56 protein-coding genes and 3 tRNA genes (1 of these 59 running past the window's edge) are annotated in these 55625 nt (G+C 67.5%); 34 read left to right on the plus strand and 25 right to left on the minus strand.

The features are described 5' to 3' along the window. Nucleotides 1-161 precede the first annotated feature (161 nt). From dnaA to IM776_RS00065, 13 genes are all read left to right on the plus strand, one after another. Nucleotides 162-1553, plus strand: coding sequence for a chromosomal replication initiator protein DnaA (gene dnaA / locus IM776_RS00005; protein WP_194421068.1), 1392 nt, complete (start codon nucleotides 162-164; stop codon nucleotides 1551-1553). A 441-nt stretch (nucleotides 1554-1994) separates the two neighbouring features. Further along, nucleotides 1995-3137: a DNA polymerase III subunit beta gene (gene dnaN / locus IM776_RS00010; RefSeq protein WP_194421069.1), complete on the plus strand. Its 1143-nt coding sequence runs from the start codon at nucleotides 1995-1997 to the stop codon at nucleotides 3135-3137. A 232-nt stretch (nucleotides 3138-3369) separates the two neighbouring features. Then, nucleotides 3370-4560 carry a DNA replication/repair protein RecF gene (gene recF, locus IM776_RS00015; protein ID WP_194421070.1) on the plus strand — a complete coding sequence of 397 codons (1191 nt, stop codon included), beginning with the start codon at nucleotides 3370-3372 and terminating at the stop codon, nucleotides 4558-4560. Beyond that, nucleotides 4557-5042, plus strand: coding sequence for a DciA family protein (locus tag IM776_RS00020; RefSeq protein ID WP_194421071.1), 486 nt, complete (start codon nucleotides 4557-4559; stop codon nucleotides 5040-5042). Before recF ends, IM776_RS00020 begins: the two co-directional genes overlap by 4 nt. A gap of 119 nt (nucleotides 5043-5161) precedes the next feature. Then, on the plus strand, nucleotides 5162-7207 hold the full coding sequence (gene gyrB / locus IM776_RS00025; protein WP_194421072.1) for a DNA topoisomerase (ATP-hydrolyzing) subunit B: 2046 nt from the start codon (nucleotides 5162-5164) through the stop codon (nucleotides 7205-7207). A gap of 58 nt (nucleotides 7208-7265) precedes the next feature. After that, entirely contained in the window at nucleotides 7266-9821 is a 2556-nt protein-coding gene (gene gyrA, locus IM776_RS00030) for a DNA gyrase subunit A (RefSeq protein WP_194421073.1), read from the plus strand. Then, nucleotides 9818-10222 (plus strand): DUF3566 domain-containing protein, encoded by a 405-nt coding sequence (locus IM776_RS00035; protein WP_194421074.1) that lies wholly within the window; start codon nucleotides 9818-9820, stop codon nucleotides 10220-10222. Before gyrA ends, IM776_RS00035 begins: the two co-directional genes overlap by 4 nt. A 143-nt stretch (nucleotides 10223-10365) precedes the next feature. Next, a complete protein-coding gene (locus tag IM776_RS00040; RefSeq protein WP_194421075.1) occupies nucleotides 10366-11637 on the plus strand; it encodes a sensor histidine kinase in 1272 nt (423 codons plus the stop codon). Then, nucleotides 11625-12302, plus strand: a complete 678-nt coding sequence (locus IM776_RS00045; protein ID WP_194421076.1) for a response regulator — start codon at nucleotides 11625-11627, stop codon at nucleotides 12300-12302. Before IM776_RS00040 ends, IM776_RS00045 begins: the two co-directional genes overlap by 13 nt. 29 nt (nucleotides 12303-12331) lie before the next feature. Continuing rightward, the gene (locus IM776_RS00050) at nucleotides 12332-13291 is read left to right on the plus strand and encodes a DUF4097 family beta strand repeat-containing protein (protein ID WP_194421077.1); all 960 of its coding nucleotides are present in this window, start codon (nucleotides 12332-12334) and stop codon (nucleotides 13289-13291) included. A gap of 53 nt (nucleotides 13292-13344) precedes the next feature. Next, nucleotides 13345-13418: transfer RNA gene (locus tag IM776_RS00055), tRNA-Ile, on the plus strand. Between the two features lie 27 nt (nucleotides 13419-13445). Next, a tRNA-Ala gene (locus tag IM776_RS00060) sits at nucleotides 13446-13518 on the plus strand. Between the two features lie 164 nt (nucleotides 13519-13682). Further along, complete coding sequence (locus IM776_RS00065) at nucleotides 13683-14279, plus strand: hypothetical protein (RefSeq protein WP_194421078.1); 597 nt, start codon at nucleotides 13683-13685, stop codon at nucleotides 14277-14279. Between the two features lie 93 nt (nucleotides 14280-14372). On the opposite strand, the gene IM776_RS00070 is transcribed toward IM776_RS00065, so the two are convergent. Further along, a complete protein-coding gene (locus tag IM776_RS00070) occupies nucleotides 14373-14543 on the minus strand; it encodes a hypothetical protein (protein ID WP_194421079.1) in 171 nt (56 codons plus the stop codon). 100 nt (nucleotides 14544-14643) lie between these two features. On the opposite strand from IM776_RS00070, the gene IM776_RS00075 reads away from it, so the two are divergent. Next, complete coding sequence (locus IM776_RS00075) at nucleotides 14644-15162, plus strand: alpha/beta hydrolase (RefSeq protein WP_194421080.1); 519 nt, start codon at nucleotides 14644-14646, stop codon at nucleotides 15160-15162. A gap of 20 nt (nucleotides 15163-15182) precedes the next feature. Here IM776_RS00075 and IM776_RS00080 read toward each other — a convergent pair whose 3' ends face one another. Further along, a complete protein-coding gene (locus IM776_RS00080) occupies nucleotides 15183-16262 on the minus strand; it encodes a 3-deoxy-7-phosphoheptulonate synthase (protein WP_194421081.1) in 1080 nt (359 codons plus the stop codon). A gap of 184 nt (nucleotides 16263-16446) precedes the next feature. Further along, entirely contained in the window at nucleotides 16447-16890 is a 444-nt protein-coding gene (locus IM776_RS00085) for a hypothetical protein (protein WP_194421082.1), read from the minus strand. Nucleotides 16891-16987: 97 nt separating this feature from the next. Between IM776_RS00085 and IM776_RS00090 the strand changes: the two genes are divergently transcribed. Continuing rightward, entirely contained in the window at nucleotides 16988-18121 is a 1134-nt protein-coding gene (locus tag IM776_RS00090; RefSeq protein ID WP_194421083.1) for an aminotransferase class V-fold PLP-dependent enzyme, read from the plus strand. 62 nt (nucleotides 18122-18183) lie between these two features. After that, nucleotides 18184-18606: an NUDIX hydrolase gene (locus tag IM776_RS00095; protein ID WP_194421084.1), complete on the plus strand. Its 423-nt coding sequence runs from the start codon at nucleotides 18184-18186 to the stop codon at nucleotides 18604-18606. Between the two features lie 38 nt (nucleotides 18607-18644). Here IM776_RS00095 and IM776_RS00100 read toward each other — a convergent pair whose 3' ends face one another. Together IM776_RS00100 and IM776_RS00105 are read right to left on the minus strand one after the other, a co-directional pair. Next, nucleotides 18645-19070 carry an aminoacyl-tRNA deacylase gene (locus IM776_RS00100; RefSeq protein WP_194422426.1) on the minus strand — a complete coding sequence of 142 codons (426 nt, stop codon included), beginning with the start codon at nucleotides 19068-19070 and terminating at the stop codon, nucleotides 18645-18647. A gap of 92 nt (nucleotides 19071-19162) precedes the next feature. After that, nucleotides 19163-19660 carry a DNA helicase gene (locus IM776_RS00105; RefSeq protein WP_194421085.1) on the minus strand — a complete coding sequence of 166 codons (498 nt, stop codon included), beginning with the start codon at nucleotides 19658-19660 and terminating at the stop codon, nucleotides 19163-19165. A gap of 162 nt (nucleotides 19661-19822) precedes the next feature. Here IM776_RS00105 and IM776_RS00110 point away from each other — a divergent pair, with 162 nt between their 5' ends. Both IM776_RS00110 and IM776_RS00115 read left to right on the plus strand, forming a co-directional pair. Beyond that, the gene (locus IM776_RS00110; protein WP_194421086.1) at nucleotides 19823-20380 is read left to right on the plus strand and encodes a peptidylprolyl isomerase; all 558 of its coding nucleotides are present in this window, start codon (nucleotides 19823-19825) and stop codon (nucleotides 20378-20380) included. Nucleotides 20381-20402: 22 nt separating this feature from the next. Further along, nucleotides 20403-21293, plus strand: coding sequence for a rhomboid family intramembrane serine protease (locus IM776_RS00115; RefSeq protein WP_194421087.1), 891 nt, complete (start codon nucleotides 20403-20405; stop codon nucleotides 21291-21293). A gap of 179 nt (nucleotides 21294-21472) precedes the next feature. On the opposite strand, the gene IM776_RS00120 is transcribed toward IM776_RS00115, so the two are convergent. Then, the gene (locus IM776_RS00120; RefSeq protein WP_194421088.1) at nucleotides 21473-21712 is read right to left on the minus strand and encodes a cell division protein CrgA; all 240 of its coding nucleotides are present in this window, start codon (nucleotides 21710-21712) and stop codon (nucleotides 21473-21475) included. A gap of 76 nt (nucleotides 21713-21788) precedes the next feature. Between IM776_RS00120 and IM776_RS00125 the strand changes: the two genes are divergently transcribed. Genes IM776_RS00125 through IM776_RS00135 form a run of 3 tightly spaced genes read left to right on the plus strand, consistent with a single transcriptional unit; the run spans nucleotide 21789 to nucleotide 23361 of the window. Beyond that, on the plus strand, nucleotides 21789-22574 hold the full coding sequence (locus IM776_RS00125) for a class E sortase (protein WP_194421089.1): 786 nt from the start codon (nucleotides 21789-21791) through the stop codon (nucleotides 22572-22574). A gap of 8 nt (nucleotides 22575-22582) precedes the next feature. Further along, the gene (locus IM776_RS00130; RefSeq protein WP_194421090.1) at nucleotides 22583-22738 is read left to right on the plus strand and encodes a hypothetical protein; all 156 of its coding nucleotides are present in this window, start codon (nucleotides 22583-22585) and stop codon (nucleotides 22736-22738) included. After that, nucleotides 22735-23361, plus strand: coding sequence for an anthranilate synthase component II (locus tag IM776_RS00135; RefSeq protein ID WP_228479814.1), 627 nt, complete (start codon nucleotides 22735-22737; stop codon nucleotides 23359-23361). Before IM776_RS00130 ends, IM776_RS00135 begins: the two co-directional genes overlap by 4 nt. 20 nt (nucleotides 23362-23381) lie before the next feature. On the opposite strand, the gene pknB is transcribed toward IM776_RS00135, so the two are convergent. From pknB to IM776_RS00170, 7 genes are read right to left on the minus strand one after another with little or no spacing between them, the layout of a single operon-like run. After that, nucleotides 23382-25088: a Stk1 family PASTA domain-containing Ser/Thr kinase gene (pknB, locus tag IM776_RS00140; protein WP_194421091.1), complete on the minus strand. Its 1707-nt coding sequence runs from the start codon at nucleotides 25086-25088 to the stop codon at nucleotides 23382-23384. Nucleotides 25089-25148: 60 nt separating this feature from the next. Next, nucleotides 25149-26891, minus strand: coding sequence for a protein kinase domain-containing protein (locus IM776_RS00145; RefSeq protein ID WP_194421092.1), 1743 nt, complete (start codon nucleotides 26889-26891; stop codon nucleotides 25149-25151). Further along, nucleotides 26888-28339, minus strand: a complete 1452-nt coding sequence (locus tag IM776_RS00150; protein ID WP_194421093.1) for a peptidoglycan D,D-transpeptidase FtsI family protein — start codon at nucleotides 28337-28339, stop codon at nucleotides 26888-26890. The genes IM776_RS00145 and IM776_RS00150 overlap by 4 nt, the downstream gene beginning before the upstream one ends. Further along, complete coding sequence (locus IM776_RS00155) at nucleotides 28339-29724, minus strand: FtsW/RodA/SpoVE family cell cycle protein (RefSeq protein ID WP_194421094.1); 1386 nt, start codon at nucleotides 29722-29724, stop codon at nucleotides 28339-28341. Before IM776_RS00155 ends, IM776_RS00150 begins: the two co-directional genes overlap by 1 nt. Further along, complete coding sequence (locus IM776_RS00160; RefSeq protein WP_194421095.1) at nucleotides 29721-31055, minus strand: PP2C family protein-serine/threonine phosphatase; 1335 nt, start codon at nucleotides 31053-31055, stop codon at nucleotides 29721-29723. Before IM776_RS00160 ends, IM776_RS00155 begins: the two co-directional genes overlap by 4 nt. 7 nt (nucleotides 31056-31062) lie before the next feature. Then, nucleotides 31063-31578: an FHA domain-containing protein FhaB/FipA gene (locus IM776_RS00165; protein ID WP_194421096.1), complete on the minus strand. Its 516-nt coding sequence runs from the start codon at nucleotides 31576-31578 to the stop codon at nucleotides 31063-31065. Then, nucleotides 31575-32258: an FhaA domain-containing protein gene (locus IM776_RS00170; RefSeq protein ID WP_194421097.1), complete on the minus strand. Its 684-nt coding sequence runs from the start codon at nucleotides 32256-32258 to the stop codon at nucleotides 31575-31577. Before IM776_RS00170 ends, IM776_RS00165 begins: the two co-directional genes overlap by 4 nt. Nucleotides 32259-32536: 278 nt before the next feature. On the opposite strand from IM776_RS00170, the gene IM776_RS00175 reads away from it, so the two are divergent. Beyond that, nucleotides 32537-32619, plus strand: a tRNA-Leu gene (locus IM776_RS00175). A gap of 65 nt (nucleotides 32620-32684) precedes the next feature. On the opposite strand, the gene IM776_RS00180 is transcribed toward IM776_RS00175, so the two are convergent. Next, nucleotides 32685-33551 (minus strand): AraC family transcriptional regulator, encoded by an 867-nt coding sequence (locus tag IM776_RS00180; RefSeq protein ID WP_194421098.1) that lies wholly within the window; start codon nucleotides 33549-33551, stop codon nucleotides 32685-32687. An 87-nt stretch (nucleotides 33552-33638) separates the two neighbouring features. Here IM776_RS00180 and IM776_RS00185 point away from each other — a divergent pair, with 87 nt between their 5' ends. Further along, a complete protein-coding gene (locus tag IM776_RS00185; protein WP_194421099.1) occupies nucleotides 33639-34613 on the plus strand; it encodes an EamA family transporter in 975 nt (324 codons plus the stop codon). 6 nt (nucleotides 34614-34619) lie between these two features. Here the strand turns inward: IM776_RS00185 and IM776_RS00190 are convergent, their stop codons facing one another. Both IM776_RS00190 and IM776_RS00195 read right to left on the minus strand, forming a co-directional pair. Continuing rightward, the gene (locus IM776_RS00190; RefSeq protein ID WP_194421100.1) at nucleotides 34620-35222 is read right to left on the minus strand and encodes a response regulator transcription factor; all 603 of its coding nucleotides are present in this window, start codon (nucleotides 35220-35222) and stop codon (nucleotides 34620-34622) included. Beyond that, complete coding sequence (locus IM776_RS00195) at nucleotides 35219-36442, minus strand: sensor histidine kinase (RefSeq protein ID WP_194421101.1); 1224 nt, start codon at nucleotides 36440-36442, stop codon at nucleotides 35219-35221. Before IM776_RS00195 ends, IM776_RS00190 begins: the two co-directional genes overlap by 4 nt. Before the next feature lie 111 nt (nucleotides 36443-36553). On the opposite strand from IM776_RS00195, the gene IM776_RS00200 reads away from it, so the two are divergent. Beyond that, nucleotides 36554-37108 carry a small multidrug efflux protein gene (locus IM776_RS00200; RefSeq protein WP_194421102.1) on the plus strand — a complete coding sequence of 185 codons (555 nt, stop codon included), beginning with the start codon at nucleotides 36554-36556 and terminating at the stop codon, nucleotides 37106-37108. Here IM776_RS00200 and IM776_RS00205 read toward each other — a convergent pair. Together IM776_RS00205 and IM776_RS00210 are read right to left on the minus strand one after the other, a co-directional pair. Then, a complete protein-coding gene (locus tag IM776_RS00205; protein WP_194421103.1) occupies nucleotides 37070-38161 on the minus strand; it encodes a carboxylate-amine ligase in 1092 nt (363 codons plus the stop codon). The two genes, IM776_RS00200 and IM776_RS00205, sit on opposite strands and share 39 nt — an antisense overlap. A gap of 33 nt (nucleotides 38162-38194) precedes the next feature. Next, nucleotides 38195-38368: a CsbD family protein gene (locus tag IM776_RS00210; protein ID WP_194421104.1), complete on the minus strand. Its 174-nt coding sequence runs from the start codon at nucleotides 38366-38368 to the stop codon at nucleotides 38195-38197. Between the two features lie 196 nt (nucleotides 38369-38564). Here IM776_RS00210 and IM776_RS00215 point away from each other — a divergent pair, with 196 nt between their 5' ends. After that, on the plus strand, nucleotides 38565-40631 hold the full coding sequence (locus tag IM776_RS00215; RefSeq protein WP_194421105.1) for an MMPL family transporter: 2067 nt from the start codon (nucleotides 38565-38567) through the stop codon (nucleotides 40629-40631). A gap of 245 nt (nucleotides 40632-40876) precedes the next feature. Continuing rightward, nucleotides 40877-41083, plus strand: coding sequence for a cold-shock protein (locus tag IM776_RS00220; RefSeq protein WP_147039076.1), 207 nt, complete (start codon nucleotides 40877-40879; stop codon nucleotides 41081-41083). Nucleotides 41084-41151: 68 nt separating this feature from the next. Here the strand turns inward: IM776_RS00220 and IM776_RS00225 are convergent, their stop codons facing one another. The 3 genes from IM776_RS00225 to IM776_RS00235 are packed head-to-tail and all read right to left on the minus strand — an operon-like array spanning nucleotide 41152 to nucleotide 43804. After that, entirely contained in the window at nucleotides 41152-41832 is a 681-nt protein-coding gene (locus tag IM776_RS00225) for an HAD hydrolase-like protein (protein WP_194421106.1), read from the minus strand. 37 nt (nucleotides 41833-41869) lie between these two features. After that, entirely contained in the window at nucleotides 41870-42565 is a 696-nt protein-coding gene (gene nucS, locus IM776_RS00230) for an endonuclease NucS (protein WP_194421107.1), read from the minus strand. A gap of 9 nt (nucleotides 42566-42574) precedes the next feature. Next, nucleotides 42575-43804 carry an MFS transporter gene (locus IM776_RS00235; protein ID WP_194421108.1) on the minus strand — a complete coding sequence of 410 codons (1230 nt, stop codon included), beginning with the start codon at nucleotides 43802-43804 and terminating at the stop codon, nucleotides 42575-42577. Between the two features lie 58 nt (nucleotides 43805-43862). Between IM776_RS00235 and IM776_RS00240 the strand changes: the two genes are divergently transcribed. From IM776_RS00240 to mnhG, 7 genes are all read left to right on the plus strand, one after another. Beyond that, entirely contained in the window at nucleotides 43863-44927 is a 1065-nt protein-coding gene (locus tag IM776_RS00240; RefSeq protein WP_194421109.1) for a LacI family DNA-binding transcriptional regulator, read from the plus strand. Between the two features lie 94 nt (nucleotides 44928-45021). After that, nucleotides 45022-47967, plus strand: a complete 2946-nt coding sequence (locus IM776_RS00245) for a Na+/H+ antiporter subunit A (protein ID WP_194421110.1) — start codon at nucleotides 45022-45024, stop codon at nucleotides 47965-47967. Beyond that, nucleotides 47967-48530 (plus strand): Na(+)/H(+) antiporter subunit C, encoded by a 564-nt coding sequence (locus IM776_RS00250; protein ID WP_194421111.1) that lies wholly within the window; start codon nucleotides 47967-47969, stop codon nucleotides 48528-48530. Before IM776_RS00245 ends, IM776_RS00250 begins: the two co-directional genes overlap by 1 nt. Continuing rightward, nucleotides 48527-50080 carry a Na+/H+ antiporter subunit D gene (locus tag IM776_RS00255; RefSeq protein WP_194421112.1) on the plus strand — a complete coding sequence of 518 codons (1554 nt, stop codon included), beginning with the start codon at nucleotides 48527-48529 and terminating at the stop codon, nucleotides 50078-50080. The genes IM776_RS00250 and IM776_RS00255 overlap by 4 nt, the downstream gene beginning before the upstream one ends. Further along, nucleotides 50077-50649, plus strand: a complete 573-nt coding sequence (locus IM776_RS00260) for a Na+/H+ antiporter subunit E (protein WP_228479815.1) — start codon at nucleotides 50077-50079, stop codon at nucleotides 50647-50649. Before IM776_RS00255 ends, IM776_RS00260 begins: the two co-directional genes overlap by 4 nt. Beyond that, nucleotides 50646-50930 (plus strand): MrpF/PhaF family protein, encoded by a 285-nt coding sequence (locus IM776_RS00265; RefSeq protein ID WP_422730922.1) that lies wholly within the window; start codon nucleotides 50646-50648, stop codon nucleotides 50928-50930. Before IM776_RS00260 ends, IM776_RS00265 begins: the two co-directional genes overlap by 4 nt. Further along, nucleotides 50927-51316, plus strand: coding sequence for a monovalent cation/H(+) antiporter subunit G (gene mnhG / locus IM776_RS00270; protein ID WP_194421113.1), 390 nt, complete (start codon nucleotides 50927-50929; stop codon nucleotides 51314-51316). Before IM776_RS00265 ends, mnhG begins: the two co-directional genes overlap by 4 nt. Before the next feature lie 13 nt (nucleotides 51317-51329). On the opposite strand, the gene IM776_RS00275 is transcribed toward mnhG, so the two are convergent. After that, nucleotides 51330-52094, minus strand: coding sequence for an alpha/beta fold hydrolase (locus IM776_RS00275; RefSeq protein ID WP_228479816.1), 765 nt, complete (start codon nucleotides 52092-52094; stop codon nucleotides 51330-51332). 92 nt (nucleotides 52095-52186) lie between these two features. Here IM776_RS00275 and IM776_RS00280 point away from each other — a divergent pair, with 92 nt between their 5' ends. Then, complete coding sequence (locus IM776_RS00280) at nucleotides 52187-53554, plus strand: MFS transporter (protein ID WP_228479817.1); 1368 nt, start codon at nucleotides 52187-52189, stop codon at nucleotides 53552-53554. Between the two features lie 45 nt (nucleotides 53555-53599). Here IM776_RS00280 and ehuA read toward each other — a convergent pair whose 3' ends face one another. The 3 genes in view from ehuA to ehuC are tightly spaced (each overlapping or abutting the next) and all read right to left on the minus strand, a layout consistent with a single transcriptional unit that may run on beyond the window. Next, entirely contained in the window at nucleotides 53600-54415 is an 816-nt protein-coding gene (gene ehuA, locus IM776_RS00285) for an ectoine/hydroxyectoine ABC transporter ATP-binding protein EhuA (protein ID WP_422730923.1), read from the minus strand. Beyond that, nucleotides 54399-55073, minus strand: coding sequence for an ectoine/hydroxyectoine ABC transporter permease subunit EhuD (gene ehuD / locus IM776_RS00290; RefSeq protein WP_194421116.1), 675 nt, complete (start codon nucleotides 55071-55073; stop codon nucleotides 54399-54401). The genes ehuA and ehuD overlap by 17 nt, the downstream gene beginning before the upstream one ends. After that, a protein-coding gene (gene ehuC, locus IM776_RS00295) for an ectoine/hydroxyectoine ABC transporter permease subunit EhuC (RefSeq protein WP_194421117.1) crosses the window boundary here: on the minus strand, nucleotides 55073-55625 show its 3' portion. The gene runs 206 nt beyond the window's last position; 553 of the gene's 759 nt are visible here — the last part of the coding sequence; its start codon lies beyond the right edge, outside the window; it ends in the stop codon at nucleotides 55073-55075. The genes ehuD and ehuC overlap by 1 nt, the downstream gene beginning before the upstream one ends.

Raw genomic sequence — 55625 nt, forward strand, 5'->3', positions numbered from 1 at the left:
ATTATCCACAAGCACGACACACGCGACGCGCAGGACACACCGCTGGTTTTCCACAGGCAGGTTGCCCCGGACAGCTTCGATGACTACCGTGGCATCCGAAGTTATCCACAGGGGGAATGCGGCAGTCGGCCGATCCTCCGCGAGCCCTTGCCCGGAGCATCATGTCCTCTCCTGCCCAGCCCGACGTTCCGATCTGGGCACAGGTTCTGGACCTGCTCGATCAGGATGAGCGCGTCACTCCTCAGCTCCAGGGATTCCTGAGCCTTGCCGTCCCCGCCGGCGTCATGGGAGCCACCCTCTATCTGGACGTCCCGAACGACCTCACCGCGGCGCAGATCAACAAGCGTCTGCGGGTGCCCCTGATGGAGGGTCTCGCACGCCTGGGTGAAGAGGTCACCTCGTTCCGTGTCGTGGTCAACCACGAACTCGCCGAGCAGCCGACGGCTCCCATTGCCGTGGCGGATTTCGGTCGCCCGGAGTCGCCGCGCACCGACCTGCCCGTGGAACAGCCGACGCCGATGCGCCACGAGTCGCGGCTGAATCCGAAATACACGTTCGACAACTTCGTCATCGGTCAGTCGAACCGCTTCGCGCACGCCGCAGCCGTCGCCGTGGCCGAGGCACCGGCGAAGGCCTACAATCCGCTGTTCATCTACGGCGACTCGGGACTCGGCAAGACGCACCTGCTCCATGCGATCGGCGACTATGCGCAGTCGCTGTACACGGGCGTGAAGGTTCGCTACGTGTCGAGCGAGGAGTTCACCAACGACTTCATCAACTCGATCGCGAACAACCGCGGGTCGGCATTCCAGGCGCGCTACCGCGACGTCGACATCCTCCTCATCGACGACATCCAGTTCCTGCAGGGCCGCGCCGAGACGCAGGAGACGTTCTTCCACACCTTCAACACCCTCCACGATCACAACAAGCAGATCGTGATCACCAGCGACGTCGCACCCAAACACCTGACCGGCTTCGAGGACCGCATGCGCAGCCGGTTCGAGTGGGGCCTGATCACCGACGTCCAGGCACCCGACCTCGAGACGCGCATCGCGATCCTGCGTAAGAAGGCACAGAGCGAAGCCCTGCACATCCCCGACGAGGTGCTCGAGTACATCGCGACGATCGTCTCGTCGAACATCCGCGAACTCGAGGGCGCCCTCATCCGGGTGTCGGCATTCGCGAGCCTGAACCGGTCCTCCCTCGACATCTCGCTCGCACAGACCGTGCTCCGCGACATCGTCGACACGGCGGAGGACAACATCATCTCGCCGACCGACATCATCACCGCGACAGCTCAGTACTTCAAGCTCACCGTCGACGACCTGTACGGTTCCAGCCGCTCGCAGCAGATCGCGACTGCACGTCAGATCGCCATGTACCTGTGTCGCGAGCGCACCAACCTCTCGCTTCCGAAGATCGGGCAGCTGTTCGGCAATCGCGACCACACAACCGTGATGTACGCGTATAAGAAGATCAGCGACCTCATGAAGGAGCGACGCTCCATCTACAACCAGGTCACCGAGATCACCACGCAGCTCGGCCGTCGCTGACCCGCGAGCGCGACGCGCCCGCGTCGGATCCGAGCTTGACAGGCGTCCTCGGCATCCCTTTAAATGCCGCTTTGCACATGTGGATAACTTGTGGATGAATGCGGTTCGGTTTCGGGACGAATGTGTGCGGATCGCGGCATACTGTGGATAACTCCACGAAGAGCGGATGCTGCGACTTCCGCATGTTCACGCGGTTTCCTCAGCGATTCCACATCTCACACGGATGTAGTTCCCTACTCGCGCCTGATATCCACCGAGTTATCCACAGTATCCACAGCTGTTAACACCGTTAAGGAGTTAATCCTCTGAAGACGTCATCCGATCACCTCGAAGGTGTGGGAACTCGGGCGTATGACGCATTGTCGCTGTGGGGATACGATGGGAACCCCTGAGGTGGCTCCATGCCTCGCAGGTCTTGTAATTCACGACGAGGGAGCGCCAGTGAGGTTCCAGGTCAATCGCGATGTCTTCAGCGAAGCAGTGTCCTTCGTCGTCAAGCTGCTGCCGCAGCGCAACCCCCAGCCGATCCTGGCCGGTGTGCTCATCGAAGCCGGGGATGACGGACTGACGCTTTCCGCGTTCGACTACGAGGCATCGGCTCGAACGACCATCGACGCGACCGTCGACACCGCCGGCACGATCCTCGTGCATGGCCGTCTGCTCTCCGACATCGCCAGCCGACTGCCGAACGCTCCGATCGAGATCGCCGTCGAGGAGGACGGCGGCATCGCCGTCACATGTGGTTCGGCCCGATTCACCCTTGCGGCCATGCCTGTCGAGGAGTACCCGTCGATCCCCGAGGTATCCGGTTCCTCCGGCGTGGTCCCGGCCGATGACTTCGGCACTGCGATCGCACAGGTCGGCTTCGCCGCCTCCCGCGACGATGTGACTCCGGTGCTGACAAGTGTGCAGCTCGAGGTGTCAGGCCAGAACCTCAGCCTCGTCGCCACCGACCGCTACCGCGTCTCCCTGCGTGACGTTCCGTGGGACGGCGAAGCGCCCGAGCAGACCGCCCTGGTCCCCGCCCGCACCCTGACCGAGGTCGGCAAGACCTTCGGGCATGCCGGCACGATCCAGGTCGCGTTCTCCGGCGGCGGCGACCGCGAGATCATCGCCTTCACCGCCGGCAACAAGACCGTCACGTCGCTGCTCATCAAGGGCAACTTCCCGCCCGTTCGCCGCCTTTTCCCCGAGCAGACCGATCACTACGCGGTCGTAAACACCGCGGATCTCATCGAGGCCGTCCGTCGCGTCGCCCTCGTCCTCGATCGCGCAGCTCCCCTGCGATTCACATTCACAGCGGACAGCGTGACGATGGATGCATCGGGCAGCGAGCAGGCGCGGGCATCCGAGTCCGTCGATGCACACCTCACCGGCGGCGCGGACGTGACCCTCGGCCTGAACCCGCAGTACCTGACCGAAGCGCTGAGCGCGGTCAAGAGCGAGTTCGTCCGGGTGACGTTCACGTCGAGCGACAACGCGAACAAGCTCAGCCCGGTGCTCATCACGAGCCAGACCTCGGTCGACCAGGCCGGCTCCGACTCGTTCAAGTACCTCCTCCAGCCGAACCTGCTGCTCCGCTGATCCCGACCTCCTCCTGCAAGGCTTCGACTCGCTTCGCTCGCTCACCCCGTTTCAACTTCGGCGCTGCGCGCCTTCGCTCAACGACCCGCGTGGTGTCCGAGCGGAGCGATGGATGCCTTCGACGGGCTGGCACCGGGTCTGGCGGGAGCACGGCCGAAGGCCGAGCGAGGGCATGTCCCGCCGACGGCATCCATCGTGTAGCGGTGTCGGTCCCCGAAGGTAGGGTGAGCAGGTGATTGTGGAGCACCTGAACCTGGTCGACTTCCGCAACTACGCGACCGCCGATCTCAGTCTTCTTCCCGGCCCGAACGTGCTCGTCGGTCGCAACGGCCAGGGCAAGACGAATCTCGCCGAAGCCGTCGTGTTCCTCGCGACCCTCGGTTCGCACCGGGTGTCCTCGGATGCTCCGATGGTCCGCGACGGCAAGGAGTTCGCCGTCATCAGGGCACGGCTCTCAGTCGGCGAACGACGTGTGCTCACAGAGGTGCAGATCAACCGGCAGGGCTCGAACAAGGCGCGCATCAACGGCTCGCCGTCGAAGACGAGTGAGCTTCCCCGGTACGCGCATGTCGTGCTCTTCGCGCCGGAAGACCTCCAGATCGTGCGAGGCGACCCCTCCTCGCGCAGAAGATTCGCCGATCAGCTGCTGATCCAGCGCGCGCCCCGCATGGCGGCGGTCCTCGGTGACTACGACCGCGTACTGAAGCAGCGCACAGCCCTGCTGAAATCGGCCCGAGCCCGCGGCGTCCGCGGCGAAGCGCTGACGACACTCGAGGTCTGGGACGACAAGCTCGTGGCGCTCGGGTCGGAGATCATCGACGCTCGTCTTCGTCTGGCATCGGATCTGCAGCAGCCGCTGGCCGCGGCCTACACCGCGATCGCGGGCGCCGACCACAGTCCCGAGCTCGAATGGGCGCTGTCGGTCCGCGGCGGAAACCCCGAAGAGGGCGAAGTCGGCGCCGACGACAGCCGCGGCGGTCTGGTCGAAATGTTCCGCGCCGCGCTGCAGGCCAAGCGCACCCAGGAGCTCGACCGCGGACTCACCCTCGTCGGCCCGCATCGCGACGACCTGCTGCTGCGCGTGCGCGATCTCCCGGTGAAGGGGTACGCCTCCCATGGTGAATCCTGGTCCGTCGCGCTCGCCCTTCGGCTGGCATCCGCGGAACTGCTGCGAGCCGAATCCCCGGCCGGCGACCCGGTGCTCATCCTCGACGACGTCTTCGCCGAACTCGATGCCGATCGTCGTCAGCGACTGGCGACCCTGACCTCCGGGTACGAGCAGGTGATCGTCACGGCCGCCGTCGAAGAGGACATCCCCGAACCGCTCCACCGGCATGTCGTCCGGATCCACGCGGGTACGATCAGCGACGAGCGTGAAACCGACGAGCGCGACGACGAAACCAAGGGGGAGGCAGCCGAATGACCGACGCCGACACCCCCGAGACTGTCGCGACCTACCTTCGGCTGCGCGGACTGAAGCCGAGTTCCAAGAGCTGGAAGCGCAAGCGCCGCATCCGTGACGATGACGACAACGCACCGTTCACCCCCGGGCGCGACCCGGGAGCGCTCGGCGCTGTTCTCGACAAGCTCAGCCGTGAAGCCGGCTGGGAGATCACCCTCGCCCGCGAGGACCTCGTACGGCAATGGGCCGATCTTGCCGGTCACGACACCGCGAAGCACTCCGAACCGGTATCGCTCGAGAACGGAATGCTGACCGTGAAGTGCGATTCGACCGCCTGGGCGAAGAACCTGCAGTTCATGCGAGCGACCATCCTCACCGAGATCGGAAGACGCTATCCGCAGGCGGGTGTGGACAACCTCCGTTTCATCGGTCCGGACGTCCCGTCGTGGAAATGGGGGCCCAGAGCCGTCCCAGGGCGGGGTCCGCGCGATACCTACGGGTAGGACACCATCGAGGGGGTCCGGATCGATTTCAGGGCCACACACGGCCGTTCAGCGAGGTAAAGGGGCCTTGATGAGGGTAGACTGGGTATTCGAGATATCGATGTGGAGAATGCCCTCTGATGACGCCTGAAAATCCTGTTGACGAGCCTGAATCCACACCCGGGATCACTCCGGCGAAGAAGCAGTCCGGCGACTACGGCGCCGACCAGATCCAGATCCTCGAGGGCCTCGAGGCCGTGCGCAAGCGCCCGGGTATGTACATCGGCTCCACCGGACCGCGTGGCCTCCACCACCTGGTCTACGAGATCGTCGACAACTCGGTCGACGAAGCGCTCGCGGGCCACGCCGACACCATCATGGTGACGCTGCTCGCCGACGGAGGCGTGCGCGTCGTCGACAACGGCCGTGGCATCCCGACAGGCCCGCACTCGTCCGATCCGAACAAGTCGACGGTCGAGGTGGTGCTGACCATCCTGCACGCCGGCGGAAAGTTCGGTGGCGGCGCCTATGCCGTCTCCGGTGGTCTGCACGGCGTGGGTTCGTCCGTCGTCAACGCGCTGTCCACCCGCTTCGACGTCACCGTCAAGCAGAAGGGCTTCGCCTGGCACCACAGCTTCGCCAACGGCGGCGCGCCGCAGCAGAAGCTCGAGAAGGGCGAGCCGACTGAAGAGACCGGCACTGACATCACCTTCTGGCCGGATCCCGAGATCTTCACCGAGTCCGTCGAGTTCGAGTACGACGTGCTGCGCACGCGGTTCCAGCAGATGGCATTCCTCAACAAGGGTCTGCGCATCGAGCTGCGCGACGAGCGTGAGGGTGCGACCTATGAGATCGAAGAAGAGGGCACGACCGTCACGAAGCAGCGTGCCGACGTGTTCCTCTACGAGCGCGGCCTCGTCGACTACGTCGAGTACCTGAACAAGGTGCGGCACGCCGAGGTCGTCACCGAGGAGATCATCGACTTCGACGCCGAGGACACCGAGCGCAAGATCTCGCTCGAGATCGCGATGCAGTGGACGACCGGCTACTCCGAGAACGTCTACACCTACGCGAACACGATCAACACCCACGAGGGCGGCACGCACGAGGAGGGATTCCGCGCGGCGCTGACGACGCTCGTCAACAAGTACGCCCGCGCGAACAACCTCCTCAAGGAGAAGGACGACAATCTCTCCGGAGACGACGTCCGCGAGGGCCTCACGGCCGTGATCTCCATCAAACTGGGCGAACCGCAGTTCGAGGGGCAGACAAAGACCAAGCTCGGCAACACCGAGGCGAAGGCGTTCGTGCAGAAGGTCGTCGGCGATCAGCTAGGCGACTGGTTCGAGCGCAACCCCACGCAGGCGAAGAACGTCATCCGCAAGGCGATCGACGCGGCCACAGCTCGCCTCGCAGCACGCAAGGCGCGCGAGACCGCCCGTCGCAAGAGCGTCTTCGAGTCCGCGGCGATGCCTGACAAGCTCAAGGACTGCACCAGCAAGGATCCGTCGATCAGCGAGATCTTCCTGGTCGAGGGTGACTCGGCCGGCGGCTCGGCGGTGCAGGGTCGCGACCCGCACACACAGGCGATCCTGGCGCTCCGAGGCAAGATTTTGAACGTCGAGCGCGCTCGCCTCGACAAGGCCCTGGCCAACAAAGAGGTTCAGGCGATGATCCAGGCCTTCGGCACCGGCATCGGCGAGGACTTCGACATCGAGAAGGCCCGCTATCACAAGATCGTTCTGATGGCGGATGCCGACGTCGACGGCCAGCACATCACCACGCTGCTGCTGACACTGCTGTTCCGCTACATGCGCGGCCTCATCGAGGCCGGATTCGTCTACCTCGCGATGCCGCCGCTGTACCGGCTGAAGTGGTCGAATCAGCCGCACGAGTACGTGTACTCCGATGCCGAGCGCGATGCTCTTCTCAAGCACGGGCTCGAGAACGGCAAGCGCATCCCGAAGGACTCCGGAGTGCAGCGGTACAAGGGTCTCGGCGAGATGAACGCCAAGGAACTGTGGGAGACCACGATGGATCACACGACGCGCACCTTGCGTCAGGTGACCATTGAAGACGCCGCCAGCGCCGATGAGATCTTCAGCGTGCTGATGGGCGAGGACGTCGAGTCCCGCCGCGGCTTCATCCAGCGAAACGCGAAGGACGTCCGCTTCCTCGACATCTGACGCCACTCGACCATCGAGCGAGCGCAGTGAGACGAAACGCAGACACTGAAAGAAGCACATGACTGACGAAGAACGCCCCGAGCCGGTTCACGAACACGGCAAGATCGACCAGGTCGACCTGCAGTCGGAGATGCAGCGCAGCTATCTCGACTACGCGATGGCCGTCATCGTGGGCCGCGCCCTGCCGGATGTTCGCGACGGGCTCAAGCCCGTGCACCGCCGTGTGATCTACGGCATGTACGACGGCGGCTTCCGCCCGGACAAGTCGTTCTCCAAGTGCGCGCGCGTCGTCGGCGAGGTGATGGGTCAGTACCACCCGCACGGCGACTCGGCGATCTATGACGCGCTCGTCCGTCTCGTGCAGCCGTGGTCGCTGCGTTACCCGCTGGCTCTCGGTCAGGGCAACTTCGGCTCACCCGGCAACATGGGCGCCGCGGCCCCGCGATACACCGAGACGAAGATGGCTCCGCTCGCGCTCGAGATGGTGCGTGACATCGAAGAGGAGACCGTCGACTTCCAGGACAATTACGACGGCCAGACCCAGGAGCCGGTGGTCCTCCCGGCCCGATTCCCGAATCTGCTCGTCAACGGCTCGGTCGGCATCGCGGTCGGCATGGCGACCAACATCCCCCCGCACAACCTCCGAGAGGTGGCGGATGCCGCCCTCTGGGCGCTCGACAACCCCGAGCTTCCGCGTGAACAGCTCCTCGACGGCCTCATCAAGCGGATTCCGGGTCCTGACTTCCCGACCGGCGCGCAGATCCTGGGAACCAAGGGCATCCAGGAGGCGTACCGCACCGGTCGAGGCTCGATCACGATGCGCGCGGTCGTCAACGTCGAGGAGGTCCAGGGCCGCAACTGCCTCGTGATCACCGAACTCCCCTACCAGGTCAACCCCGACAACCTCGCGGTGAAGATCGGCGACCTGGCGCGCGACGGCAAGATCACCGGCATCGCCGACATCCGCGACGAGACCAGTGACCGCACCGGTCAGCGGATCGTCGTCGTCCTCAAGCGGGATGCCGTGGCCAAGGTCGTGCTGAACAACCTGTACAAGCACACTCCGCTGCAGGACAACTTCGGCGCGAACATGCTCGCGATCGTCGACGGCGTGCCGCGCACGCTGGCGCTCGACGGGTTCATCAGCAACTGGATCACGCACCAGATCGACGTGATCGTGCGCCGAACGATCTTCCGGCTGCGCAAGGCCGAGGAGCGCATGCACATCCTGCGCGCGTACCTCAAGGCACTCGACGCGCTGGATGAGGTCATCGCGCTGATCCGGCGTTCACCCACCCCCCAGGAGGCGAACGAGGGTCTGCAACGACTCCTGGACATCGACGACGTGCAGGCGGACGCGATCCTCCAGATGCAGCTGCGCCGACTGGCAGCCCTGGAGCGTCAGAAGATCATCGACGAGGCCACCGAGCTCGAGGTGAAGATCGCCGACTTCAAGGCGATCCTCGCCGATGAATCGCGCCAGCGCGGCATCATCCGCGAAGAGCTCACTGAGATCGTCGAACGCTTCGGCGACGAGCGTCGCACGCACATCCTGCACGGCTTCGACGGCGACGTGTCGATGGAAGATCTCATCGCGCAGGAGGACATGGTCGTCACCGTCACCCGCGACGGCTACATCAAGCGCACCCGCAGCGACAACTACCGCTCGCAGCATCGTGGCGGCAAGGGCATCAAGGGCGCGCAGCTGCGTGCGGATGACATCGTCGAGCACTTCTTCGTGACGACCACGCACCACTGGCTGCTCGTCTTCACCGACAAGGGCCGGGTGTATCGCACCAAGACGTACGAGGTGCCGGAGGCCGGCCGCGACGCGAAGGGCACGCACGTCGCGAACCTGCTCGCGCTGCAGCCGGACGAGGGCATCGCCCAGATCCTCGCGATGCGCGACTACGACGTCGCCGACTACCTGGTGCTCGCCACGCGCGACGGCCTGGTGAAGAAGACGCGACTGAGCGAGTACGACACGAACCGCCAGGGCGGCGTGATCGCCATCCGGCTCCGTGAGGACGATGAGCTTGTCAGCGCCATGATCGTGGATGCCACGGATGACATCCTGCTCATCTCCCGCAAGGGCATGTCGGTGCGCTTCCAGGCGACCGACGCGGCCCTGCGTCCGATGGGCCGCGCGACCGCCGGTGTCACCGGCATGAAGTTCAAGGGCGACGATCGGCTGCTCTCGGCATCCGTCGCGGCGCCCGACGGTTTCGTGTTCACCGTCACCGACGGCGGCTACGCGAAGCGCACCGAGGTCGAGCAGTACCGGGTGCAGAACCGCGGCGGATACGGCATCAAGGTCGCCAAGCTCAACGACGATCGGGGTGTCCTCGCGGGCGGTCTGATCGTGAGCGAGGACGACGAGGTCTTGGTGGTTCTCTCCAGCGGCAAGGTGGTACGCTCTGCCGTGGCCGAGGTGCCCGCGAAGGGCCGAGACACCATGGGTGTCCTGTTCGCCCGAACGTCCGAGAAGGACCGGATCCTCGCGATCGCCCGCAACGAAGAGCGGGGCCTCGACGAGGCGGAGGCGGAGTCCGGCGCCCCGGAGTCGGCCACGGCCCCCGATTCGAACCCTGAACCTGAGGAAACAGACGCATGAGCACAGTAGCCGACAAGCTGGCGAAGAAGTCCACGCGCAAGACCGGCGGCAAGCAGGTCCGCCTGCGCCTGGTCTATGTCGACTTCTGGTCGGCCGTGAAGCTCTCCTTCCTGGGCGCCGTCGCGCTCGCGATCGTGACCATGGTGTCGTTCTTCCTGATCTACCTCGTGCTGCAGGCGACCGGCCTGATCGCCGGCGCCGGCGACTTCGTCGGGCAGATCACCGACAACGCGGTGGATCTGCAGGCGCTGCTGGGCCTGCCCCAGGTGATGGCCTTCGCGGCCGTCGTGTCGATCCTGAACCTCATCGTGGTGACCGTGCTCGGCGCCGTGGTCGCGGGCATCTACAACCTCGCGGTGAAGGTGACCGGCGGTCTGCTGGTCGGCTTCATGTCGAACTGACGATCTTCTGACGAATGGCGGATGCTGCGGCATCCGCCATTCGTCGTTTCCTGGCTCCCGTCATGCGGGGTACGGAAAACCCGAACCGACCTCTCCGGCTGACTCGGTGTCGGCATCCCTGGCGCGCGGCCTACGTTTGAGGCATGACCACTCAGACTGTCCCCTCCGCACCGGCGGACAAGCCGCGCACCGCGCCGCCGTTGCGACTGTTCATGACCATCCTGCATCTCGCCGCACTCGGTGTCATCGGCGGCGGCGTGATCGGCATCCTCGCCGCCGTGTTCGGAACCGGCGTCGGCCTGCTGTTCGTCCTGGGCATCGGGATCGTGTTCCTGGTCGGTCTCGTGTACGCGCTGTACGGCGTCGGCTGGTTCGAGGTGACCCGCATCCGCGGTCTGTACGGCCTCGACGTCGCCGACCTCCAGCCGCGCCGCCGGCGCACGCCCGGATTCGGCGGATGGATCCGGTCGCTGGGACGCCAGAGCATCGACGGACGGATGTGGCGCGCACTGGCGAACTTCGCCATCGCATGCATCTTCGGCGCGCTGGTGATCCGGCTCTTCTCGGGCGTGGTCTGGTCGGCGATCTACTCGTTCACCCCGCTCTTCGCAGACGGTGAGAGCGCGGCCCCGTTCGGGAACACGATCGGCGTCGGATGGGCTCCGCTGTTCGGCATCCTCGGTGTCGTGGCTGCTGCTGCCGGCATCATCGGTCTCGCGCTGCTGCACCGCACCATCTCGCGGGCACTCATCGTGCCGAACCGCGAGGCCGAGCTCACCGAGCGGGTGCGCACCACCTCCGCTCAGCGTGAGGGCGCCGTGCGCGCCGCCGATGTCGAGCGCACGCGCATCGAGCGCGACCTGCACGACGGCGTCCAGCCCCGGCTGGTCTCGGTCGGCATGACCCTGGGTCTCGCACAGCAGAAGATCGACAACGACCCGACCGCCGCGAAGGCCCTGATCTCCGAGGCGCACACCTCGACGAAGGCCGCCATCACCGAGCTGCGACAGCTCGCCCGCGGCATCCATGCGTCCGTCCTGGACGATCGGGGGCTGGATGCTGCGCTGTCCGCGCTCGCCAGCCGGTCGCACATCCCGGTGCACCTGGACGTACGGATGGACGGCCGCTGCAGCCGCGACGCGGAGGCCGCCGTGTACTTCTCCATCGCCGAGTCGCTCACGAACGCGGCCAAGCACTCCCGTGCCAGCGAGTGCCGCGTCGTGGTCAGGATCCGCGAGGGCGGTGTGCTGTGGGCGCGAGTCGAGGACAACGGCATGGGCGGTGCGCAGGTGCAGCCCGGCGGAGGCCTCGACGGCATCTCGAACCGCGTGCTCGCCGCCGGCGGGACGTTCCGCATCGACAGCCCGCAGGGTGGTCCGACTTCCCTGGAGGTGAGCGTGCCATGCGCATCCTGATCTGTGAGGACTCCGTCCTGCTGCGTGAAGGACTGGTGCGTCTGCTCGAGGATGCCGGCCACGAGGTGGTCGCGGCGCTTCCGGACACCGAGGGGCTGACCGAAGCGGTCGAGACCTCGAAGCCGGAGCTCTGCATCCTCGACGTGCGGCTCCCGCCGACGTTCACCGATGAGGGGATCCGGGCGGCTCTGGGTCTTCGCACGACGCATCCGTCGCTGCCGCTACTGGTGCTTTCGCAGTACGTCGAGGAGCGCTATGCCAGCGATCTCATCGCCGCGCAGGGCGGTCCGCTCGGCTATCTGCTCAAGGATCGGGTCGCGGATGTCTCGGACTTCCTCGCGTCGGTCGAGCGGATCGCGGAGGGCGCATCGGTTCTCGATCCTGAGGTCGTGGCGCAGCTGCTGACCCGTCGGAACCGCGACGATCGGATGCTGCGGCTCACCGAGCGCGAGCGTACGGTGCTCGCCCTGATCGCCGAGGGGAAGTCGAACCAGGCGATCGCGGGCCTGCTGTTCCTCTCGCCGGCGAGCGTCGAGAAGAACATCACCTCCATCTTCCAGAAGCTGGGCTTCGAGCAGGACGAGTCGGGCAACCGGCGCGTGCTTGCAGCCCTCGCACACATCGAGAACACCGGCGGGCAGGCGCCGACCGGTAACCAGCAATGAGCATTGAAAGCGATGACAGGAGCAGCACGATGAACACCGAACCGCAGAGTCCGCAGGGTGGGCACGACGTTCCCCTGACTCCCCCGCCCGCGGCATCCGCTGCCTCCGTCTCGGGCGGTGGCGCCTCCTCGGGAGGATCGGGTGGAGCGCCTCGCGAGCCGCAGGGATCCGGCGCGCGTGCCGCGGCCATCGCGATCGCGGTCTTCGGCGGCGTGGTGCTGCTGGGCGCCGGCGGCACCGCGGCCTTCGCCGCGGTGCACGATGTCAGAGCCGCCGCACATTCGGGAGACGCCGACACTCAGAGCCTGGACGTGGACGGGATCGAGGGCATCACACTCGACGCCGACGCGAGCAATGTCACGGCGCGGTTCGGTGACGTCGACGAGGCGACGCTCGAGGTCACCGGGGCCCGCAGCGGGAACTGGACCCTCGAGCGCGACGGCGACGAACTGATCGTGGGTAGCCCCGATCGCGGATTCGGATGGTGGTTCGGCAACGGCTGGTTCGGCGACGGCTGGTTCGGCGACGAGCAGACCGTCGTGCTCACACTGCCGCAGAACCTCGAACGGGCAGAGCTGGATGCCGACTTCTCATTGAGCGCAGGAAGCCTCGACGTCGAGGGCGGCTACGGCGAGGTCGACATCGAGGTGGGCGCGGGCGGCTTCAGCATGGACGGATCCGCGACCTCACTCGATGCCGACGTCAGCGCGGGTCGCGCAGATCTGTCGCTGTCGGGCGTCGACGAGGCGGACTTCACGGTGTCCGCCGGAAAGATCGTGGCCGAGCTCACGGGATCCGCACCGAGGTCGGTGCTGATCGATGTCAGCGCAGGCTCGCTCGAGCTGACGGTGCCGGATGAGGAGTACAACCTCACGCAGGACGTCAGTGCCGGATCGCTCGACAACGGATTGAACACCTCCAACGACTCGAGGTTCGAGATCGACGCGAGCGTGTCGGCTGGAAGCGTCGATCTGCGCGCCGCGGACTGATCGATCTCGATTCGGATTTTCCGTCGATCTCCGGTAAAGTCTTGGAGGTTGACGGGGCTATAGCTCAGGCGGTTAGAGCGCTTCACTGATAATGAAGAGGTCCCAGGTTCAAGTCCTGGTAGCCCCACCGTTCACTCCAATTCAATACCCGTTCGGGGCCTTAGCTCAGTTGGTAGAGCGCCTGCTTTGCAAGCAGGATGTCAGGAGTTCGAATCTCCTAGGCTCCACAAACGGAAGAAGCGCTGCCCCGTAGGGGTGGCGCTTCTTCCGTTTATCAAGCTGGGTGGTTCGGGGAGGAGCCGGGGCGAAGCCCCAGCGACGGAGTCTCCTAGGCTCCACAGATCGAACGTCACTCTGGCCCGCATAAGACGAGAGATGGCAGTATCAGAGCATGTCGAGTCCTTCAACGAAGATCGCTTGGGGCGTTGCCGTGCTCGTGGTGGCGGGGCTTGTCGCGATCGCGGCGCCCGCGGTCACCGCTGTGCTCCCGGTTGGCAACGGACCCGTCGCCGCTCCGGATGCGAGCGCGCCTTCCACTGCGAAGCCGGCGACCGACTCCCCGACCGAGAACGCCGCGGCTGAAGACACCTCAACCGGCGGCGCGCCCGCCGGCTACGTCGGCATCGGTCACGGCACGAGCATCCCCGCCGGCGGCCCGGGTGACTGCAAGGCATCCGCCTATATCTGGATCGGCAGCGACAACGACGAGCCGATGCACGCCGAGATGCTCGGCGCTGACATGGTCGACATGGGACCACGCGAGTTCGCGACTGGCGGCGTCGGCCTGGACGACCAGGGACGCCCTGCTACGTACACGGTCGCCCCAGGGGATGTGACATCCGTGATCGGCGACCGCTTCTGCATCTACAACGGGATCGCGCTCGAGACGCTGAACATGTACCCCGGAGGCGACGCGATCCAGCCCGGCGACGTGCTCACACTGAACGCGGACCTGGTCACCGACTGGGTCAGCCCGTACGGCGGGTAGGAGCCCGCGGCAGAAGTCACGCACCGCCCGGCGCGCATCGGAGTTCACCGACGCTGACCTCGTCGCTCCGCGACTGAGCGATGCGAAGCGCCTTCACTCAGACGGATCCTCCGCGAGAACGTCGCCGTCCTCGTCGCCCTCGTCATCGTCGGGTACGACGGTGGGCGGATCGCCCTTGCCGTCCTGCGCGCCGAGGTTGTCGTGCTCCTCCGGGCCTGGCGATGGTTCGGTGCTGATGTCGTTGCGGTCGCTGTTGAGGCTCATGCGCGTTCCCTTCTTCAAAGCCGCTGCGGCGGCGTCGATACCGAAGATACGACCGCGGCGATGGATGCGCGCGCCCCTTGACACGGATTAGTCTGAGCCCATGGTCCAGGCAAGGTCCGGAGCCCGCACGACGCTGATGTTCCTCCATGGAGCCGGTGGTTTCGAGGAGGACGGCACCCTCGCAACGAGGCTCGCGAAGTCGATCGACGCAGAGCTGTTAATGCCGAGAATGTCCGATGAGGACATGTCCGTCGAGAGTTGGGCCGCCCCGATCCGCCACGAACTCGCCGACTTGGGTCATGATGATCTCGTCGTCGCGCATTCGTTCGGCGCGTCGATTCTCGTCAAGGTGCTCGCGGAACGCGTCTGGCAAGTACGACGAGCGCACCTGCTCGCGATGCCGAACTGGGGCCAGGACGGCTGGGAGGTCGAGGAGTACGACTTCGACGGCCCCGAACCGCCGCAGTCGCTCACCCTGCATCACTGCCGCGATGACGCCGTGGTCCCCTTCGCGCACCTCGCCCTCAACGCGCGGACACTGCCCGGCGCGAGAGTCGAGGCGCACTCCACCGGCGGCCACCAGTTCGAGGACGAAGTGCCGGATCTGCTCGGCTCGTAGCCCACGCGTACCCCGTCGGATCAGCCGCGCCGCCGCCGCACGCCTTCGGCCAGCGCAGCGAGCGCATCAGTCGTGGCATCCCAGCCCATGCAGGCGTCGGTGACGCTCTGCCCGTAGGTCAGTCGCGTCCGCCCGGCCGACACATCGAGCTTCTGCGCACCGGCCACGAGGTTGCTCTCCAGCATGACCCCGGCGATCGGGGCGCCGTCCGCCGCGAGCTGCGCACCGAGTTCGCGGGCGACCGCGGCCTGGCGGATGTGGTCCTTGCCGCTGTTGGCGTGGCTCGCGTCGACGATCACGCGCGGGGTGAGCATCGCGGCATCCAGACGGGCGGCCGCCTCGGCCACGTGGGCGGCGTCGTAGTTCGGGCCGTCTGCTCCCCCACGCAGGATCACCGAGGTGTCGGGGTTGCCCGTCGTCGCGACGAGACTCGCGCGCCCGTCGGCACCGATCCCCAGGAACGCCTGCGGAGCGGATGCCGCGGCCGCAGCATCCAGCGCCACCTGAAGCCCGCCGTCCGTGCCGTTCTTGAAGCCGATCGGCATCGACAGGCCCGACGCCAGCTGCCGGTGGATCTGGCTCTCCGTGGTCCGCGCACCGATCGCACCCCATGTGATGAGGTCGGCGGTGTACTGCGGGCTGATCGGCTCGAGGAACTCCGTGGCACACGGCATCCCGAGCGCCGTCACGTCGCGCAGGAAGCCGCGCGCCATCCGCAGGCCCGCTTCGATGTCGTGGCTGCCGTCGAGGTGCGGGTCGTTGATCAGGCCCTTCCAGCCGACGGTCGTGCGGGGCTTCTCGAAGTACGTGCGCATCACGATCAGCAGGTCGTCGCGGTGCTCCTCGGCAGCACGCACCAGACGGCCGGCGTACTCGAGCCCAGCGGCGGTGTCATGGATCGAGCAGGGGCCCGCGACGACGAGCAGACGGTCGTCCTCCCCCGCCATGATCGCTCGCACCTCGTCGCGCGTGCGGGAAACGAGGGCGGCCCGCTCGTCGCCGATGGGCAACTCATCGGCGATGTCGCCCGGCGCGGGGAGCGTCGTGAATCTCGCGACGTGCAGATCGGCGGTGGTCTCTGTGGCGTGAATGGTGCTCATGGGTCCTGTCCTGTGTGAAGGCGGACCCGGGATGCAGAGCCCGCCGAAACGGCGAAAGCCAGAGCGAATGCTCTGGCTTGTCGGCTCTGAAGGGTTGGTGCGCGCTACATCTGCGCCGGCCCCTCCAGAGCCGACTCGAAATACGCATACCAACGGGTTGTCATGCGAATGACCTTACCCCATATCAGCTCGCCGCCTGCCGCACCCGCTCCGCCAGGAACGTCAGGTCTGCCTCGCTCAGCGCGGTGACGGCGTAGGCCGTAGGCCACACGTTGCCGTCATCGAGGTTCGCGGGGGCCTCGAACTCGAAGGTCGCGTAGCGCACCTTGAACTTGGACTTCGGTTTGAAGAAGCACACCACCTTGCCGGCATCGTTCGCCCACGCCGGCATCCCGTAGTACGTGCGCGGCATGAGATGCGGAGCGTTCTCGGAGACCATGGCGGCGATCTTCTCGCCCAGCATCCGATCGTCTTCGGGCATCTCCTTGATCTTCGCCGCGATCTCGGCGGCGCCCTCGGAGCGCACCTCCTCCGGACTCTTCTTCGCCCGGGACTTCGTGGTCTTGCTCTCCGCCAGCTTCGCCTTCATGGCGTCGCGCTCTTCGGCGGTGAAGTTCTTCTCGCTCATGGACTCTCCTTCGTCGTGATCACAGATTACGAAGGTCTCGATGCCGCGTGCTTCTCGATTTCTGATCGATCCGACGCCGTATGGGATGCTGGGCCCCATGACCGCACTCCCGCATGACGACGTCGACCCCGATGGTCTGCTCGAGTACTCCGTGGTGTTCACGGACCGCTCGCTCAATCACATGTCCGCCCGCTTCGTCGGTGCGATGCAGCAGATCCTCGGCATCCTGGAGGAGGCGTACGGTGCGCACACCTCGGCGATCGTCCCCGGCGGCGGCACCTACGCGATGGAGGCCGTCGCCCGTCAGCTGGCGACGGGCCGGCGCACCCTCGTCGTGCGCAACGGACTGTTCTCGTTCCGCTGGTCGCAGATCCTGGATGCCGGCGGCATCAGCGATGACGTCACGGTGCTCACCGCGCGACCCGACAGCGACGACCTGCAGGCGGCCTGGTCTCCTGCGCCGATCGACGACGTCGTCGCGGCGATCCGCACCCGTCGACCGGAGGTCGTGTTCGCCCCGCACGTCGAGACTGCTTCGGGGATGATCCTCCCCGATGACTACGTCCGTGCGCTCGCGGATGCCGCGCACGAGGTCGGCGGCCTGCTCGTCCTCGACTGCATCGCCTCCGGCGCCATGTGGGTCGACATGGACGACCTCGGGGTCGACGTGCTGCTCAGCGCACCGCAGAAGGGCTGGAGCGGTACGCCGGCGGCCGGCTACGTGATGCTCAGCGAAGCAGGGCGGGATGCCGTCACCACTCGCCCATCGACGAGCTTCGCCATCGACCTCTCCAAGTGGCTCACGATCGCCGACGAGTACCGTGCCGGACGCCCGGCCTACCACGCGACGATGCCGACCGATGCTCTGGTCCGCAACCTCGCAGCCATGATCGAGACACGCGACCGCGGGTTCGACCGGCTTCGTGCGGCGCAGATCGAGCTGGGCTCGCGCGTGCGCGCGCTGCTGGCGGCGCGCGAACTGGCTTCGGTCGCCGACGCAGGCTTCGCGGCACCGGGAGTCGTCGTCGTGCACACCGACGATCCTGCCCTGAAGTCGGGTGCGGCGTTCAAGGAGCAGGGACTGCAGATCGCCGCCGGGGTGCCGCTGCACTGCGACGAACCGGCCGGGTTCTCGACGTTTCGCATCGGACTCTTCGGATTGGACAAGCTCGCCGACGTCGACGGGACCGTCGCACGGCTGGAAGCAGCGCTCGACGCGCTGGGTTCCTGAGCTGCGCGGGCGCTGACGTCACGGCGTCATCCGCGCGAATCGCGCCGCACTATGGTTGACCCATGGATCTGCGCGTCGCGGCGTACGCCGTCATCACCGACGATGACGGCAGGGTGCTGCTGGCGCGCTGGACCGAGGGCCGCAGAGCCGCCTGGACGATGCCCGGCGGCGGCCTCGAGGCCGGTGAGGATCCGGAGGATGCAGCGCGCCGAGAAGTCCGCGAGGAGACCGGCTACGCGGTGCGGGTCCAGGACCTGCTCGGCATCCATTCGCGGGTGATCCCCGCGGGTCGGCGCACGCACAAGGCGGATGCTCCGCTGCACACCCTGCGCATCGTCTACGCCGCTGAGATCACCGGCGGCACGCTGCAGTTCGAGAAAGACGGCTCCACCGACATGGCCGGGTGGTTCACGGTCGACGAGGTGGCGAAGCTGCAGCGGGTCAAGCTCGTCGACATCGCGTTGCGCATGGCCGAGATCATCTGACGCTGGCTTCGGCTGGGGCCGCTTCGCTCAACGACCCGCTAGCGCTCGGTCTCCGGCACTGAGATGTCGGCCACCGTCGCACCGTAGGCGCCGATCAGATCGTCGGCGTTCACGAAAAGACTGTAGCCGTGGCTTCCCGCGCCCATCGCGATGCGCTGTCCGAGGATCGTCTCGTCGGCATAGACCGGCCAGTCGGTCGTGCTGCCGATGGGCACGATCGTGCCGCGTTCGTAGCCCGTGGCCGCGAGGGCGAGGTCGGGCTCGGGTAGGCGCAGCTTGTTGACGCCGACCAGCGCCCGCAGCTTGGGCCATGAGATGGACCGGCCGCCGGGCACGAGCGCGAACAGGAACGTGTCGTCCGAACGCTTGACGACGAGGGTCTTCACGATGCCGGATGCCGGGATGCCCAGGAGCTCCGCGGCCTCGTGGAGGCTGCGGGCGTTCGGCCGCTCGCGGATCTCGATGTCGAGACCACGGGCCGCCGCGGCATCCCGAACGCGCGAATGCTGCTCCGACCCTTCGACGGGCTCAGGGAGCGGAGCAGCAGGCGATGATGTCACGCGTCGGGCGCGGAGAGCGGGTCGTCGGCGACCCAGAGCTCGTCGTCCGTGCGCAGTGCCTGCCATGCGGCGTACAGCACGCCGGCAGCTGCGGCAGCGCCGAGGATGATCGCGACGATCGAGCCGAGACCCGGTCCCTGCTTCTTCTTCACGATGCGTCCGTGGGAGATCGTCAGACCCTGGCGCTTGGCGTTGGCGACATCCCATGCCGTGAGTGCGCTGCCGACGACGCCGCCGACGATCGGGACGAGCTTGTCGTCCACGACGTGGCGGCCGAGCTTCACGCCGCGGTCGACCGTCGGGGCGACACGACGGTGATACGTGTCCTGCACGACAGGCAGAACCTGCTCGCGACCGACATTGCCGAGCTGGCGTCCGGCCTCACGAGCGATGTCGGCCGCGTGCCCGACCAGCTCCTGCTGGGACTCCCAGAGATCGGTGGCGTCGTGCTGCAGACGGCGCAGCTCCTTCTTCCGCTTGCGGGTCAGGCTCACGATTGTTCTCCTGTCGACATTGGAGTACGGGGTGTCCCCATCTTGCCAGACGAGTCTGAATAGCGGCACTGATTACGCAGACCCTTGTCATCCGAGGTCGTGCGCGCTATCGTCCCGACGCGCTTCCGGCCCGCTCCCGACAAGCTCTGCGAGAATGGTCGTATGCCTCAGCACTCACACGTCGCAACACTGCACACCAACCACGGCGACATCGTCATCAACCTGTTCGGCGACCACGCCCCCAAAACGGTCAAGAACTTCGTCGGTCTCTCCGACGGCTCGCAGGACTGGACCGACCCGGCCACCGGAAAGCCCGGCGAGGGCGCCCTGTACAAGGACGTCATCTTCCACCGCATCATCCCGAACTTCATGATCCAGGGCGGCGATCCGCTCGGTCAGGGCGTCGGCGGACCCGGCTACAACTTCAACGACGAGATCCACCCCGAGCTGAACTTCAACGAGCCCTACATCCTCGCGATGGCCAACGCCGGTCTGCGCCGCAACGCCATCACCGGCGAGCTCGAAGGAACCAACGGCTCGCAGTTCTTCATCACGACCGACCCGACGCCGTGGCTGATGGGCAAGCACACGATCTTCGGCGAGGTCGCTGATGACGCCTCCAAGAAGGTCGTCGACGCCATCGCCGCCGTGCAGACCGGCGCTGGTGACCGTCCCGTTCAGGATGTCGTCCTGCAGTCGGTCGACATCAGCGCGGTCTGACCCGCAGCCCTGGCCGATCCGGATGACGTCCTCTGAATTCGCGAGCAACAGCGATAACTTCTGCTATCGCCATCCGGATAGGCAGAGCTTCGTGCTCTGCCAGCGCTGCATGCGCACGATCTGTCCCGAGTGCCAGACGCAGGCCGCGGTCGGCGTCATCTGCCCTGAGTGCATGAAGGCGGAGCGCCAGAACCGCACCCCCGCGCAGAAGCGCGCGCAGCGTCGCTGGCGAGGTCGTTCGACCGCCGTCGCGGCGCCGGTGCAGTCCGGGCGCCCGCTCATGACCTACGGGATCATCGCGGTGACCGCGTTCGTCGGATTGCTGCAGTTGATCCCCGGCCTGAACATCACCGGCACATTCCTGTTCGCCGCCGGGTACGTGTTCCCTGACCTGTCGGGCTTCCCGTTCCAGCCCTGGCGGCTGCTCACGGCGGTGCTGGTGCACAGCGGCATCTGGCACATCGGGCTGAACATGCTCGCACTGTGGATGCTGGGCCGCAGCCTTGAGCCCATGCTCGGACGCTGGCGGTTCCTCGCCCTGTACGTGCTCGGTGGCGTCGGCGGATCGGTCGCCGTCGCCATCATCTCCCCCGGAACCCCCACCGTCGGTGCTTCGGGTGCGGTCTTCGCCCTTTTCGGTGCACTTCTGGTGATCGGGCTGCACATGGGTGCCAACATGACTGGGCTGTTCGTTCTGCTCGGCATCAACCTCGTGATCGGCTTCGTTCCCGGCTTCAACATCGCCTGGCAGGCGCACGTCGGCGGTGCTGTCGTCGGTGCCCTCGTCGGCCTCGTCATCCTCCGCACTCGCAAACACTCTCAGCGCATCTGGCAGATTCTCCTGTTGATCGCCTTGGCCGTGCTGCTGCTCGTGGCGGTTTTCGTCGTCCCGCGGCTCCTGATCGGTCTGTGACGCCTTAGGGACCCCAGGTCAGAAGTTGTTAACAGCTCTCTCCACCCCTGTGAATAACACCGGTGTAATTCTCCCCACCTGTGCACAACCCTGTGGATAACTTGGGATCGGCGACGGCGGCAGACGAAAGGCCCCTCGCTGAGCGAGGAGCCTTTCGGAAGAGAAGGAGTTGGAGCGACCTATCGCCAGCGAGTGGTCATCAGGAATCCGATGAGCGCGATGCCGAGACCGATGGCGAGGTTCCAGGAGCTGATGCCAGGGATCGGGTACTGCATGCCCGAGATGTAGAACACGAGGATCCAGGCCAGGCCCAGCAGCATGAATCCGAGCATGACCGGCTTGAACCAGACCGCGTTCGGCGCCTGCTCGCCTTCCGCGCGCTCGACGACGGGCTCTTCTCTGCTTCGGTCACGTGCCATGCCGTCATTCTACCCATGAGTGCCTCGATCTCATCGTCGGCCTCGGCCGTAACCTCGCCGGGATAGGATCGCGCGTATGACTGCATCCGCGACGCAGCCGACCCGGCGAGCCGGTCGCCGGCGGTCGCGGGCGACGTTCACGAGCGTGCTCGGCGAGCTGCTGCTCACCGCGGGCGTGATCGTGCTGCTTTTCGTCGCCTGGCAGACGTGGGTCGGCGACATCATCATCAGCGCCCAGAGCAACAGCGAGGGCCAGGCCATCTCGAAGCAGTGGGCCGAGGCGCCCGCACCCGAGCCGCCTCCCGCCGTCGAGGCGGAGGACGGCGGGATCCGCTACGAACCCCCTGTGCTGGAGCATCCCGACGATGGCCAGAAGTTCGCGCAGATGCTCGTTCCGCGGTTCGGATCCGACTACAACGTCGCGATCGCCGGCGGCACCAGCCGGCCCACCACGCTCGACAACGGGTGGCTGGGCGTCTACGACCAGTCCGCCATGCCCGGGCAGGTGGGGAACTTCTCGGTGGCAGGACACCGCACGACCTGGGGTTTCCCGCTGAACCGCATGGACAAACTGCGCCTGAACGACGCGATCGTGGTCGAGACGCCCGAGGGATGGTTCACCTACCGCTTCCGGAACCTCGAGTACGTCACACCCGACGCCGTCGACGTGCTGCTCGACGTGCCCCAGATGCCTGATGTCGCCACCGGCGAGCGGTACCTGACGCTGACCGCCTGCTCGCCGCTGTACTCGCTCGCCGAGCGCATCATCGGCTACGCCGTCTTCGAAGGGTTCCAGCCCCGCGTCGAAGGCGCCCCCGAGTCCCTCACCCCGGTCGACGACGTCGCCGCCCCGTCCTGGTAGGAGTCCCGATGTACGCAGCGCTGTGGCGCATCCTCCCCGGCCCGTGGTGGCTGCGGGTGCTGATCCTGCTGGTCGCCGTCGCGGCGATCCTGTACGGACTGTTCTTCTACGTGTTCCCCTGGGTGAGCCCGATCATCACCCCGGGCGAGGTCGACCTGGAGTGAGCGTGCGCGTGCTCGTGGTCGACAACCACGACAGCTTCGTGCACACCCTCGCCGGCTACCTGCGCGAGCTCGGCGCCGTCGTCGACATGATCGAGGCGGATGCTGCGGACCGTGCCGGCTTCGCCGGCCTCATCCCCCGCTACGACGGGGTGCTGCTCTCCCCCGGTCCCGGTCGCCCGAGGGACGCCGGAGCCTCCGTCGCCGTGGTGGCGGAGTGCGCCGAGCGGAGGATGCCGCTGCTCGGCGTGTGCCTCGGACACCAGTCGATCGGGGCGGCGTTCGGCACCGACGTCTCCGAGGCGCCAGAGCTCATGCACGGCATGGTCTCGACCGTCGAGCACGACGGATCCGCGCTGTTCGACGGCATTCCGTCGCCCTTCGACGTCGGCCGCTATCACTCGCTCGCGCTCGCAGAGGCCGAGCTGCCCGCGGAGATCGCCGTCACAGCGCGCACTGCATCCGGAACCGTCATGGCGATCGCGCACCGCGAGCTGCCCATCGTCGGCGTCCAGTTCCATCCGGAGAGCGTGCTCACCCAGCACGGCTACCGGCTACTGGCGAACTGGCTCGCCGCGATCGGGTCGGTGGATGCCGTGGAGCGCGCGGGGTCGCTGCGGCCGTGAACCGCCCGAGTGATGCCCGGCTACTCGCCCGTGCAGTAGCGGATCTCGACCTCTGAGTGCACCGCCACATCTCCGGGCGCAGCCGACATCGACGCGACCGTCGCGGGGTTCGTCGCCGTGCAATCCGCCGACTCGACGGGAACCGCGGTCAGACCGAGCTCCTCGAGCTTGGCGGTCGCGGCATCCACGGTCCATCCGGTGACGTCGGGGAGCGTGACGCGCCCCGAGGCGACGACGAGATCGACAGCGGTCTTGGGCGCCACCTCGTCGCCCTCCTTGACGTTCGTCACCTCCAACACGGTCTCCGCCGCGCTCTGTGGATCGTTGCGCTGGATGACGCTGCCCAGCTCAAGCCCTACATCGGTGAGTGCCTCTTTCGCAGCGGCCTGTGAGAGACCGACCAGCGTGGGCACGGTGACGGTCTCGGCACCGCTGGACACGTACACCGTCACGGTCTGCCCGACCTTCACCGACTGCCCTGCAACGGGGTCGGTGCGGGTCACGTTGTCCTCGGTGACATCGGCGCTGGCCTCGTAGACCACCTCGGAGAGCAGATCCATCTCGAGCAGATCGGCCTGCGCGCGCTCGTACGACACGTCGACGAGATCGGGGACGATCCGGGAGGACGCAGGGATCTGCTCGCCGCGAGGCATCATGATGACCCAGAGCAGCACCGAGATCAGCAGCACCGCGAGCAGGGCCACACCTGCCCAGATCCACGCAACCGGGGGACCGGACTGCGTGCGCGTCATGGTCGTGTCGGAGCTGAGCTGACGGAGCGATCGCGCCGTCTCCTGCGCCTGACGAGGACTCGGGCCGTACAGCTCGCTGGTGAGCGCGCCGAGTTGTTTCTTCGTCGGGGCCTTGCCGGAGACCGCGCCGTCGAGTGCGGCCCGGAAGGACGCGGCATCCGGGTACCGCTGGTACGGGTCCTTCGCGAGCGCGCGCAGCACGATCGGGTCGAGGGAGCGCGGTGAGTCCTCGTTGACCTCGGTCGGCGGCAGCGGGGTCTCGCTGACGTGCTGATACGCGACCGCCACCGGCGAGTCGCCGCGGAACGGCTGACGACCGGTGAGCAGCTCGTAGAGCACGACACCCGTGGAATACAGGTCGGCCCTGGCATCCACCGGTTCGCCCTTGGCCTGTTCGGGCGAGAAGTAGGCCGCCGTCCCGAGGATCTGGGTCGTCTCGGCCACGGTCGATGACGAATCGGACACCGCGCGCGCGATGCCGAAGTCCATCACCTTGACCTGGCCCTTGTCGGTGACCATCACGTTGCCTGGCTTGATGTCGCGATGCACGACGCCCGCGCGGTGTGAGTAGTCGAGTGCCTCGAGGATGCCGTCCACGTAGCGTACGGCGTCCTCGACGGGGACGGGGCCGTCGGAGATGATGTCCTTCAGCTGACGTCCGTGCACCAGCTCCATGATGATGTACGGCTCGCTGCCGGGAGCACCCGCGGCCGGCCCGCCCTCCGCCGAGGAGGGATCACCGGCGTCGTAGACCCGCACGATCGACGGGTGCGACATGCGCGAGGCCGCCTGCGCCTCGAGACGGAAGCGCGTGCGGAACGCCGTGTCGCGTGCGAGCGAGGGGTCGAGGATCTTGATGGCGATGTCCCGGCCGAGCGTGATGTCGTAACCGCGGAAGACCTTCGCCATCCCGCCGTGGCCGATGAGCTCGTCCACGCGGTATCGCTCAGCGATGATGCGCGGCTCTGTCGACACGTTCAGTCCCCCTGGATGTTCAACTCCGATTGCCCTGCAAGATTACCGGGTGGAACCTGATCACTCGGCGGGAGGAGGCGTCACCCCGTCACCCGGGTCGGGGACGACGGAGCCTTCTTCGATCGAGGCGACGTCTTCGGGGGAGGTCGCCGTCGTGCGCTCGCCGGCGCTGCCGCCGGAGCACGTCACGGTGTAGCTGACGACGAGGGCCTCGCCGGCGGCGCCGGTGACCTGGATCGCGCCGGTGCGCGCATCGGTGCCGAAGGATGCCGTGGTCGAGTCGTTGACGGTGAAGACACCGCCGCGCACAGTGAAGTTGTAGGCGCTGACCTGACCCTGTCCCGACGGGCAGGTGTAGCCCGGCCACGTGACCTGCACCTCGGTGTCGGTCTCGACGGTGTCGGGGAGGTTCGGAGCGGTCGGGTCCGGCATCGGCGTCTGCTCGGCGTAGTACAGCACCTCGATGGTCGCACCGACCGGCTGGTTGCCGCCGGTGGTCACGCGATAGATCACGCCCTGGTCGGACTCCTGCGGTGCCGGATCTCCACTGACGCAGTTCGCCACAAGCCCCTCGGCCTCGAGGGCGGCAGTGGCCTGATCGCAGGTCATACCCACGAGGTTCAGGGCATCGACGTCCACGGCCTCGGCGGTCGGCGTGTCCGATGGCGAAGGGGCCTTCGACGGGGCGGTGCTGGTCGGGGTGCTCGGGTCGGGTTCCGGCGTGCCCTGGTTCATCAGTGCGAAGATCGTGCCGGCGAGCACGATGACCAGCAGTGCGATCAGAGCGATCAGCGGCCAGGTCCAGGGGCTGCGCTTCTTCTTCTTGCCGTCTTCACCCTCGGTCACCTCTTCGGTGGCGAGCTGGGCGGTAGTCGGCAGCACGCGCGTGGCACCGTCGTCGGCGCTGGTGGTGAGCATGCGCGTCGCGTCGTCGCCCGCCACACCGGTGGCGATGGCGGGGACGGCGATTGCGGCGGAGTTCAGGTCACCGCGGCGCAGCGCCTGCGCGGCGCGGGCCACCGTCGCTGAGGAGGAGGGGCGATCGGCGGGCTTCTTGGCGATCATCGCCATGACGAGGTTCTGCACCGGGATCGGCACGGTCACCGGCAGGGGCGGCGGCTGCTCGTTGATCTGCGCCATCGCGATCGCGACCTGCGACTCGCCCGTGAACGGGCGCTTGCCCGCCAGGCTCTCGTAGGCGACGATTCCCAGCGAGTAGGTGTCGGTCGCGGGGGATGCCGGGTGACCGGAGGCCTGCTCAGGGGAGAGGTACTGCACCGTTCCCATGACCTGGCCGGTCGCGGTGAGCGGAACCTGATCTGCGATGCGGGCGATGCCGAAGTCGGTGATCTTGACGCGGCCGTCCGGCGTGATCAGGAGGTTTCCGGGCTTGATGTCGCGGTGCACGAGGCCGGCGGCGTGCGCGGCCTGCAGAGCGGATGCCGTCTGGGCGACGATGTCGAGCGTCTTGTCGGCGCTGAGGGAGGTCTCGCGCTCGAGGATGGTGGACAGGGCCTCACCGGGCACGAGTTCCATGACGAGGAAGGCGCTGCCGTTCTCCTCGCCGTAGTCGAACACGCTGGCGATGCCCTCGTGGTTGACGAGTGCGGCGTGCCTGGCCTCCGCACGGAAGCGCTCGAGGAATCCGGGATCCCCCATGTACTCGTCCTTGAGGATCTTGATCGCGACGGTCCGCCCGATGACGTGGTCGGTCGCTTCCCAGACCTCACCCATGCCCCCGATCGCAATACGCGACTGGAGCTCGTATCGACCACCGAACGACACACCCTGCGTCGGCCTCATCCGTTAAGCACCGCCTCAATGATCTTCTTCGCGATCGGGGCGGCGAGCGTGTCACCGGATCCCGACTGTCCCATACCGCCGCCGTTCTCGACGACGACCGCCACAGCGATCTGCGGGTCGTTCGCCGGTGCGAAACCGGTGAACCACAGTGTGTGCGGTGCGTCGCCGTTCTCGGCCGTTCCCGTCTTACCGGCAACGTCGATTCCGTCTATTCTTGCACCCTGCGCCGCGCCGTTCGCGACGCTGGCGACCATGGCCGCCGTGACGTCGTCGGCGACGTCCGCCTCGGTCGCACGGCCGAACTCCTCGTCGGCGTACTCGCGGACGGTGGACAGGTCGTTGCCGATCACGGCATCCACCAGACGTGGCTTCATCACCATGCCGTCGTTGGCGAGGCCCGCCGAGATCATCGCGACCTGCAGCGCTGTCGAAGTGACCTGTCCCTGACCGAAGCCGGTCAGCGCCGTCTGCGCGTCGTCCAGAGCGCGCGGGTAGCTGGATGCCGTGACCGGCAGCGGCGTCTCGAACTCCTGGTTGAAGCCGAACTTCTCCGCCATCTCGCGGATCGTGTCGTCGCCGAGCTCGACCGCGAGCTCGGCCATCGGGATGTTGCAACTCAGGCGCACGGCCTCGGCGATCGTCACGGTGGAGCCGGATCCGCACGTGCCGCCCCAGGCGTTGCGCACCTGAGAGTCCGAGCCGGGCAGCGTGTAGCGGGCCGGGTTCGGCAGCGTGGACTCGGGGGTCCACTCGCCAGTGGCGTACGCGGCGGCCGCCACGAGCACCTTGAACGTGGAGCCGGGAGGGTTGACCTCGTTGATCGAGCGGTTCAGCAGGGGGTTGGGGCTCTGCGCATCGAGCTCGTCGTATGCGGCCTGGGCCTGTGTCGCGCTGTGCACGGCGAGCGCGTTCGCGTCGAAACCGGGGCTGGCGACCATGGCGAGGATCCGTCCCGTCGACGGTTCGATCGCGATGGCCGCGCCCTGCAGGTCGCCGAGCCCTTCGTATGCGGCGCGCTGTGCGTCGGCATCCAGGCTCAATTCGACGCTGAAGCCGCGCTGCGGCTGACCCGAGACGATCCGCTCGATCTCGGCGAGGAATGCACTGGCGCCCGTTCCGGACAGGTCGCCGTTCAGCGCGGCCTCGATTCCGGTGGCCGACTGCAGCGCAGGGTTGAAGTAACCCGTCACGCTCGACCACATCGCCGAGTCGGGGTACTCGCGCTGGTACTGGTATTCGTCATCCGACGGCGTCGAGGACGCGATCGGGATGCCGTCGGCGATGATCGATCCGCGCTGGATCTCGTAGCTGTCCAGCAGTGACCGCGTGTTGCGGTCCGCCTGTGCGAGGCGGTCGGCCTCGACGACCTGGATCCAGCTGGTCGCCACGAACAGCGACAGGAACATGAACAGCATCACGATGCTGAGGCGACGCATCTCTTTCGTCATCAGCCGATCACCACCCTGGGCTGGCGGCGCACGCCGTCCGATATCCGCAGCAGCAGCGCGACGATCAGCCAGTTCGCGACCAGCGACGATCCGCCGGCGGCGAGGAACGGCGTCGTGAGACCGGTCAGCGGGATGACACGGGTGACGCCGCCGACCATGATGAACACCTGCAGGGCGATCGTGAACGAGACGCCAGTCGCGAGGAGCTTGCCGAAGTCGTCCTGGCCGGCGATGCCGATGCGGATGCCTCGGCTGACGAACACCATGTACAGGCAGAGGATCGCGAACAGGCCGATGAGGCCCAGCTCCTCGCCGAGGCTGGGGATGATGTAGTCGCTCTCGGCGAGCGGCGTGATCTGCGGGCGTCCCTGGCCGAGACCGGTGCCGATGAGTCCGCCGTGCGCGAGGCCGAAGATGCCCTGCACCAGCTGGTAGCTGCCGTTCTGCGCAGCGATGACGTCCGGGTTGAAGGCATCCAGCCAGTTCGTGAAGCGCCCCTGCACGTAGCTGAGGATCTGCGTCGCGGCCAGCACGCCGGCGACGACCATCGTGAGGCCGATGAGCACCCAGCTGGTCTTGCCGGTGGCCACGTAGATCATGGCGATGAACAGGCCGAAGATCAGCATTCCGGTGCCGAGGTCGCGCTGGATGACGATGATGCCGAGCGATATCAGCCAGACGACGATCACCGGTCCGAGCTCGCGCATCCGCGGCCAGGTCATGCCGAGGAACCGTTTGCCGACCGAGGTCAGACTCTCCCTCGTACGCACGAGGTAGCCGGCGAAGAAGATCGCCAGGCAGATCTTGGCGATCTCACCGGGCTGGAACGACACGAAGCCGCCGATGGACACCCAGACGTCGGCGCCGGCATCCGTGCGTCCGAGTCCGGGGATGAACGGCAGCAGCAGGAGGACGATGCCGGCGAGGCCGAACAGGTAGGTGTACCGGAACAGGACCCGGTAGTTGCGCAGCAGGATGACGACGGCGATGGCGCCCACCAGCGAGATCGCGGTCCAGGCCAGCTGCCTCGTCGAGAACGCGTCCCAGCCGGTGTAGCCCTCGGCGATGTCGAGCCGGTAGATCATCGCGATGCCGAGGCCGGTCAGCAGTGTCGCGATCGGGAGGACGAACGGGTCGGCGTCGGATGCCACGGCCCGCAGCACGAAGTGCAGGGCGAAGGCGAGAACGGCCAGGCCGCCGCCGATGAAGAGGATGAACGGGTCGATGAGCCCGAGAGCACCGAGCTGCACGAGTGCGAGCGCTGCGCCGCTGATGGCGCAGGCGAACAGCAGCAGCCAGAACTCGCGGTTGCGCTGCGTCTGCGGCATCCGCATCCGCTTGAGCGCCTTGATGACCGCGGTGTCGGCGGCGACGTCCGTGGTCATGCTCCCCCTCCCTCGGTGCCGTCGGATGCGCCGTCCGGCGTGCTCGTCGGCGTGGGGGCGGGGGTCGGCGTCGGTGACGGGGTCGACGTCTCGCCGGTGACGGCCTCTTCGCCGGCGCGCAGGCGGTCGACGATCGCCATGGCGTCGGCGAGGGACCGGGCGGTGATGGTGCGCTCGACCGAGGAGCGCTGGTACGGCGGCAGGTTCGCCAGCAGGATGCCGGTGTCCTCGATCTCGGTGGACAGCGAGATCGGGCCGATGTTCTGCTGCACGCCCTGGAAGATCACGACGCTGTCCTCATCGGCGCCGACGAAGTAGCGCGTCTGCGTCCAGTTGTAGGCGAGGAAGCCTGCACCGGTGAGGGCGAGGATGACCACGAGCAGGGCGGCGATCCAGCCGATGCGGCGGCGCTTGGCGCGGCGGCGATCCTCTTCGATGAGCTCTTCGAGGTAGTCGGCGGCCGGCTCGAAGTGGGAGGGGTCGTTGGCCGCCTGGCGGACCGGGTGCAGCCAGCTGGTGCGCCCGGCGCGTGCCGCCGGGACCAGCACGCCGGACGGGGTGGATGCCGCGCCGACGATGGTGGCGGTGCCGGAGGACAGGGGATGCAGCCCGCCGACCTCGACGAGCACGATCGTCACGTTGTCCGGTGCGCCGCCGTCGAGCGCCTGCTTGAGCAGGTTGTCGGCGGTGCGGCCGGGCGGAAGGCTCATGCGCATCGCCTTGAGGATGTGCGCTTCGTCGACGACGCCGGAGAGACCGTCGGAGCAGAGCAGCCAACGGTCGCCGGGGAGCGTCGGCATGACGAACATGTCGAGCTCCGGGTCGTTGTCCATGTCGCTGAGCACGCGCATCAGCACGGAGCGGCGGGGGTGGTAGCGCGCCTCTTCGGGGGTGATGCGACCGGAGTCGACCAGCCGCTGCACGAACGTGTGGTCGGCGGTGATCTGGGTCAGCTCGTCGTCGCGGTACAGGTAGATGCGCGAGTCGCCGATGTGGCCGATGACGGCATGGTCGTCGACCATGATGATCGCGCTGACCGTCGTGCCAAGCCCGGCGAGCTCGGGCTGCTCCTTCGCGGCGCGGATGAGGTCGCCCGCCGCGGTGGTCGCAGCGGCCTGGAGGGACGCCTGGGCGTCGTCCGTGGAGGCGAACGCCTGATCGAGCTGCTCGAGCTGCTGAATGGCGATCGTGGATGCCACGTCACCGCCCGCGTGCCCGCCCATGCCGTCTGCGACGGCGAACAGGTTCGCCCCGGCGTAACCCGAGTCCTGGTTGTTGGACCGCACCTTCCCGGTGTGGGAGATCGCGGAGCTCGATCCTTCGAAGACCATGCCGGGTTCAGGCCCGCAGCTCGAAGGTCGTGGCGCCGACCTTGACCGTGTCGCCGATGCTGATCGAGGCGGGGGAGCCGCTCAGGCGCTTGCCGGACAGGAAGGTGCCGTTGGTCGAGTCGAGGTCCTGGATGGCCCAGGTGTCGCCGCGCAGCAGGAGCCGCGCGTGGTGGCTGGAGGTGTAGTCGTCGCGGATGACGAGTCCGGACTCGCTGGAGCGTCCGATCGTCATCGGCTCTGTGCCCAGCGGCAGCTCGAGACCGGCCTTCGGGCCGGAGGTGATGACGAGCTTGGAGACGGTGGCAGTGGTGGCGGGGCTGCCGTTGCGGGCTGCGGCCCTGGGCCTGGATGCCGGGGCAGGAGCGGGAGCCGCCACCGGCGCGCCTGCGGCGGCCTCGGCCGGAAGCTTGCGCACCTTCACGCCGAACAGGTCGGCGCGCAGCGAGTACACGACGCCGAACACGAAGAACCACAGCAGCACCAGGAAGCCGATGCGCAGCAGCAGGAGGACCAGTTCACTCACCGGGCGGCCCCTTCGGCGGCGACCGCGACGACGCGGAAGACGAGATCGGTGCGGCCGATCGTGATGGTGGTGTCGGTTGGCAGCGGCGCCTCGCGCACCTTCTGGCCGTTGACCTTGGTGCCGTTCGTCGAGCCGAGGTCGCGCATCATGGCGCGCTCGCCGTCCCAGAGGACCTCGACGTGCTTGCGGCTGGAACCGGCGTCCGCGATCGTGATGTCGGCGTCGCTGCCGCGGCCGATGACCGTGCGTGCGCGGGCGAGGGCGTGGCGACGCCCATCGACGTCGATGACGGCCTGCCAGCTGACGCGGCCCTCGATCGTGCCGGAGTTGACGCGCACCGTGCCGGTGGCGACCTTCTCGTCCGATTCGAGAGAGATCGAGACGGGGCCGGCGAAGCTGTAGCCCTGCGCCTTGGAGTGCTTGGTCAGCAGCGCGTGCAGCTCGTCGGTGAGAGCGCCGCCGAGTGCGTGCATCCGGTCGTAGTCGTCGACACTGAGGCGCACGACGAAGCTGTTCGGGGCGATGATGCGATCGCGGCTGACAACGGCGGCCTTGATGTCGGCTTCGCGGCGGAGCGCCGATGCGATCTCCACCGGCTGGATGCCGCTGCGGAAGGTCTTGGCGAAGGCGCCGTTTACGGCGCGCTCAAGACCCTTCTCAAAGCTGTCAAGTAGACCCACGGGGCTCCTCTGGCATGGCGGCGGTAGCAACATCGTAGCCAGGTGTGCTGAATATGTGCCGCTCCGGCCGTGTCTTCGGTGTTCGCTTCCGCCTCTCTCGCGGGCGCGCGGCCGGTCTCTCTGCGGTCCTCGTGCCGCCATGGTGCGGGTCGTTGAGCGAGCCGAAGGCGAGACGAAACGGCTGAGCGAGCCGCGGGCGAATCGAAGCCTGACCGTGCAAGCACCCCTCCAACCCCGTGATATCCTCGTGAAGTTGAGTTCTTCGGAACGAGACGCTCGCGCGAGTGGCGGAATGGTAGACGCGCTGGCTTCAGGTGCCAGTGTCCTTATGGACGTGGGGGTTCAAGTCCCCCCTCGCGCACAGCGGGCGAAATGGCCCCCGACCTGGGACTTTCCAGGTGGGGGCCATTCCTGTATCCGCCGGCATCACGCCCGCTCGATCGGCAACCAGAGCTCCGTCGTCGCGGTGCTGAAGTCCTCTGCGCGCTCGAGCACGGCGACGATCGACGGTCCGGCACGCAGGCGCCACGGGTTCGACGGGAACCAGTCCGTCACCGATGACGCGTACGCATCCTGGAGAGCTGCCGGGTAGGCGCCCGAGGTGCGGAAGACGACCCAGTCGCCCGCCGGAACCTCGATCGCGTCGAGCCCATCGGGTGTCGTGGTCGCGGCATCCACCGCCACTCCGTGCAGGTAGGTGAGCTCGCTGCCCTCGGTGTAGTCGGGGTCGACGTCGGCGCTGACCTGCAGGAGGCCGGCCGGCTCGATGTTCCCGAGCGTCTTGAGGCGGGCGTGCTCGGATGCCGGGATGCCGGCGACATGCGCCTGGATGTGCGGATTCACTCCGTGGTGGATGAGCGGCACGCGTGCCGCGTGCCCCACGAGGCGGAAGTCCGGGCGATGAGTGATGCGGGTGTCCATGGAGCTGTTCCCTTCGACGGTCAGGCGGAACCTGAGTTTCGGTTGCGATCGAAGGGGACCGCCGTCAGCGCGCACCTCGGCCGGACTGGATCTATGCACGGCGCGGAACGCCCGCCCGAACGCCTCGGTCGAGCCGTAGCCGTAGCGCACGGCGATGTCCAGCATCCGCCCGCCGGTCGCGACGTCCGCCGCCGCGACGGTCATGCGCCGCCGGCGGACGTACTCCGACAGCGGCATCCCGGCCAGCGACGAGAACATCCGGCGCAGGTGGTACTCGGTCGTCCCGAGGCTGGTGGCGAGACCGGCGATGTCGACGTCCTCCGACAGCTGTGCCTCGATGGCCTCGATCAGCCGATTGAGCTCTGCGATCACGACGATCTCCCTTCGCAGTCCAGCCTGCGGCTCGAGCGCCGTAGATGCCCGACAGTTGCCGTCCGATCCAGTCTGATCGCGAAACGGGTGCTGCAAACCGCGACTCACCAGCCGGATAGATTTGGAGCGTCCCCCTCATCCGCGGAGCACTCCATCTCTCGTCCCGCCCTCTCGTCATCCACCGCTCGCGGGGTCGCGGCATCCGTCCTGGCATCCGTCCTGTTCGGCGCGATCAGCCTGCTCGGCGGACATCTCGACGGTTTCACGCCGGAGGAGACCACCGCATGGCGGGTGCTGTTCCTCCTGATCGCGCTCGGCGCGGTGCACGTGTCCGCCAGCGCGCGCGGCCAGCTCAAGACCGTCACGAAGCGCATCGTGCGCAGTCCGAAACTGATCGTCATCGTGCTCGTGAACACCGCGATCATGTGGGTGCAGCTGTGGGTGTTCATGTGGGGCCCCGCCAACGGGCACGCCCAGGACATCGCGTTCGGGTACTTCCTCCTCCCGCTGATGATGGTCGTCGTCGGACGCCTGTTCTTCCGCGACCGGCTGCGCGTGCTGCAGTGGGCGGCGGTCGCCGCCGCGGGTATCGGCGTGCTCGCCCAGGCGGTCATCGCCGGGGGAGTGAACTGGCCGGTGCTGATCATCGCCGGTCTGTATCCGGTGTACTTCGCCCTGCGCCGCTGGGCGGGCATCGATTCGATGCAGGTGTTCTTCATCGAGATCGTGCTGCTGGTGGTGCCCGCCGTCGTCGTGATCGTGGTGTCACACGATCCCGCGGCGGGCATCCCGAAGACCTGGCCGTCCATGCTGGTCATGGCGACCCTGAGCGCGGTGGCGATGGTCTGCTACATCCTGGCTTCGCGCCTGCTGTCGCTGTCGCTGTTCGGTCTGTTGTCGTACCTCGAGCCCGTGCTGCTGCTGGGCGCATCCCTGCTGCTGGGCGAGATCCTCACCGCCGCCGACGCCTTCGTGTACGTCCCGATCGTCATCGCGCTCGTGCTGCTCGGCCTCAGCGGCGGACGCCGCAGGCGTGAGCACCTGGAAGAGCCACCGCTGTAGGAGGGCTCAGATCCAGCCGCGCTCCTCTGCCATCAGCACGGCCTGCTGGCGGGTGGTGACGTTCAGCTTCGACAGCACGGCCGAGATGTGGTTGCGCACGGTCCCCGGCGCAAGCGAGAGCGCCTTGGCGATCTGACCGGTCGTCTCGCCGCGTCTGCCGGCCCGCAGCACGTCCAGCTCACGGTCGGTCAGCGGGCTGCGCTCGTCGCTCAGCGCGTCGGCCGCGACCTCGGGGTCGACGTACCGCGCGCCTGCGGCGACCCGGCGGATCACCTCGGCCACCTCATCTGCATCGCGCGACTTCGGCAGGAAGCCCGCGACACCGGATGCCAGCGCTCGCCGCAGCACGCCGGGCCTGGCGTGCCTCGTCACGACGACACAGCGAGTCGCGACCGAGCGACTCAGGCGCTCGGCGACCTCGACGCCGTCGAGCCCCGGCATCTCCAGATCGAGCAGGCAGATGTCGGGCTGCAGCTTCTCGGCGAGAGCCACCGCCTGCAACCCGTCGGCGCACTCGGCCACCACGTCGATGTCGTCCTCCAGCCGCAGCAGCGCGGCCAGGGCGGAGCGGATCATCGCCTCGTCATCGGCGAGCAGCACCCGGATCATCGCTGCCCCTCCGGTCCGCTCACGGTGTCGGGCACGGTGACGACGACGTGGAACTCGCTCTTTCCGCGATCCACCCGCACCTCACCACCTGCCTCGGCCACGCGTCGCGTGACGCCGTCGAGACCGGAACTGCCGGAGCGGCCGGCCGCGTCGCTCGCCGAGGAATCGGATGCCGCATCGTTCACGATCTCGTACCGCCACGCTCCGCCGTGCCGCGTCAGCGACAGCCGCGCCCACCGCCCGCCGCCGTGCCGCAGCACGTTGGTCGTGGTCTCGCGGATCACCGGTCCCAGGACGGATGCCGGCGCCTGTGCCGCAGCGGGGGAGACCTCTGCATCCGCCGTCGTCCCGGCCGCCCGGAGCAGATCGACGGCATTGGCGATCTCGTCCGGCAGCGGCACGCCGCGGAAGCGCATCGCCAGGTCACGCGTGCCCTGCCGCGCCTCGGCCACGCTCGCCCGAGCCAGGCGGAGCTGCTCGTGCGCGGCATCCGGATCCTTGTCGAGCAGCCGCTCCGCCAGCTCGAGCTGCAGGGCGATCACCTGCAGGTGGTGACCCTGCAGATCGTGCACGTCCGTCGCGACGCGCAGCCGCTCCTGCGTCGCACCCAGCCGCGCCTCGGCGGCGCGAGCGCGATCGAGCGTGACCAGCACGTCCCACCACCACAGCGACATCACCGTCATGGCGGGAAGAGCCACGGCGAAGAAGCCGAACAGGCCCCAGGCGCTGGAGACCTCGGCATCCGCATCGGCGAACGTCGTGCGCCAGTCGATGAACCAGAGTGCGGCGAGCACCACCATCGCGGCGACGAGCAGCCGCAGGCGAACGCCCCGTGGCCAGTTCAGCAGCGTCAGCGACTGGATGAGCGGCAGGGCGCCGACGAGCCAGAGGCCGCTGAAGACGCCGCTCACGATCCCGAAGACGACAGCGAACACGATCGGGATGAGCGTGCCGCGCCACGCGGCGACCGGCCCCGCGGTGTCGTCGCGCTGCCGGTACTGCAGGAGCAGGGGAAGGCTCGCCGCGCACCAGACGACGCCGCCGATACCGATGATCGCGATCGTGACGAGATCGACGCCCATGCCCCCGAAGATGGTCAGCCAGATGAACAGCACCATCAGCTGGAAGACCATGACGCCCGATACCGTGTACCACCAGGTCGCCGTGATGCCCTGGTTCAGACGGCGCGCGCCGATCGCATCGGGCAGTGCTGTGCTCATGCTCCCAGCCTATGGGCGTGACAGATGTCACCCATCGGGCGTGCAGAGTGCCCTGCGAGAGGTGACACGAGGACACTTCCCGGATGCCGTGCGACAGGCTGGACTGTAGTCATGAACCTCATCGAGACCTTCCAGAACCTCGTCGCCCAGGTGCCCGAGCTCGTGCAGCCGCTCATCGTGGCGCTCGCCGGCGCCGTCCCGTTCATCGAGGGCGAGGGAGCCGCGACCATCGGCATCCTCGGCGGCATCCCGCCGATCATCGCCGCCATCGCCGCCATCGCCGGCAACTTCCTCTGCGTCGCGCTGCTCGTGCTCGCCAGCTCCAGCGCGCGGGCGGCAGTTGTGAACCGTCGGCGCGCGAAGGCGCTGGTCGACGCCGAGGGCCGGGCCATCCCGGATGCCGAGGCACGCAGCATCCCGGTCGAAGACGAGAGCGCGCGCAAGGCCGCGCGCAAGCAGAAGTTCCAGAGCGCGCTGGATCGCTACGGCGTTCCCGGCGTGAGCCTGCTCGGCCCACTGCTGCTGCCCACCCAGTTCACCGCGACGATGCTGGCCGCGATAGGCGTCGGAAAGGCGCGCATCCTCATCTGGCAGGCGGTCGCGATCATCGGCTGGACGACGGCCCTCTCACTGCTGGCCAGCGGCATCGTGCACTTCGCTGTCTGAGGCGACAGCGTGCAGCGCGCGGAGGGCGGTGATCCCGCCCTCCGCGTACGCTGCGCGCTGGCGCTGTGCGCCGGTGCCCGTGCGCAGAACTCGATCGAGCCCATCCGTCACGAAGGCGAGATCTCCGCTTTTCTCCAGCGCAGGGCTGATCGTCTGCAGCAGCAGGCAGACGGCATCCTTCGCCGCGATCAGCCTCCCGCTCGACGGGTCGACGAGGGTGGCGCCCAGCCCGGCGCGGGCGGCAGCCCATAGGGATGCCTGAATATCGTCTCCGGTGTGGACGGGGTCACCTGCGCTCGTGGCACTCTCCACCAGAGCTCTGCCCAGAGCGGCGAGCAGCAGAGCGTCCTCAGGGCTGAGCTGGGCGTCGAAGAGACGCAACTCGACCGTCGGGTAGTTCGCGGACAGGCGTGCCGCCCAGCACACCGAGGCAATGTCGGGGATCACCTGCTGAGCGACGAGGCGGTCCACCTCTGACCGGTAGTGCCGCATGTCGCGGAAATGCGGTGGGCAGCCCGAGAGCGGGAGCCGGCGCATGATCACGGTCCGCCAGCTGGCGTGACCGGTGTCGTGCCCGTCGGCGAACGGGGAGTTGCCGGACACGGCGAGCAGGGTCGGCATCCAGGGCCGCACGGCGTTCAGCGCACGTACGCGATCCTCCTCGTCCGGTACCTCGACGTGCAGATGGAGCGCGTTGACGTGGTGGCTGTCGACGATGTGCCCGAGCCAGTGAGCCACGGTGTCGTAGCGCTCGGATGCGAACACCGACGCCTCGGGTCCGATGCCGAACGGTGTGCCGGAGCCGATCGCGACCGCCCCGCGGTCATGTGCGAACGACGCGAGTGCCCGGCGGAACGCCATCAACTCCTCGCCGGCTGCGGCGAGCGTGTCGACAGGAGATGTGGAGAACTCGACCTGAGAGGTCAGGAACTCCTTCTTGACCTCGCCCGTCCCGCTGGGCAGCGCCGCTCGTGCGGCACTGCCCAGCGGGACGGGAACGAGTGTGTCCTCATCGAGGAGCTGGAACTCCTCTTCGATTCCGAAACGCGTCACGGTGATCGTCTCGGACGAGAGAGAGGATCGACGTCACTTATCGAAGGCGTCCTTGACGTCGTCTCCGGCCTTCTTGACGTCGGCCTTGGCCTGGTCCATCTTGCCCTCGGCCTCGAGCTTCTCGTTGTCGGTCACCTTGCCGGCGGCTTCCTTCATGTGACCCGACACGTCTTCGGCGGTGTGCTTCGCCTTGTCTCCAATGCCCATTGATCCATTCCTTTCGTCGCGGATCAAGCGATCCGTGACTTACGATCGCACGGTGGCGCGGATCGCGCGAAGGGGTTGACGTGCGCAGGGCGGCGGGTTATTCGATCGCTCGGCACGGACGTGCGGTTCACGCGATGCGCTGATCTCCACCTTTCGAGCGATGTCGGAACGCGCCTGCGCTGGTGGGCTGGAAACCATGACAGCACTGCGCACGCGCCTTCCCGATCGGCTCACCTCACGACGAGGCGCCTGGGTCTCTCTCGGCATCGTCCTGATCGCCTTCGTCGTCCTGTTCGGCCTGTTCAGCCGGATCGAAGCGCCTTCGGGCAACGAGACCGCACCGGCGGATTCGGAGTCGTCCCGCGTGAGCGCCCTGCTCGACGAATTCCCGGATGCCGACGAGCAGTCCGTCATCGTCGTCGCTTCGCGGGCGGATGCCGGTGAGCTGACAGCATCCGACATCGATGCTCTCGGTGACATCGTGCCCGCGCTCGACGCGCACACCGGCCTGGAGTCTTCGCCTCCGAGTGTCAGCGACGACGGCGAGGCGGCGGTGATCGTCGCCCCCATCAAGGTCGGCGCCGACAACGCCGAGACCGCGGAGATCGTGAATGAACTGCGTTCGGCGCTTCCGGCCGTCGACGGGCTCACGCTGCAGGTCACCGGCGGCCCCGCGTTCGGCGCCGACATCACCTCGTCCTTCGACGGGGCGGACTTCACTCTGCTCATCGTGACCATCCTGATCGTCGCGCTGCTTCTGATCATCACCTACCGCTCGCCCGTCCTCTGGCTGCTGCCGCTCGTCGTCGTCGCGTTCGCAGACCAGCTGGCATCCCGCGTGACCGGCGCGCTCGGATCGTGGCTCGACCTGCAGTTCGACGCAGGCATCATCAGCGTGCTCGTCTTCGGCGCCGGAACGAACTACGCGCTGCTGCTCATCTCCCGTTACCGCGAGGAGCTCGCCGTGAACGATGATCATCGCGTGGCGCTGAGCACGGCCTGGCGCAAGACGGTCCCGGCGATCGTGGCATCCAACGTCACGGTGGTGCTGGCCCTGCTGACCCTCGCGCTCGCCGTGATCCCCGGAACCCGCGGGCTCGGGATCTCGTCTGCGGCAGGACTGCTGATCGCGCTCGCCGCGGTGCTGTTCGCACTGCCGCCTGTGCTGGCGGTGTGCGGCCGGAAGGTGTTCTGGCCGTTCGTGCCGAAGACCTCGGCATCGGATCCGGCCGCGCCGCGTCGCGAATCGGTCTGGCACGGCATAGCGACGCGCGTGATGAAGCGACCGATGGTGAGTCTCGTCAGCGGCCTCGCGCTGCTCGCCGTCATGGCCACCGGGCTCGTCGGCACCTCGGTCGGGCTCGACATGGCCTCGAAGTTCCGCGTGCAATCCGAGTCGGCCGCGGGGCTCGAGGTGCTCGCCGCCCATTTCTCACCGGGGGAGTCGCAGCCGATCTTCGTCATCGCGTCTTCGGATGGGGCCGACGAGGTGCTGGATGCCGTCGACTCGGTGGACGGCGTCGTCCGGGCGCATCCGACCGGCGAGACCGAGGACGGCGACCTCGCGCGCATCATGGTGACCGGTGAGTACGCGCCGGGCACCGGCGAGAGCCTCGACCTCGTCGCCGAACTGCGCGATGTGGTGCATGACGTGCCGGATGCCGACGCGCTGGTCGGCGGCGCGGAAGCCCGCGACCTCGATGCCCGTGCCGGAAACCAGAAGGATCTCCTGCTCGTCGCACCGCTCGTTCTGGCGGTCAGCTTCATCGTGCTGCTCGTGCTGCTGCGTTCGATCGTCGCGCCGATCGTGCTGCTGCTCGTGAATCTCGCCAGCGCGGTCGCCGCCATCGGCGTGGGGTCGTGGCTCAGTCGCGTGCTGTTCGATCAGCCGGCGCTCGATCTGCAGGTGCCGCTGCTGGCGTTCCTGTTCCTGATCGCACTGGGCATCGACTACACGATCTTCCTCGTGCATCGTGCCCGGGCCGAATCCGAATCACGGGGCACGCGCGAGGGGATGGTGCAGGCCGTGTCGCACACCGGTGCCGTGATCACCAGTGCCGGCATCGTGCTGGCCGCGGTGTTCGCCGCCCTCGGCGTACTGCCGCTCGTCACGCTCGGGCAGCTGGGACTGATCGTCGGCGTGGGCGTCGTGGTGGACACTCTGGTCGTCCGGACCGTGATCGTGCCCGCACTGTTCGGCGCTCTCGGCGACCGGATCTGGTGGCCCCGCAGCATCCGGAACAGGCCGACGCAGAAATTCTGAGAAAGTAGGAAAATTGTCCCCCAAATGGGGGACAAAAGCTTCCGAGTCGGGATAGGGTGTCTCTGACGCACCCTCCGGTCGTCTTTGGCCCTCATCGCTCCCCCCGCGGTGAGGGCCGCTTCCGTTCTGCGGCTTCTTGCAACATTTGGGTTACCTTCTGGTCACACCTATTCCGCTCAGACCGTGCGCAGATAATGTGGGCATCGTCGGGGCACCCCGGCGACATTCCAGCAGAACGGCAGTACATGAGCACCCAAGGCACGGTCAAGTGGTTCAACTCGGAGAAGGGCTTCGGCTTCATCTCCCCCGATGACGGCGGCGCCGACGTCTTCGCGCACTACTCCGCCATCGAATCAAGCGGCTACCGCTCCCTCGACGAGAACCAGCGCGTCGAGTTCGAAGTGGCGCAGGGCCCCAAGGGCCTGCAGGCCGAGAACATCCGCCCTCTCTGAGGTAGATACACACGCGCTCCCCGCTCGAGAGCACGTCACCCGCGTGCCTCGACGGGGAGTGCTGTGCGTCAAGCCGCCTGCTCGACCAGGAGGAGTGACCGCAGCGCGCCAGCGTCCGCAGCGCGGAACGCGGCACGCTCTGCCTCGGACGCGTCGCCGAATCCCCACTCCGAGAAGATGACCGGGATGCCGAACCCGGCGGCACCCTCGACGTCGTGGTGGCGGTCGCCGATCAGCACGGGCCTCGATGTGTCGACGCCGGCGGCCCGGAGACGTTCGAGCGCCCAGCCGATGACGTCCTGTTTGCTGTCGCTGCGCCCGATCGCACCGCTGCGCGCGCCGGAGATCGCGGTGAACAGGCCGAGCAGGTCGTTGTGCTCGAGGATGGCGCGCACCTGATTCTCGGGCTTCGTGCTCGCCGTCGCCTGCGGGATGCCTGCCGCCGCGACCGCGCGGATCACCTCGGGAACGCCCGGATAGATGTCGACGGATGCCGCATACCCGTCGCGCGCGGCGAGGGCACGGTAGCGGGTGAGTGCCTCGGCGGCCTGCTCGGGACTGAGGCCGGCGAGAACCTGGAAGGACTCGTACATCGGCGGCCCCACCCAGCGCGACAGCTCGGACGCGTCGGGCGCCGCGAGCTCGAACGACGCGAAGACCTCGAGCAGCCGCGGGAAGATGCCCGGCGTCGCATCGGCGATCGTGCCGTCGACGTCCCAGAGCACGCAGGTGTAGGGGGAGTGGGGCATGCTTCCAGCCTAAGTTGCCGCGGCAGGTGCCGGGCGCTCAGAACAGCCGCGGCACTCCGGACTCGATGCCCTTCATGTCGTCGTAGTCGAGCACGAGGCAGCGGATGCCTCGATCCTCTGCGAGCACGCGCGCCTGGGGCTTGATCTCCTGGGCGGCGAACACGCCCTGCACGGGCGCCAGGTGCGGATCGCGCCCGAGCAACTCGAGGTACCGGGTGAGCTGCTCGACGCCGTCGATGTCGCCGCGGCGCTTCACCTCGACTGCGATCGCCACGCCCGCGGCATCCCGGACCAGGAGATCGACGGGGCCGATCGCCGTCGGATACTCACGGCGCACCAGGGTCGCGCCCTCGGCGACCAGCGAGACCTGCTCGGCGAGCAGGCGCTGCAGGTCGGCCTCGACGCCGTCCTTCTGCAGGCCGGGATCGATGCCGAGCTCGTGAGCGGAGTCGTGCAGCACCTCGTAGATCTGCACCCGCAGCGCGTCGCCGGTCTTCTTGTGCGTCACCCGCCACACGTCGATGACGCCGGCGGTCGTCTCCTCCTCACCGGGCTCTTCGGTGGTGAGGGTGCACGGCGGGCTCATCCAGTTCAGCGGCTTGTAGCTGCCGCCGTCGGAGTGCACGAGCAGACTGCCGTCGCCCTTGTGCACGAGCAGACGCGTGGCGAGGGGCAGGTGGGCGTTGAGCCGTCCGGTGTAATCCACCGAGCAGCGGGCGATGACGAGGCGCACCCGACGAGCCTACTTCGTCGTGACGACGACGTTCTCGACCTTCAGAGGCTTGGCGGCACCGGAGGCGAGGCCGGATGCCACGACCAGGCCGACCAGGATGTACAGGGTGTTCAGCAGGCCGATGTGCTCGCTGATCAGGCCGAGCACCGGCGGGCCGCCGAGGAACGCGATGTACCCGATGGTCGCTGCGGCGCTCACGCGTGCTGCCGCCTTCGCCGGGTCATCCGCGGCCGCCGACATTCCGAGCGGGAACCCGAGCGAGGCGCCGATGCCCCACAGCGCGGCGCCCGCGAACACGAGCGGAAGCGACGGGGCGAGGATGAACAGCAGGATGCCGCCGGCCGCTGCCACCGAGAGGACCCGCAAGACGGGCACGCGTCCGAACCGGTCCACCAGCGGGCCGCCGAAGATGCGGACGGCCGTCATGCATACCGAGAACACCGTCAGCGCGGCTGCGCCCATGGCTGTGCCGCCGCCGTGATCCTCCGCGGTGCCGAGCGCGAGCCAGTCGTTCGCGCCGCCCTCGGCGAAAGACATCCCGAGCATCACGACGCCCAGCGCGTACGTGCGCGGTTCGCGCCAGGCCGACAGGGCGACATGCATCCGCTCGCGCCAGTGCGACTTCTCACCGGGTTCGTGCGGATCGAGGACGGCGTCGCGGTTGGGCACGTTCGCGATGCACACGAACGAGGCGATGAAGATCGCCGCCCCCACGCCCGACGCGTGCACGACCACCGCGATGTGGGTCTGGGCGGCGGCCCATCCGAGCCCTGCGCCGATCACCGTGCCGAAGCTGAAGAACGCGTGGAACAGCGGCAGGATCGTCTTCCCCGCCTCCTGTTCGATGGCCGTGGCCTCGACGTTCATCATGACGTCGAGCGCGCCGTTGCCGAGGCCGAACAGCACGAGTCCGACCACCACGACGGGGAACGAGGCGAGCACCGTGGTACCGACTCCGATGAACACGAGCCCGACCGCGACCGTGATCATCGTCATCAGCATCCCGCGCCGCGCACCGGTGCGCGCCATCACCGCGGGGCCCGTCGAGATGCCGATGATCGAGGCGACGCCCATGCCGAGCAGCAGCAGGCCGATCTGCGCGTTGTCGATGTCGAGGGCGATCTTGATATCGGGCACGCGGGACGCCCAGGTCGCGATCGAGACGCCGCTGGCGAGGAAGATCGCGAAGATCGCATTGCGCCAGCGGACGTACTGGGCGCGGGTGAGCGTGGAGTCCATGCGCTGAGCCTATCGAATCGATTCGATCCGTGAAACTCGGTGCGGCTATCCTCGGACTATGGCCGCTTCATCCGCACCGCGCCGAGCGACGCTCTCCGACGTCGCCCACGACGCCGGGGTGTCCACCTCGACCGCGTCGGTCGTGTTCAGCGGTAAGACGAAGGTCTCGGCTGCCACGCGTCAGCGCGTGCTCGAAGCGGCGGCTGCGCTCGGCTACTCCGGACCCGATCCGATGGCGGCATCGCTGCGCCGGGGCCGCAGCGGCATCGTCGCGGTCGTGCTCGAGGGGCAGCTGCGCGCCGCGTTCCTCGATCCGGTGACGATTCCGATGATGGACGGCCTCACGGAAGGGATCGCCTCGCTCGGCGCCGGCGTGCTGCTGCTGCGCGATGACCCCGCCGATGACGAGGTCTCGGCGCTCACGACTGCTCCCGTCGATGCCGCCGTGTTGATCGGATGCTCCGGCCGCACTCGCACGTCTCTCGACGTGCTGCGCAGCCGGGGCCTGCCGGTCGTCGTGATCGAGGGAGACGCGGGGGAGGGCATCCCGCGCATCACGCTGGACAACAGGGAGGCGGCCGCCGAGGTCGCCAGGCACGTGCAGCTGCTCGGGCACTCCGACGTTGTGGCGGTGACCCTCGCGACGGACAGCCGGCGGGAGCGAGGCCCCATCGCCGCCGAGCGGCTCGCGCGCGCCACCGTCGATGTCACGATCGATCGCCTCGCCGGACTCCGCGACGTGTACCCCGAGGCGCCGGCGGTCTCCGCCGCGGCCAGCTCGATCGATGAGGGCGTGATCGCCGGGCGTGCGCTGCTGGCCGATCCGGCATCCCGGCCCAGCGCGGTGCTCGCGCAGAGCGACCTGCTCGCGGCAGGGGTGATCCGCGCCGCCGAGGAGCTCGGCCTGCGAGTGCCCGAGGATCTCAGCGTCGCCGGATTCGACGGCATCCGCGTCGACGGCATCGGCGAGCACGTGCTCACCACGATGGTGCAGCCGGCGATGGAGAAGGGCCGCGCGGCGGGGGAGCAGGTGGCGCGGATGCTGCGCGGCGAGCCCGCGGCATCGCTGCATTTCACGTGCCGATTCCGCGCCGGAACGACAACGGCCGCGCCTGCGGCCTGACCATTCTGAACCTCGCGGCGACCACCGGCGGGTAAACTGGGAGAAACCTGCCCGCCTGTGCCATCACGGCCGACGAGCCATTGAGGAGCCGCCGATGATCGTGCTCCTCGCTGTGTTCCTCGTCGGGGCTCTGATCCTCCCCGCATTGGTTCGCTGGCTGGGAGCCCAGGCGTTCGCGATCGCCGCGCTCATTCCCGCAGCGGCATTCGTCCACGCGCTCATGATGACGCCGCAGGTCCTGGCAGGGGATCCGTCGCCGTTCGAGAGCATCTCGTGGATTCCGCAGCTCGGCCTGAATCTCTCCATGCACATGGACGTGCTCGGCTGGGTGCTCACCCTCATCGTCACCGGCGTCGGCGCGCTGGTGCTGCTGTACTGCCGCTGGTACTTCTTCGACGACACCACGGAGCTCGGCCAGTTCGCCGGCGTCCTGCTCGGCTTCGCCGGCGCGATGTACGGACTGGTGCTCACCGACGACATCATCATGCTCGTGATGTTCTGGGAAGTCACCAGCATCCTGTCGTACCTGCTCATCGGACACTACCGACGCCGCGCGGCCAGCCGACGCGCGGCCCTGCAGGCGCTGCTGGTGACCACGCTCGGCGGCCTCGTGATGTTCGTCGGCGTCGTGCTGCTCGCCGTGGATGCCGGCACCACGAGCATCATCGAGATTCTCGAGATCGCGCCGACCGGTCCGCTGGTCAATGCCGCGATCGTCATGCTTCTCGTCGGCGCGATCAGCAAGTCCGCGATCTTCCCGTTCCACTTCTGGCTGCCCGGTGCCATGGCCGCGCCCACCCCGGTGAGCGCCTACCTGCACGCCGCCGCCATGGTGAAGGCCGGCATCTACCTGATCGCGCGATTCGCCCCCGTCTTCGCGCTGTCCGACCCGTGGCGTCCGATCGTCATCTCGCTCGGGGTGTTCACGATGCTGCTCGGTGGCATCCAGGCGCTGCGCGAGACCGACCTCAAGCGCGTTCTCGCCTTCGGCACGGTGAGCCAGCTCGGCTTCTTCACCGTCATGGTCGGCTACGGCACGCAGGCGACGGCGCTGGCCGGACTCGCGCTGGTGATCGCGCATGCGCTGTTCAAATCCGCGCTGTTCCTCATCGTCGGCATCGTCGACCGCCAGCTCTCCACCCGAGACATCACCGAGCTCTCCGGCGTCGGACGGCAGGCTCCGGTCATGGCGACGGTGGCATTCATCTCGGTGGCCTCAATGGCCGGCATCCCGCCCACCATCGGTTTCGTCGCCAAGGAGTCCGCCCTCACGAGCCTTCTGGACGACGCGATCGGTGGATCGGTGTGGGGTCTGGTCGCCCTGATCGGCATCGCGCTGGGATCCATGCTCACCGCGGCATATGGCGTGCGATTCCTCTGGGGAGCGTTCTGGACGAAGCGCGACGATCGCGGCGTACGGATGCCGGACACGATATGGCCGGACCCGCCGGTGGGCTTCCTGTCCCCGCCGATGGTGCTGGCCGGCGTGACGCTCGCCGCGGGCATCGGCGCCCCTGCACTGGACACCTCACTGCAGGGCTATGCCCTCACCGCGATCCCAGGGCTCGACGCCGAGGGGATCGCGACGGAGGGGCCGGGGCACCTCGCGCTCTGGCACGGGTTCGAGCCTGCGCTCGGCATCTCCGCCCTCTCGCTGCTGCTCGGCTTCGGACTGTTCCTGCTGTCTCGCCGCACCGGCTGGGATTCCAGGCCGCGACTGCTGCGGTTCACCGCCGCTGACGTGTACGCCCTCGTCATGCGCGGCGTCGACCGGCTGTCGGTCATCACCACCACGCTCACCCAGCGCGGTTCGCTGCCCGTCTACGTCGGCACGATCTTCATCGTGGTCGTGGCCGCCGAAGTCACCGCACTCCTCGCCGGTGACGTCGACCAGCTGAACCTCTCGGCCTGGCACACACCGACCCAGATCGCCGTAGCGCCGATCATGGCCATCGCCGCCGTCTTCGCCGTCCAGGCGCGCAAGCGCTACACCGGCGTCGTGCTCGTCTCCGTCACCGGCCTCGGAATGGTCGCCCTGTTCGCGACCAGCGGCGCGCCCGACCTCGCCCTCACGCAGATCCTCGTCGAGACAGTCACGATGGTGACCTTCGCACTCGTGCTGCGGCGACTGCCGTCGCGGATGGGGGAGCACAACGCCTCCGTCTCCCGCATCCCGCGGGCGCTGCTCGCGATCGGCGTGGGCCTGACCATGGCGTTCGTGGTGATCGTGGCGACACAGTCCCGGATCACCGACCCCATCTCGATCTCCTTCCCCGAGCTCGCCTATGAGATCGGTCACGGCCAGAACGTGGTCAACGTCGCTCTGGTCGACCTGCGCGGCTGGGACACCATGGGCGAGCTGTCCGTTCTCGTGCTCGCCGCCACCGGCGTGGCATCCCTCGTCTTCGTCACGCATCGCGCCGACATGCTCGGCCAGCGTCCAGCCCTCCCCAAGCGCGTTCGCCGCAAGGCGCGGATCATGCCGCTGGTCGAGACGACAGAGGGCGTGCGCTTCCAGACCGCCGAGAACCGCAACAGTCCTCGCGCCTGGCTGATCGGCGGGCAGCAGATGAAGCCCGAGAACCGCTCGATCCTGCTCGAGGTGATCGTGCGCATCCTGTTCCACACGATCATCGTCGTGTCGATCTACCTGCTGTTCGCCGGCCACAATCAGCCGGGCGGCGGGTTCGCCGGAGGCCTCGTCGCCGGCATGGCGCTCGTCATGCGCTACATCGCCGGCGGACGCTGGGAGCTGGGAGCTGCCGCCCCGACGGATGCCGGTCGCCTCTTGGGCGCAGGCCTCATCCTCGCCGTCGGCACCGCGGTGGTGCCGCTGTTCTTCGGCGCAGCGCCGCTGACGAGCACCTTCTGGGAGTGGGAGATCCCCGGGATCGGGCACATGGAGTTCGTCACGTCCACGATCTTCGACATCGGCGTGTACCTCGTCGTGATCGGCCTCGTGCTCGACGTGCTGCGCAGTCTCGGCGCCGAGGTCGACCGGCAGGCCCAGCAGTTGCGATCGCGGGCGGTGACCAGCTGATGGACGTCTCCCTCACCCTGATCATCGTGATGGCGGTGCTGTTCGCCGCCGGCGTGTACGCGATGCTCGAGCGCAGTCTCACGCGCGTGCTCATCGGGTTCATGCTGCTCGGCAACGCCACGAACCTGCTGCTGCTGATCGTCATGGGCGTGCCGGGGAACGCGCCGTTCTTCGGGTACAGCGACGTCAGCGACCCGCTCCCGCAGGCGCTGACGCTCACCGCCATCGTCATCACGTTCGCCGTCACGGCGTTCCTGCTCGCACTCATCTACCGCTCGTGGCAGCTCGGCCAGGCTGACACCGTCGAGGATGACGAGGCCGACATCGCCCTGCGCGAGCGCACGGATGCCGACGAAGACGTCATGGATGACGAGGACGACACGGGCGGCGACGACGCCACGACCGACTTCGTCGACGTGCGCACGGCTCCCATCACGGTTCTCCACATGCGCGACCACCCGTCGATCCACGATGACGCGCCAGTGGACAGGGCGTGGTCGCGCACGGCATCCGCTCCGACAGAACCGCCGCCCGCCGATGATGAAGAGGAGGACCGCACGTGAGCGCGCTCGTTCCCCTTCTCGTCGCGCTGCCGTTGCTGGGCGCCGCCATCACCCTCGTCTTCGGGCGGAGCCCGCGGCTGCAGGTGTTCGTCACGGTCGCCAGCCTCGCCGCGGTCGCGGTCATCGCCGCCGTGATGCTGATCGCAGTGGACCAGGGAGCGCCGCTGGCAGTCTCCGTCGGTGGATGGCCGGTGCCGTTCGGCATCGTGCTGTACGTCGATCGTCTCGCCGCGCTGCTCGTGCTGATCTCGAGCATCGTGCTCCTCGCGGTCCTGCTCTTCTCGATCGGCCAGGGTGCCGCCGATGGTGCCGACGAGACCCCGATCTCGATCTTCAACCCCTCGTACCTCATCCTCGCGGCCGGCATCTTCAACGCGTTCATCGCGGGAGACCTGTTCAACCTGTACGTCGGGTTCGAGATCCTGCTGGTGGCCTCGTACGTGCTGATCACGCTCGGCAGCACCGAGTCCCGCATCCGGACCGGCGCGGTGTACATCGTCGTCTCGCTCGTCTCGTCGATCCTCTTCCTCGCATCGATCGCGATGGTCTACGGCGCGCTCGGCACCGTGAACATGGCGCAGATCGCCGAGCGGATGAGTGAGCTTCCGCAGGACACCCAGCTCGAGCTGCACCTCATGCTGGTGATCGCGTTCGGGATCAAGGCGGCCATCTTCCCGGTGTCCTTCTGGCTGCCGGACTCGTACCCGACCGCCCCCGCGCCCGTCACCGCCGTGTTCGCGGGCCTGCTGACGAAGGTCGGCGTTTACGCGCTGATCCGCACCGAGACGCAGCTGTTCGCCAGCAACGACATCAACCTGCTGCTGATGATCATCGCGCTCGCGACCATGGTGGTCGGGGTGCTCGGTGCCGTGGCACAGGCGGAACTCAAACGAATCCTGTCGTTCACGCTGGTCAGTCACGTCGGCTACATGATCTTCGGCCTGGCGATCGCGACGCCGGAGGCCATCGGCGCGACCGTGTACTACATCGTCCACCACATCATCGTGCAGACGACCCTGTTCCTCGCCGTCGGGCTCATCGAGCGTCGCGCGGGAAGCACGTCGATCCTGCGCGTGAAGGGACTGCTGAAGGCGGCGCCTCTCCTGGCGGTGCTGTACTTCGTTCCTGCGATCAACCTCGGCGGCCTGCCGCCGTTCTCCGGGTTCATCGGCAAGTTCGCGCTCTTCGAGGCCGCGGCATCCGTCGGCACTCCGATCATGATCGTGCTGATCTTCGGCGGCATCCTCACCTCGCTTCTCACGCTGTACGCGCTGATGCGCGCGTGGAACCTCGCGTTCTGGCGCGAGGAGGAGGACTCCACCGAGACCGATGGCCGCGTCTCCTACCTCGGCAATGCACCCGCCGCCGACGAGCAGCAGGAGCGTCGCCGCATCCCGAAGATCATGACCGTCGCGACCGGCGGCATGGTCGGCGTCACCATCATGCTGACCGTGTTCGCGGGGCCGCTGTACGCGCTGTGCGCGAACATCGGAGAATCGCTGCTGCAGCCGGTCAACCTCGTCCAGCTCGAGGAGGAGGTGAACCCGTGACGCCCGATTCCCGCCGCGGTCTCATGCGCGACATCGCGCTTCAGCTGCCGTTCCTCGCCTGGCTGATCGTGCTGTGGATGCTGGTGTGGAACCAGTTCACGGTGCTTTCGCTCGTCACCGGACTGGTCGTCGCGATCTTCGTCACGCGCGTGTTCCGGCTGCCGACGGTCGAGCTGTCCGGCCGAATCAACCTCTGGTACGGAGCGCTGTTCGTGCTGCAGTTCCTGTGGGCGGTCCTGCGCGGTGCGGTGGCGGTCACCGTTCAGGTCTTCGACTTCCGCCATCAGCCGGGAGCGGCGATCATCGGCGTGCCTCTGCGGTACGCCGACGACCTCATCATGACGCACGTCTCGGTCACATCGTCGCTGATACCGGGCTCGCTGGTCGTCGAGACCGACCGGGATCGCAGCATTCTGTATCTGCACGTCATCGGGGTCCGCAATCTCGACGACGTCGAACATCAGCGGCAGGTCGTGCTGCAGTGGGAGCAGCGGATCGTCCGTGCGCTCGGCAGTCCGGCGCAGTATCGTGCGCTGAAGGCGGACGAACGGGCAGGAGGCGAGCGATGAACTGGTTCGCGGTGAACCCGCTGATGCTGGCGATCGTCATCGTTTTCGGCGTCGCGGCGGTGCTGACGGTGGTCCGAATCATCCGCGGTCCGTCGATCCTCGACCGCGCCGTGGCATCCGACGTGCTGCTGACGGAGATCATGTGCGTGCTCGGCGCCGAGATGGCGGTCAACGGGCATACCCGCAGCATCCCGGTTCTTCTCATCATCGCCGCGGTGGGCGTGTTCGGCTCGATCTCCGTCGCCCGCTACGTCGCACGGAGGGACAACACGACCTCATGAACGTGCTCGGATTCGAGATCCCGGATGCCGTCATCAACACGACGGTGCTCGTGTTGATCCTGCTCGGTGCGGTGCTGTGCCTATCGGCCGCGGTGGGGCTGCTGCACTTCCGCGCCGTGCCGTCGCGTCTGCATGCAGCGACTAAGCCGCAGGTGCTCGGGATCGTGCTGATCTGCCTGGCCGTCGCGCTGTCGCAGCGGTCGGTAGGAGGAATCCTGCTGGGACTCGCGCTGGTGGCGCCGATCGTGCTGATGCAGTTCGCGACCGCGCCGCTGTCGGCCCACATCGTCGGCCGTCAGGCCTACCGGAACGGCACGCCGGAGGAGCGCACCCTTGTCGTGGACGAGCTCGCCGAGTCGAAGCAGACCCCGCCCGGGGCCGGGTAGTCGCGCGGCCGCGTCAGAGCTCGTCGATGAAGCGGTCGATCAGCGCGACGACCGGTCCCGCGTCGAAGATCATCGTCTCGTGGCGGAAGCCGGGGATCTGCGCATACCTGGAGCGCTGCATGGTGGCGGCGAGTCGGCGAGTCCACCGCTCGGGGGCGACCTCGTCGTCCGAACCGCGGACCACGAGTGCGGGGATGGGGATACGAGGACCGAGATCCTCAGGGCGATGATCCAGCATCGCGCGGATCTTGCCGAAGACGCGAGGGCCGGCGCGGAGGTACTCGCGCAGCCCGCGCCAGATCACCACTGGCCTTTCGTGCAGGACGTCCCACAGCATCCGCCATGCCTGCTGCCGCAGAGTGCGCCCGGCCGGGTCGACCGTGGGGCCGGCGAGGACGAGCCCGCCGACGCGTTCCGGAGCTCGGACCGCCATCTCCATGGCAACCTGGCAGCCCATGGAGTGTCCGATCATCACGGCCCCTCGGATGCCGTGCGCACTGAGGAACGCGGCAACCAGATCGGCGTGCGCGGCCATGCCCAGCAACGCCTTCGGCTCGGGCGCCTCGCCGAAGCCGGCCAGGTCGATGCCGATGACGCGTCCGTTCAGGCGCGAGGCCAGGTCGACGAACACGCTGCGTCCCATGCCGATCCCGTGCAGCAGGACGAAGACGCGCTCACCCTCGCCGAACGATTCCGCCACGAGCGACGCACTCCCGTGGCGGAAACTCACCACTGACGCCGGTGCCCCTTCGGGAGCGAGCAGACGAGAGGGCGGCACAGTCCGAGAGTAGCCGAGCAGTCGCCCGCCGCCGTCGGCGCAGCAGGCGGCCGGCCGACGGGATGGCCGCCGGAGGTATGCGAGGATGGCATGTGCTTTCCGAAGACTCCGCCACCGATGAGAGTCAGATCGAGAAGGCGCGATCAGCAGACGCCCTCACGCGGCTGCGTGTATGGGTCCGAACGAGCATGGCGGACCCGGTCCTGCGGGCACTCGTCACCGCGACCGCCGTGTCGCGCATCGGCCGTGGTGTGTTCTTCGCGATCACTGTTCTCTTCTTCACGCAGATCATCGGACTAAGCGGCGCCGAGGCCGCCGTCGTCCTCGCCGCCGCGAGCGGCTTCGGGGTGGCTGCGTCGTTCCTCGGCGGCTGGCTGGCCGATCGCTGGAGTGCGCGACGGCTGACACTGGCGTTCGAAGCGCTCGGCGGCCTGTTCCTGATCGGCTACGCCTTCGTCGGCGACTTCTTCAGCGCGCTGACCATCGCCTGCGCGGCGAACTTCTTCGACACCATCGGCCACTCGGCGCGCTCTGCGATCATCGCCCGCGGCTTCTCCGCCGACAAACGTGTTCACGCGAGAGCTGTGTTGCGCACCGTCACGAACCTCTCCATCGCGCTCGGCGCCGGCATCGCTGCGGTGGCGCTGGCGAGCGGCACGGCGTGGGCGTATCGGACCGTCATCGTCGTCGCCGGCGCTCTGGGCGTGGTCGGAGCACTCGCGCTGCTGCGACTGCCTGCACGCGTCGACGCGCCCGCCCGCGCGACCATCGAACCGGTGCGCACCGAGACGGGTTCGATCGATACATCGGCGAACAAGGCGGCCGCGCGGGCGTCGCGTCGCGACTGGAACCGGCGTTCGCCCTGGCGCAACCCGCGATATCTGCTGTTGTCGCTGCTCTCGGCGATCTTCGGCATGCAGTTCGGCGTTGCGGAGGTCGGGATGCCGCTGTGGATCACCACCGCCACGAACGCCCCGGAGGTGATGGTCGCGATCCTGCTGATCGTGAACACCACGCTGGTGGTGATCTTCCAGGTGCCGATGTCGCGCGGCACCCATGATGTCCGCACCGCGGGCCGCGTCACGATGATCGCCGGCTGGCTGATGGCCGCTGCGTGCATCGTCTATGCGCTCTCCGCAGGCCTCTCCGCGCGGTTCGCGATCGTGGTGCTCGTCATCGCCGCCGTCGGCCACACGTTCGCCGAGGTCCTCTCGCAGGCCGGCGCGTGGGGACTCAGCTTCGAGCTGGCGGATCCGGAACGCGCCGGAGCCTACCAGGGCGTCTTCGGCATGGGCTTCTCCATCTCGGCGCTCGCCGCACCGATTCTGGTCAACGCGACGGCAATCGAGCTGGGGCTTGCAGGCTGGGTGCTCCTCGCCGTGATCTTCCTCGGATCAGCGCTGGGCATCGCCGCGATCGCGCGTCGCGCGACGACGGCCGTGGAGCCGCGGAGCGACTGACCGGCTGCGCGGCTCCAAACCCGGTGAGGCAGCCGGCGTCTCGCGTCAGAGCACGGCCGAGAGGAAGTCCCTGGTCCGCTGCTCCTGCGGGTTGCTGAAGATCTGCTCGGGGGTGCCCTCCTCGACGATGCGCCCGCTGTCGAACATGAGCACCCGGTTCGACACGTCCCGCGCGAACTGCATCTCGTGTGTCACGATCAGCATCGTCACGTCCGTCTCGCGGGCGATGTCGCGCAGGATGTTCAGCACCTCGCCGACCACTTCGGGGTCAAGCGCGCTGGTGACCTCGTCGAGCAGCAGGATCTCGGGCTCCATGGCCAGTGCGCGCGCGATCGCCACGCGCTGCTGCTGTCCGCCGGAGAGCTGCGTCGGGTGCGCGTTCTCCTTGTCGGGGAGCCCCACCTTCTCCAGCAGAGCCCGCCCTCGCTCGATCGCATCGGTCTTCGACAGCCCCAGCACATGCACCGGAGCCTCGATGATGTTCTCGATCACGGTCATGTTCGGGAACAGGTTGAACTGCTGGAACACCATGCCGATGCGCTTGCGCATCTCGTTCTTGTGCTTCTCCTTCAGCTCGACCCGCTTGCCGTCCTTCTCGTAGTGAGTGAGCGGCTTGCCGTCGATGAGGATGTATCCCTCGTTCGCCTCCTCCAGCGTCATGACGAGCCGCAGGATCGTGGTCTTGCCCGAGCCACTCGGCCCGATCAGGGTCACACGGTCCCCGCGGCGCACAGTGAAGTCGAGGTCGTGCAGCACGACATGGTCGCCGAAGCGCTTCTCGACCTTGTCGAAGCGGATGGCGGGGACATCGCCGTCGTTGAGTGTGATGGCGCCGGTGTGGGTGTCAGGCGTTTCGGGCAAGACGTTTCTCCAATCGACCGATGAGCAGGGAGGTCGGGTAGCTCGCGGCGAGGAACAGGATGCCGGCGAGAGTGATTGCTTCGACATAGCGGAAGTGATCGCCACCGTACTCCTGCGCGGTGGCCACCATGTCGGCGACGAAGATGACCGATACGAACGGCGTCTCCTTGAACATCGAGATGACGTAGTTCCCCAGCGCGGGAACTGTTGCCCGCACTGCCTGCGGGATGATCACCGCCGTCCAGGTGCGGCGAGGTGACATCGACAGCGCCGTCGCAGCCTCCCACTGTCCGGGGGCGATCGATTCGATTCCGGCCCGATACACCTCGGCCATGTAGGTGGCGTAGTGAACACCGAAGATCACGATGCCGATGATCATCGGCGGGATCTGGATGCCGAGAGCGAGCAGGCCGTACAGGCCGAACAGCAGCTGGACCACGAGCGGCGTCATCCGGATGAAATTCATCACGAACGTGACCACCCCGGCGACGGCGCGCGGAGCGGTGCGCCGGATCAGCGCGATGATCAGGCCGAGCACGGCCGCGATCGCGCTGCCGGCGATCGTGAGGACGAGCGTGACTGTGAGGAAGGTCCACAGCATGTCGGGCAGCACGGCCCATGCGTGATCCCAGTTCCAGGGGAAGGAGTCGTCGGACATCACACCGCCCCCTCACGCTTGGCATCGTCGGCTGCGACGGCATCCGGATCGGCGACGGCGTCGGGCGTCGCGACCGCGTCGCGCCACCGCGTGCTCTGGCCGAGCCGGTGCTTGGCCCGCGCTTCGAGCGCGTTCATGATGAGAGACAGCAGATATGCGATCACGAAGTAGATGATGAGGCCGAGCGTGTAGGCGAAGAACACGTCCGTCTGAATGCGCAGCTTGTTCAGCTCGGCTGTCAGATCGACGATCGTGATCAGGTAGACGACGGCGGTGCCCTTCAGCAGCTGGATGAGCAGGTTGTTCAGCGAGGGGATCATGAGCGCCCAGGCCTGCGGGAAGATCACCCGCCACATGCGCTGGGTGCGCGACATGCTGAGCGCCGTCGTCGCCTCCCATTGGCCGGCCGGGACCGCGTTGATCGAACCGCGCACGACCTCTGCGCCGTATGCGCCGTAGTTCAGGCCGAGCGCGAGGACACCGGTGAACACGGCCGGCAACTCGATGTTGAACGGCGGCAGCGGCAGCACGAAGAAGAAGAAGAACAGCTGC

It is taken from the genome of Microbacterium abyssi (genome assembly GCF_015277895.1).
GTDB classification, from domain to species: domain Bacteria; phylum Actinomycetota; class Actinomycetes; order Actinomycetales; family Microbacteriaceae; genus Microbacterium; species Microbacterium abyssi.

What these genes read in the sequence shown, in the direction of transcription:
- dnaA (WP_194421068.1), top strand. Translation starts at nt 162, where the DNA reads ATGTCCTCTCCTGCCCAGCCCGACGTTCCGATCTGGGCACAGGTTCTG.
- IM776_RS00020 (WP_194421071.1), top strand. Translation starts at nt 4,557, where the DNA reads ATGACCGACGCCGACACCCCCGAGACTGTCGCGACCTACCTTCGGCTG.
- gyrB (WP_194421072.1), top strand. Translation starts at nt 5,162, where the DNA reads ATGACGCCTGAAAATCCTGTTGACGAGCCTGAATCCACACCCGGGATC.
- gyrA (WP_194421073.1), top strand. Translation starts at nt 7,266, where the DNA reads ATGACTGACGAAGAACGCCCCGAGCCGGTTCACGAACACGGCAAGATC.
- IM776_RS00035 (WP_194421074.1), top strand. Translation starts at nt 9,818, where the DNA reads ATGAGCACAGTAGCCGACAAGCTGGCGAAGAAGTCCACGCGCAAGACC.
- IM776_RS00040 (WP_194421075.1), top strand. Translation starts at nt 10,366, where the DNA reads ATGACCACTCAGACTGTCCCCTCCGCACCGGCGGACAAGCCGCGCACC.
- IM776_RS00045 (WP_194421076.1), top strand. Translation starts at nt 11,625, where the DNA reads ATGCGCATCCTGATCTGTGAGGACTCCGTCCTGCTGCGTGAAGGACTG.
- IM776_RS00050 (WP_194421077.1), top strand. Translation starts at nt 12,332, where the DNA reads ATGAACACCGAACCGCAGAGTCCGCAGGGTGGGCACGACGTTCCCCTG.
- IM776_RS00065 (WP_194421078.1), top strand. Translation starts at nt 13,683, where the DNA reads ATGTCGAGTCCTTCAACGAAGATCGCTTGGGGCGTTGCCGTGCTCGTG.
- IM776_RS00070 (WP_194421079.1), bottom strand. Translation starts at nt 14,543, where the DNA reads ATGAGCCTCAACAGCGACCGCAACGACATCAGCACCGAACCATCGCCA.
- IM776_RS00075 (WP_194421080.1), top strand. Translation starts at nt 14,644, where the DNA reads ATGGTCCAGGCAAGGTCCGGAGCCCGCACGACGCTGATGTTCCTCCAT.
- IM776_RS00080 (WP_194421081.1), bottom strand. Translation starts at nt 16,262, where the DNA reads ATGAGCACCATTCACGCCACAGAGACCACCGCCGATCTGCACGTCGCG.
- IM776_RS00085 (WP_194421082.1), bottom strand. Translation starts at nt 16,890, where the DNA reads ATGAGCGAGAAGAACTTCACCGCCGAAGAGCGCGACGCCATGAAGGCG.
- IM776_RS00090 (WP_194421083.1), top strand. Translation starts at nt 16,988, where the DNA reads ATGACCGCACTCCCGCATGACGACGTCGACCCCGATGGTCTGCTCGAG.
- IM776_RS00095 (WP_194421084.1), top strand. Translation starts at nt 18,184, where the DNA reads ATGGATCTGCGCGTCGCGGCGTACGCCGTCATCACCGACGATGACGGC.
- IM776_RS00110 (WP_194421086.1), top strand. Translation starts at nt 19,823, where the DNA reads ATGCCTCAGCACTCACACGTCGCAACACTGCACACCAACCACGGCGAC.
- IM776_RS00115 (WP_194421087.1), top strand. Translation starts at nt 20,403, where the DNA reads ATGACGTCCTCTGAATTCGCGAGCAACAGCGATAACTTCTGCTATCGC.
- IM776_RS00120 (WP_194421088.1), bottom strand. Translation starts at nt 21,712, where the DNA reads ATGGCACGTGACCGAAGCAGAGAAGAGCCCGTCGTCGAGCGCGCGGAA.
- IM776_RS00125 (WP_194421089.1), top strand. Translation starts at nt 21,789, where the DNA reads ATGACTGCATCCGCGACGCAGCCGACCCGGCGAGCCGGTCGCCGGCGG.
- IM776_RS00130 (WP_194421090.1), top strand. Translation starts at nt 22,583, where the DNA reads ATGTACGCAGCGCTGTGGCGCATCCTCCCCGGCCCGTGGTGGCTGCGG.
- IM776_RS00145 (WP_194421092.1), bottom strand. Translation starts at nt 26,891, where the DNA reads ATGAGGCCGACGCAGGGTGTGTCGTTCGGTGGTCGATACGAGCTCCAG.
- IM776_RS00150 (WP_194421093.1), bottom strand. Translation starts at nt 28,339, where the DNA reads ATGACGAAAGAGATGCGTCGCCTCAGCATCGTGATGCTGTTCATGTTC.
- IM776_RS00155 (WP_194421094.1), bottom strand. Translation starts at nt 29,724, where the DNA reads ATGACCACGGACGTCGCCGCCGACACCGCGGTCATCAAGGCGCTCAAG.
- IM776_RS00160 (WP_194421095.1), bottom strand. Translation starts at nt 31,055, where the DNA reads ATGGTCTTCGAAGGATCGAGCTCCGCGATCTCCCACACCGGGAAGGTG.
- IM776_RS00190 (WP_194421100.1), bottom strand. Translation starts at nt 35,222, where the DNA reads ATGATCCGGGTGCTGCTCGCCGATGACGAGGCGATGATCCGCTCCGCC.
- IM776_RS00195 (WP_194421101.1), bottom strand. Translation starts at nt 36,442, where the DNA reads ATGAGCACAGCACTGCCCGATGCGATCGGCGCGCGCCGTCTGAACCAG.
- IM776_RS00200 (WP_194421102.1), top strand. Translation starts at nt 36,554, where the DNA reads ATGAACCTCATCGAGACCTTCCAGAACCTCGTCGCCCAGGTGCCCGAG.
- IM776_RS00210 (WP_194421104.1), bottom strand. Translation starts at nt 38,368, where the DNA reads ATGGGCATTGGAGACAAGGCGAAGCACACCGCCGAAGACGTGTCGGGT.
- IM776_RS00215 (WP_194421105.1), top strand. Translation starts at nt 38,565, where the DNA reads ATGACAGCACTGCGCACGCGCCTTCCCGATCGGCTCACCTCACGACGA.
- IM776_RS00220 (WP_147039076.1), top strand. Translation starts at nt 40,877, where the DNA reads ATGAGCACCCAAGGCACGGTCAAGTGGTTCAACTCGGAGAAGGGCTTC.
- IM776_RS00225 (WP_194421106.1), bottom strand. Translation starts at nt 41,832, where the DNA reads ATGCCCCACTCCCCCTACACCTGCGTGCTCTGGGACGTCGACGGCACG.
- IM776_RS00235 (WP_194421108.1), bottom strand. Translation starts at nt 43,804, where the DNA reads ATGGACTCCACGCTCACCCGCGCCCAGTACGTCCGCTGGCGCAATGCG.
- IM776_RS00240 (WP_194421109.1), top strand. Translation starts at nt 43,863, where the DNA reads ATGGCCGCTTCATCCGCACCGCGCCGAGCGACGCTCTCCGACGTCGCC.
- IM776_RS00245 (WP_194421110.1), top strand. Translation starts at nt 45,022, where the DNA reads ATGATCGTGCTCCTCGCTGTGTTCCTCGTCGGGGCTCTGATCCTCCCC.
- IM776_RS00250 (WP_194421111.1), top strand. Translation starts at nt 47,967, where the DNA reads ATGGACGTCTCCCTCACCCTGATCATCGTGATGGCGGTGCTGTTCGCC.
- IM776_RS00265 (WP_422730922.1), top strand. Translation starts at nt 50,646, where the DNA reads ATGAACTGGTTCGCGGTGAACCCGCTGATGCTGGCGATCGTCATCGTT.
- mnhG (WP_194421113.1), top strand. Translation starts at nt 50,927, where the DNA reads ATGAACGTGCTCGGATTCGAGATCCCGGATGCCGTCATCAACACGACG.
- ehuD (WP_194421116.1), bottom strand. Translation starts at nt 55,073, where the DNA reads ATGTCCGACGACTCCTTCCCCTGGAACTGGGATCACGCATGGGCCGTG.